This window comes from Aliivibrio sp. SR45-2 (assembly GCF_963890165.1).
Classification (GTDB): Bacteria; Pseudomonadota; Gammaproteobacteria; order Enterobacterales; family Vibrionaceae; genus Aliivibrio; species Aliivibrio salmonicida.
Window position 1 is genome coordinate 1 of sequence record NZ_CAWPRC010000144.1, and the last position, 57,671, is coordinate 57,671.

The following is a 57,671-nucleotide window of genomic DNA, read 5'->3' on the forward strand; positions in this document are numbered from 1 at the left end:
AACCAGTGTAAATATGTTTACTTTGGGTAGTAAGATGACAATTAACGAGCACGGAAGACGATACGGCCTTTAGATAAATCGTAAGGAGTCATTTCAACTGTTACTTTGTCACCAGTAAGAATACGGATGTAGTTTTTACGCATTTTACCTGAGATATGAGCAGTAACAACGTGACCGTTTTCTAATTCTACGCGAAACATAGTGTTTGGTAGTGTATCCAGAACTGTGCCTTGCAGTTCAATTGCGTCTTCTTTTGCCATTGAATCCTCTTTATATAGATAGCTTCGGCTGATTTTTAAGCGGCTAATAATGCCCTTAAAAATGATGTATGTAAAGTTTGTTGGGCATCTTACCCCTGCCAGACCATATTTACTAGCTTTTGGTTCGGTTTATATCGATCTTTATATTTCATGGCAGGGCAGTCGTCTATTTGGTAACCAGGGTAGACCCATTTCTTATTTAATTTCGTACATAATTGCAATTGAATCAATACCGATACCGTGCCTAAAGACAAAGCATTGTCAGGGTCAAAGAAAGTGTACATTGCACTGAGTGAATCCGATAAAAGATCAGTAACGGCAATAGAAACTAAGACTTCATTTTCATAAATATGAAGGAAGTGTCTAGGTAACCATTCTGCTTGAGCGAATTCAAAAAATTGTTCTTTATTTGCAGGAAACATGCTGCCTGATTGATGACGAGCATTAATGTAGCGTTCATATAAAGAAAACCAATTTTCATCCATTTGAGATTTAATTTCCCATTCAAAATGAGACGATTTATTTAAAATACGTTTTTGGCTTTTACTGGGTGAGAAATTTTCGGCATCAATACGAAGTGGTTGGCAAGCATTGCAAGAATCACACATCGGTTTATAAATTGTGGAGCCACTACGACGAAACCCTAAGCGTATTAACTCTTGATAACCTGACAATGAGTGTAGTTCAGGTTCCATAATTACGCCTAATCGATCTTTTTGATCAGGTAAATAGCTGCATGTACCTTCAGGGGTTAGTCCTACTTGCAGTGAATATTGAGTCATAATTTATCCATTGCTAAGTGATTGAGGTTGATAACAGCTTTCGAATACTGAGATAGCTGAAAACACCTGTAACCTTTCATTAAATATAGGTCGTTCCATTGGAATTGCCCCTAAACTTTCTAAGTGAGGATTCATCATTTGACAGTCAATGAGTTTGCCTCCAAAAGCAACAAAGTGCTCACAAAATTTCCATAAGGCAATTTTTGATGCATTGGTTTTTATTGAGAACATCGATTCACCACAAAATACTTGCCCAATTTGGAGACCATAAAGTCCTCCGACTAATTCATTATTAAACCAAACCTCGACAGAATGGCAATGCCCTAACTTAGCTAGGTTTTGATAAGCCTCGATCATTTCTGGCATTATCCATGTTTCTTCTGCTGGCCGAGTTGATGCGCATAATGAAATAACATCAGACGTCGCATGATTTATGGTGATGGAGTAACCTGATTTTTTAAAGAATTTCTTAAGGCTTTTTGATGGAGTGTAATTCTCTGGAATAAATACACCTCTTATACTTGGGCTCCACCATAGAATAGGATCGTCATTGCTATACCAAGGAAAAATTCCATGTGAGTAAGCGAGTAATAGGCGTTTTGGGGTTAAATCACCGCCCATAGCAAGTAAGCCATCAGGATCATGTAATGCGCTTTCTATGTCAGGAAATGAAGCGTCATGTTCTTGTTCAAGTTCGGGTAAATAGATAGTCATAGGCAAAAAGAAATACGTATTCATTATTTTTAATTTAGAGAGACGACATTGCCTCTAGCGCAACGCGTTGGTTTTCGTTACTCTGCAAGTATGAAGAATAACAAAAAATAACAATTAAAGCTGAAGCAGCTATGCAATATCTGAATCAAATAACAGGCATAGCATTATTTTTATTTGTATAGGAATTTTTACATAAACATGGAAAGCTTAACTCTTCAACCAATTTCAAAAATTGATGGCCAAATTAATTTACCTGGTTCAAAAAGTGTTTCTAACCGAGCACTATTACTTGCTGCACTAGCGTCAGGAAAAACAACATTAACTAATTTATTAGACAGCGATGATATTCGACATATGCTTAATGCATTAAAAGCATTGGGTGTTGATTATAAACTTTCAGAAGATAAGACGGTTTGCGAAGTGAATGGTCTGGGTCAAGCCTTTAAATCTACAACAGAAGCTTTAGAATTATTTCTGGGTAATGCGGGAACCGCAATGCGTCCATTAGCGGCTGCGTTATGTTTAGGCGAAGGCGAGTTTATCCTTACTGGTGAACCTCGTATGAAAGAGCGACCAATTGGGCATCTTGTTACTGCATTGAAAGCGGCTGGTGCTGATGTTGAATATTTAGAAAATGAAAATTATCCACCGTTAAAAATTAAAGGAACGGGTTTAAAAGGAGGGAATGTTGATATAGATGGTTCAATATCAAGTCAATTTTTAACGGCTTTTTTAATGGCAGCACCACTATCATCGCAAGAAACTACCATTAATATTGTTGGCGATTTAGTGTCCAAACCGTACATTGATATTACGTTGGACATTATGGCTACTTTTGGTGTTGTAATTGAAAACAAAGAGTATAAAACGTTTGTTGTTCCAGCGAATCAATCTTACATCGCTCCAGGAGAATTTCTTGTAGAAGGAGATGCATCATCTGCATCTTATTTCTTAGCGGCTGCCGCGATCAAAGGCGGAAGTGTTAAAGTTACGGGTATTGGTAAAAAAAGCATCCAAGGTGATGTTCAGTTTGCTGATGCACTAGCAGCAATGGGTGCAGAGATTGAATGGGGTGATGACTATGTTATTGCTCATAAAGGTGAATTAAACGCCATTGATATGGATTTTAACCATATTCCAGATGCTGCAATGACAATCGCAACGACAGCGTTGTTCGCAAAAGGCACAACATCAATTCGCAATGTGTATAATTGGCGTGTAAAAGAAACGGATAGATTAGCCGCAATGGCAACTGAACTCCGTAAAGTAGGTGCTGAAGTTGAAGAAGGTGAGGATTATATTACGATCACTCCACCAGCGATGTTACGACATGCCGCTATTGATACTTATGACGATCACCGTATGGCAATGTGCTTTTCTTTAGTTGCATTAAGTGATACGCCAGTAACGATTAATGATCCCGGTTGCACTTCTAAAACCTTCCCCGATTATTTTGATAAATTGAAAGAACTTAGCGTGTAATTTATTGTATTTAAGTCATTAGTTTTAAGCGGATGTAAGCCCTGTGTAAAAAATGCAGGGCTTTTTTAGTTTTTAAGAAACTAGAGTATATAAATAATCTGACTTGGGTATAATGCGGCGGTAGAAACCAATCATAATAATTAATGGAGAACTCCATGACTATTCATTCACCAGTCGTCACTGTTGATGGTCCAAGTGGAGCAGGTAAAGGCACTCTGTGCATGTTACTTGCCGAAAAGCTAGGTTATAATTTATTAGATTCTGGTGCGATTTATCGCGTATTAGCACTGGCTGCAATTCACCATGGTGTTGATTTAGGTTCAGAAGAAGGACTTGTTCCTCTTGCTGCTAATCTAGACGTTCAATTTAAAGCTGAAGGTGACTTGGTTAAAGTCATCTTAGAAGGCGAAGACGTCTCTTCGGAACTTCGTAAAGAAGAAACCGGTATGGCGGCATCAAAAGTAGCGGCTTTACCTCAAGTACGTGAAGCGTTATTACGTCGTCAAAGAGCCTTTGCTAGTGCCCCTGGACTTGTCGCTGATGGTCGAGATATGGGCACTGTTGTATTTACAGGTGCAGAAGTTAAGATATTTTTAGATGCAAGTGCTGAAGAACGTGCGAATCGCCGTATGAAGCAGTTGCAACAGAAGGGGTTAAATGTTAGATTTGACCGTCTTTTAAGCGAAATCCAAGAGCGTGATGATCGTGACCGCAATCGAGCTGTTGCACCATTACGTCCGGCGGAAGATGCTTTGGTACTAGATTCAACGTCAATGAATATTGATGAAGTCGTTGCTCAGGCACTTACTTTTATTGAATCTAAGCTATAATTGAAACTTAGTTAGTTGCAAGGATGATAACTAACCTTACTATCAACCCCATGCGGTAGGATACCCATGGACGTTTAATAATTGAAGATCAAATTAATGACTGAATCTTTTGCTCAACTCTTTGAAGAGTTTTTATCTGAAACTGAATTCCAACAAGGCAGCATCGTTAAAGGTGTTGTTGTTGCTATCGAGAACGGTTTCGTTCTTGTTGACGCAGGCCTTAAATCTGAAGCAGCAATCCCAGCTGAACAATTCAAGAACGCTGCTGGCGAACTTGAAGTTGAAGTTGGTTCTGAAGTAGACGTTGCTCTTGACGCTGTTGAAGATGGTTTCGGTGAAACTCAACTTTCTCGTGAGAAAGCGAAGCGTCACGAAGCTTGGATTCAACTTGAAAAAGCATATGAAGATGCTGAAACAGTTATGGGTGTTATTAACGGTAAAGTTAAAGGCGGCTTCACAGTTGAACTTAACGGTATCCGTGCATTCCTACCTGGTTCTCTTGTTGATGTACGTCCAGTACGTGACACTCTGCACCTTGAAGGCAAAGAGCTAGAGTTCAAAGTAATCAAACTTGACCAAAAGCGTAACAACGTTGTTGTTTCACGTCGTGCTGTTATCGAATCTGAAAACAGTGTTGAACGTGACGAGTTACTTGCTTCTCTACAAGAAGGCATGGAAGTTAAAGGTATCGTTAAGAACCTTACTGACTACGGTGCATTCGTTGATCTAGGTGGCGTTGACGGTCTACTACACATCACAGATATGGCTTGGAAGCGTGTTAAGCACCCATCTGAGATCGTAAATGTTGGTGACGAGATCAATGTTAAAGTTCTTAAGTTCGATCGTGAGCGCACTCGTGTTTCTCTAGGTCTTAAGCAACTTGGCGAAGATCCATGGGTAGCTATCGCTAAGCGTTACCCAGAAGGTCACGAACTTTCTGGTCGTGTTACTAACCTAACTGATTACGGCTGCTTCGTTGAAATCGAAGAAGGCGTTGAAGGTCTAGTACACGTTTCTGAAATGGATTGGACTAACAAGAACATCCACCCTTCTAAAGTTGTCAATGTAGGCGACGAAGTTGAGGTTATGGTTCTTGAGATTGACGAAGAACGTCGTCGTATCTCTCTAGGTCTGAAACAATGTAAAGCTAACCCTTGGCAGACATTCGCTGAAGCGCAAGCTAAAGGCGACCATGTTAGTGGTAAGATTAAATCTATCACTGATTTCGGTATCTTCATCGGTCTTGACGGCGGCATCGACGGTCTAGTTCACCTTTCTGACATTTCTTGGAATGCTACAGGTGAAGACGCGGTACGTGAGTACAAGAAAGGCGACGAAATCTCTGCTGTTGTTCTAGCTGTTGATGCTGAGCGTGAGCGTATTTCTCTAGGTGTTAAACAAATGGAAGAAGACCCATTTAACAACTACCTAGCAGACAACAAGAAAGGTACTCTAGTAAACGGTACTGTTTCAGCTGTTGACGCTAAAGGCGCTACAATTACTCTTGCAGATAGCGTAGAAGGTTACATCCGTACTTCTGAGCTTTCTCGTGACCGTATTGAAGATGCATCTCTAATCCTAAGCGTTGGCGATAGCGTTGAAGCGAAGTTCACTGGTGTAGACCGTAAGAACCGCGTAGTTAACCTATCTATCAAAGCTAAAGATGAAGCTGATGAGCAAGAAGCAATGGCGACACTGAATACTAAACCAGAAGATGGTGGTTTCGGTAGCGCAATGGCTGACGCTTTCAAAGCAGCTAAAGGCGAATAAGTAAATTAGAAGGGAGCACTATGCTCCCTTTTCTTTCGATAACGTAGGAGAGGTCATTTATGACAAAATCTGAATTGATTGAACAACTGTGTAGTAAAAAGCCTCAACTTTCTGCTAAGCAGGTTGAAGATACAGTCAAGGAAGTCCTTGAACAGATGGCAACAACGCTAGAGGGCGGTGATCGTATAGAGATTCGTGGTTTTGGTAGTTTTTCTCTACACTATCGGGAGCCTCGTTTAGGTCGTAATCCAAAAACTGGCGACAAAGTGGAATTAGACGGTAAGTTTGTTCCTCATTTTAAACCGGGTAAAGAACTGCGTGAACGTGTGAATTTCAGCTGATGCAAATTGGTATATAAAAACGGCATACTTTTAAGTATGCCGTTTTTTTATGTTCATTTTCAATGCATTTAGGTGTATCTTAGAATAGTAATAAAAGATGTCGTTAGGTGTCTATAAATAAGTAAACCTAATAATTACTCGCTTATTTATAGAGACTAGTTGTATGAAATCAACTGGAGGGAATACCAGTGAAAATTATAGTTACTATCGCATTAATTGCTCTTTTTTTAATATCTCTTGCACTCGGTGCTCAAAACCAAGTTGTTGTACATTTTAATTACTTATTAGCCCAAGATGATTTTCAGTTATCTACTTTACTTGGGATATTTTTTGCTACTGGCTTTGGTTTAGGTTGGCTTATTTGTGGCAGTATGTATTTAAAGGCAAGCGTTACTCAACGCCGATTACGTAAACGTCTCGAAAAACAAAACGCAGAATTGAATAAGCTGCGTCTTGAGTCAACAAAAGGATAGTTACTGAATGCTAGAGCTGCTATTCCTACTATTACCTATTGCTGCCGGCTATGGTTGGTATATGGGTAATCGGAATGCTGGACAACAACGTCAAAGAGAAACGAATCACCTGTCTCGTCAATACGTGACGGGTTTGAATTTATTGTTGTCTGATCAATCAGATAAAGCAGTCGATCACTTTATTGAATTACTTCAAGTTGACAGTGATACCATTGATACCCATCTTGCTCTAGGCAATCTTTTTAGAAGCCGTGGTGAGGTTGATCGTGCTATTAAAATCCACCAAAATCTCATCGCTCGTCCTAATCTTACTCTTGAACAACGAAATATTGCTCTCCAACAATTAGCCAAAGATTATATGGTTGCAGGTATTCTTGATCGTGCTGAAAAAATATTTGAGCAATTGGTCGACGAACCAGAGCATAAAGAAGCCGCATTATTGCAACTTGTATCTATTCATCAGCAAACCCGTGAATGGGAACAAGCCATTAAATTTGCGAATAGTTTGGTTAGGATGGGAAAGAAAAAAATCAAGCCAGACATTGCCCATTATTATTGTGAATTAGCAACATTAGACTTAGCTGAAGAGAATATTAATGCAGCGAAGCAACATTTAAAGAAAGCACTGTCGACGGATAATTTATGCGTTAGAGCATCAATAATGATGGCTAAGCTTTTAATGAAAGAAAACAATCATAAAGCTGCCGTTAGCCAATTAGAAGCAGTATTAGATCAAGATATTGATTTTGTCAGTGAGGCATTACCTTTACTTGCTGAATGTTATGAAACGTTAGATAGAGAAGGTGTATTACTGCACTTCTTAAAAGAGGCTATTTCAAAAGGTTCAGGCGCAAGTGCTGAATTAATGTTGTCGAATCTCATTGCAAAGCATGAAGGTACCGCTGTAGCTCAAGGCTACATGACGAAACAGTTATTAAAAAACCCAACAATGAAAGGCTTTTATCGTTTAATGGGCTATCACGTAGATGAAGCTGAAAATGGTCGAGCAAAAGCGAGCTTATCAAGTTTGCAAAACCTAGTTGGTGAACAATTAAAAATGAAGCCAAATTATCGATGCAGTAAATGTGGATTTTCTGCACATCGTTTATTTTGGCAATGTCCTTCCTGTAAAGGGTGGGGGGTTATTAAGCCAATTAGAGGCTTAGACGGTGAATAATTAAGAGGCGCATGAGTGCCTCTTTTTTTGAATAAAATAAAAATAAGGATAGAAAATGAAAGACCAAAAGGTAATTGTGGCATTGGATTATGACCGTCAAGCTGACGCATTGGCGTTCGTGGATAAAATTGATCCTAGCTCGTGCCGATTAAAAGTGGGTAAAGAGATGTTTACTCTTTTTGGCCCTGAGTTTGTAAAAGAACTTCATAAGCGTGGTTTTTCTGTTTTTCTAGATTTAAAATTTCATGATATTCCTAATACGTGTTCAAAAGCAGTTCGTGCTGCTGCTGAAATGGGGGTTTGGATGGTAAATGTTCATGCGAGTGGTGGTGAGCGTATGATGACAGCTTCGCGTGAGATTTTAGAGCCGTATGGCAAAGATCGCCCATTATTAATTGGTGTGACTGTTTTAACGAGCATGGAACAGCAAGATTTAGCGGGTATTGGGTTAGATATCGCACCACAAGAGCAAGTTAAACGTCTTGCTGCATTAACAAAAAACAGTGGTTTGGACGGGGTAGTTTGCTCTGCTCAAGAAGCATCAATGCTAAAAGCTGACCTAGGTAAAGACTTTAAGTTGGTAACACCTGGTATCCGTCCTGTGGGTTCAGACGTTGGTGATCAAAAACGTATCATGACTCCAGTTGATGCGATTATTTCAGGATCTGATTACTTGGTAATTGGGCGCCCAATTACTCAAGCTGAAAACCCATCACAAGTATTAAATGACATTAATTTGTCGTTGGCTTCTGTCTTATAAACTGTTTTTTATAAAAAATGCAGATAAAAAAATAGAGACCTTATAGTCTCTATTTTTGTTTTAACGTTCTTTAAAGAAAGAGTGTAGGAATTACATTACACGCATACCAGGTTGAGCACCTTCGTGTGGTTCAAGGATCCAAAGATCTTTACCACCAGGGCCAGCAGCCAGAATCATACCTTCCGACATACCAAACTTCATTTTACGAGGTTTTAGGTTAGCAACCATAACGGTTAGTTTTCCTTCTAGCTCTTCAGGTTTGTATGCTGATTTAATCCCAGAGAATACTTGACGAGTCTCACCGCCGATGTCTAGCTGAAATTTAAGTAGTTTATTTGCCTTTGGAACTTCTTCGCAAGAGATAATACGAGCAATACGCATATCAACCGCTTCGAATGCATCGAATTCAATCTCATCCGCGATTGGTTCTTTATCTAGTTCCGTTTGGCTTGCTTTTTCTTTTTCCGCCTCTACTTTCTCTTTTGCTGCCATTTCAACTGCGGCATCTTCTTTTGACTCTTCAACCATTGCTTCTACTTTCTTAGGATCAATACGGTTGAACAGTGCTTTAAACTTCGTGATTTCATGAGAAGTTAGAGGTTGTGCAACACATTCCCACGTTAAGGTTTCGTTTAAGAAAGCTTCAGTTCGTGCTGCAAGTTCAGGCATTACTGGTTTTAGGTAGGCCATTAGCACGCGGAACAAGTTAATACCCACAGAAGCAACTTCTTGTAGCTCTTGTTCTTTGCCTTCTTCTTTCGCAAGAACCCAAGGTGCTTTTTCGTCAATGTATTGGTTTGCTTTATCAGCAAGCGCGGTAATTTCACGAATAGCACGACTAAATTCACGAGTTTCGTATAGCTCAGCAATACGATCTGAAGCAGCAACGAATTCGTTGTAGAGTTCAGGAGCCACAAAATTATCAGACAGTTTGCCGTCAAAACGTTTAGTAATGAAACCAGCATTACGAGATGCTAAGTTAACAATCTTGTTTACGACATCTGAGTTTACACGTTGAGTGAAATCTTCAAGGTTTAAATCAAGATCATCAATACGGCTATTTAGTTTAGCGGCGTAGTAGTAACGTAGGCATTCTGGGTCTAGGTGATTTAAGTAAGTGCCAGCTTTAATGAATGTGCCTTTCGACTTAGACATTTTTGCGCCATTTACCGTTACGTAACCATGAACAAATACATTGTTTGGTTTACGGAAGCCAGCACCATCAAGCATTGCAGGCCAAAATAGGCTATGGAAATAAACAATATCTTTACCGATAAAGTGGTAAAGCTCTGTTGTACTGTCTAGTTTCCAATACTCATCAAAGTCTAAATCATCACGTTTATCACATAGATTTTTAAATGAACCCATGTAACCAATCGGTGCATCTAACCAAACATAGAAGAATTTATTGGTTTCGCCTGGGATTTCAAAGCCAAAATAAGGTGCATCACGTGAGATGTCCCATTGTTGTAGGCCAGATTCAAACCATTCTTGCATTTTGTTTGCTGTTTCAGTTTGAAGAGAGCCAGAACGAGTCCACTCTTTTAACATACTTTCAAACTGAGGTAAGTCGAAGAAGAAATGTTCAGAATCTTTCATTACTGGAGTCGCACCAGAAACGGCTGATTTAGGGTTGATAAGATCCGTTGGGCTGTAGGTTTCGCCACAGTTATCACAGTTATCCCCGTATTGTTCTTCAGATTTACATTTTGGACAAGTGCCTTTTACGAAACGGTCAGGTAAGAACATTTCTTTTTCTGGATCAAATAACTGAGAAATTGTACGGCTAGTAATAAACCCATTTTTTTTCAATTCTAGGTAGATATTAGACGCCAACTCACGGTTTTCATCACTGTGTGTGCTGTGATAGTTATCAAAGCTAATGTCGAAGCCTGCGAAATCTTTTTGATGTTCTTCGCTAACTGCTGCAATCATTTCTTCTGGAGTGATACCCATCTGTTGAGCTTTAAGCATGATTGGAGTGCCGTGAGCGTCATCTGCACAAATAAAGTTAATGTCGTTGCCACGTAAGCGTTGGTAACGAACCCAGATATCCGCTTGGATATGCTCAAGCATGTGGCCTAAGTGGATTGAACCGTTTGCATACGGTAGGGCACATGTAACCAGAATTTTTCTCGGATCGGTAGCCATATCTTCTCTTTCGCTTTATGTGATGGGTAAAAATTTTAAGAGATAAATAGTACCTGATGCGAGCCAGAATGCATAGAGGATCAAGGGTTCAATTAATGATAGGATGAGGAAAATAACTTAAGGAGTAGCAAGATGGCATTTACAACGATGGCTGAGATTAAGAATTGGTTAAATGAATTTACGCATCCACAACTTTGTGAAGGTTGGGCGGAGATCCCTAATATGGTCTCTATTGCTGCTACGGGCATGATCACCGTAACACTTCCTTTTGTTTCTTCTTCAATTTCGACGGATTTGTCTTCTTGGGTTGAGGAGCAAAAAAATCGATTAAATATACCGTCGTTAACTCTAACGGTAATTGCAAAACCGGCAACACTAAAAACAGATAAACCAGCCGTTAAAGGCATTAAGAATATCATCGCAGTCAGTTCTGGTAAGGGGGGCGTTGGTAAGTCGACAACAGCAGTAAATGTTGCTCTTGCACTACAACATCTTGGTGCACGAGTTGGTATTTTAGATGCGGATATTTATGGACCATCAGTCCCATTAATGTTGGGTGTTGAAGATAAGAAACCGAATATTGTTGATAATAATCGTATGATGCCAGTAGAAGCGCATGGTCTGTACAGTAACTCCATTGGTTATCTTGTCGATAAATCAGAAGCCGCAGTATGGCGAGGGCCAATGGCATCAAAAGCATTGTCTCAATTATTAAATGAAACATTATGGCCAGATCTTGATTATTTAATTATAGATATGCCACCAGGCACTGGTGATATTCAATTGACATTATCACAGCAGGTTCCGACTACTGGAGCCATTATAGTGACAACACCGCAAGATCTTGCTCTAACTGATGCAATAAAAGGCGTGAATATGTTTACAAAAGTAGATGTTCCCGTTATTGGTGTTGTTGAAAACATGAGTGTTCATGTTTGTTCTAATTGTGGTCATAAAGAGGCTATATTTGGTACTGGTGGTGCTGAAGCGATGGCAAGGAGTTATTCACTCCCATTATTAGGAAAGTTGCCTTTACATATTGATATTCGTAGTGAAACAGATTCAGGAACGCCAAGTGTTGCGGCTAATTCAAGTAGTGATCACAGCCAAATGTACATAGCCTTAGCTGAGCAAATTTCGAGTAGACTTTATTGGCAAGGCGAAGTCGTAGCTGACCAAATAATGTTCAAGTCATTGTAGAATATCATTTAAGTTAAATTATGAGTGGAAAGTCTTATTTTTAGTCCTTATAATTGAGCGGTTTTATTTAATAAATCTTATCGTATCTCGCTACACTTTTAGGTATCTTTTATGTCAGAGAACAGTAATCATCACTGTATTATCGTAGGTATTGCAGGGGCATCCGCTTCAGGCAAAAGTCTGATTGCTTCTACTATTTATAATGAACTACGAGCAAAAGTTGGCGACCACCAAATTGGCGTAATAACTGAAGACAGTTACTACAAGGACCAAAGCCACCTGACCATGGAAGAAAGAGTCAAAACTAATTATGATCACCCAAATGCATTAGATCATCGATTATTGAGTGAACATCTTGAACAATTGATGCGTGGTGAAGCTGTTAACATCCCAACATACAGCTATACAGAGCACACTCGAACATCAGATGTTGAAGTAATGACACCTAAAAAGGTTATTATTCTTGAAGGTATTTTATTACTAACTGATCCTAGATTACGTAATTTGATGCATGCAAGTGTGTTTATGGATACGCCATTAGATATTTGTTTATTACGTCGTGCTAAGCGTGATGTTGAAGAACGTGGTCGTTCAATGGAGTCGGTATTTGAACAATACCAGAAGACTGTCCGCCCAATGTTCATGCAATTTATTGATCCATCAAAGCAACATGCTGATATTATTGTCCCTCGTGGCGGTAAAAACCGTATCGCTATTGATGTACTAAAAGCGCATATTTCAAGATTATTGAAAGCGTAAATAATAATAGTTATTAGAACTGGTCGACATTATGTCGGCCTTTTTTTTGTCCCATGCTCTGTAAATTGTCTATATTTAGGTATATAACTATAAATAACTCTATGTTTATTATGTGCTAATAGTGCCATAATTAACATTCACATCACTTTTTTTATACACTCTGGATGGATTTGGCCGTGAAGAAAATAGTCTTATTAATTAGCATTCCGTTTATTGCAATTGTTATCGCATTATTAGTGCTGGTATTAGTTGTTAACCCTAATCAATTCAAACCATTAATTAAAGAACAAGTAGAGCAGCAAACTGGTCGTCAACTGACTATGGATGGTGATATCTCTTGGCGTTTCTTCCCTTCTATTGGTTTTTCAATCGGTAATATGGCATTAAGCAATCCAACTGGGTTTGCTACGGCCAATTTAGTGAAATTTGATAATGCTAATATAGATATCAATGTGCTTCCATTGTTTGATCACGAGATTAATATTGGATTGATTACGTTAGATGGGGCTGCTTTTACATTACATACATTAAAAAGTGGTGTAACAAATCTTGATGGCATCGGTCCTAAGAAAGAGACTTCAGTTTCTGAAAATAAAACTGAAATAAAGAATGAAGACGTTACGACTAGTGATGATTCAAACGCCGAAGCTGCAACTACAGCGCCTGAAATTAATGGTTGGACCGTCAGTTTAGAGGGGATTGCATTAACTAATGCGAGTGCACTTATTCAAGATGACAAAGCGGGCACAAAAACGCAATTGTCTAATATGAATATCAAGCTATCACAATTTAGTCCTGGAGAATGGACACACTTAACGTTTAATTTGAAGGCAGATCTTGGTCAACAGAAGATAGCTCTGAAGGGAGAAACTGACCTTAATATTGCTAAGACGTTAGATACCGCATCATTAAAAGAAACTGAATTAGTTGTTTCTTATGCGGATAAAACGAATAAATTTGATGGTATTACATTAACGATAGATAAATTTAATTTTGATGAATGGTCAACTCTCGAATTAGTGGCGGCGGGTAAAGCGAATGATATGACTGTAGATTCAAAATCAACGTTTGAATTGAACGTCCCAAAAGCTCTCGATATTATTAAAATACGTAAATTTATAAGTACAAACAATGTAATAGGTGATGCACTTCCAAATAAAGACGTCACTGCCATTATTGGTTTTAATAGTTCTTTTGATGTCACTAAATCATTATTACAAGTCACTGATTTAACGCTTTCTGCGGTAGATACTCAATTTGATGGAAAGGCGAGTGTTGAGCTTAAGGACATTCCTAAAGTGAGGTTTGAGTTACATAGCCCTAGCATAGATGTGGATGCTTTATTAGCGACGTTGCCATCATCAGAGAATACAGTAGTTGATAATAAACAAACGAATACGAGTAATGTTAAAAAATCCACACCAGTGAAAGAAATTGAACCGGACTTGAGTGCATTAAAAGGGCTGGATGTTGCGGGTAAGATTACCATTGATCGTTTTAAAGCAAATAATGCAAAAATGCAAAATGTACAATCGCAATTTTCTGTGAATCGTGGAGTATTGAATTTATCTAAGTTTCATTCAAATCTTTATGATGGCAGCATTGATATGACGGCTAAATTAGATGCTCGTAAGTCAATACCCGTATATAGCATGAAAAACACCATTAAAGGAGTTAAAGTTGCGCCTTTATTGATAGATGTTATGGGCGAGAGTTTAGTTGAAGGTACTGGTAATATTACGATAAATGTATCTGGAAAAAGTTTAAAACCGACGGCATTAAAGCAAAATGTTAAAGGTAAAGTAGCTATTAATTTTGCCGATGGTGCCGTGAATGGAATTAACGTTCCCCTTATGATTCGAACCACTTATGCAAAAATTAAAGGTGAGAAAATTAAAGGCAGTGATGAAGCTGAAAAAACAGATTTTAGTGCGTTAACCGCAAGTTTCTTATTAGAAAACGGAAATGCCACTACAAATAATATTCGTATGGTATCTCCATTATTACGTATTCATGGGGAAGGTTCTGCACAGTACGTGAATGAAACGGCGAATATGCTTATTGAAACGTCGATTGTAGGTTCATTAAAAGGACAGGGTGGCAAGAGTATCGATGATTTGAAAGACGTTACTATTCCTATTCGTATTACAGGTTCTTGGGCTAACCCTAAATATAAGCTTGAATTTGGTGATGTAATGCAACAGAAAGCCAAAAAAGAACTTGATCGTGGTATTGAGAAATTAGAAGCAAAATACGGCGATAAAATTAAAGATGAAAAAGTAAAAGATGCAGCAAATAAATTGCTAAAAGGATTATTTAACTAGTTCTCTCTTTTATATAAAAGCCCATATTGATGAAGATTAATATGGGCTTTTTAATTGTAATATAGTGATTACCAATCAATTCCTTTTAATGCTTTTACGCCTGAATCAAAAGCATGTTTTACACTACGAACTTCAGACACGGTATCAGCCATTTCAATAAGCTCACGGTGGGCGGCTCGACCTGTTATCACGACCGATTGCATTTTAGGTCTATTTTCTAATGCTGTTTTCAATTCATCTAATTCAATATAGCCATAAGTGACCATGTAAGTCATCTCATCCAATAGAATAAGATCTATCGACTCATCAGCTAGGTTCTTCTTACATTCCTGCCATACTCGCTGTGCTGCTTCTGTATCGGATTTTTTATCTTGAGTATTCCAAGTAAATCCGGTGTTCATTACATGAAAAGGAACACCGTGGGACTCTAAAAGGGTTCGTTCCCCACAATCCCATGTCCCTTTAATAAATTGAGCTACAACACAATTTAGGCCATGACCAACGGCTCTCGCTATGGTACCAAAGCCTGATGTGGACTTTCCTTTACCATTACCAGTAACAACAATTAATAACCCTTTTTCTGTTTGTGCCTCTTCTACTCGTTTATCAACGTTGTCTTTTATTTTTGATTGGCGTTGCTTATAGCGGTCATCTTTTGAAGTGTTTGTCATGATGTTCTCCATGTTAAATTCTGAATCATAGCAATGAATAAATAAAAGTGGAATCTTACCATTAGGATACAGTATTGAGTTTTATTGTTGTTAGTGTGATGATTGTGTTAATTATAATTAGAGTGATTGAAATGTATTATCAATTAAATAAAAGAAATATTTCTTATTTGTATAGTTTTGCTGCTGTTGTTTTTTCTTGCTACGGTATTTTTGTTTGTCCTTTTATTGAATCGTTACCCAGAGGAACCATCTTTATTGAAGTGAGTTCTGCCTTTATTTTTATGCTAATTAGTCGATTAGTTATTGTTCCACGCTTTTACTGCTTAAGTAAGCAAACGCCGTTATTAATCGATCTTTCAATTTTTTTATTATTTGGATTTGGTATTTCTTTATTTATGGGGCAAGCTCATGATTTTCCAATTGAAAGTAATCTCAAGGTTGTTTTTGGTATGGGAATATTAGGTATATTTACTGGCATAATAACGACTCAAGTAGAGTTAATTGAACGTTATAAAAATATGCCTCAACACTATGTGTTAAATACCGAGTTACATGGAAATAGAAGGTCTATAACACAACAGTTTACCGTCTTAGTAACGTTACTTGTTGTTGCGCTAACGACAACACTTATTATGGTTGCAGTTAAAGATCTATTTTGGTTGGAAGGTGCAAAAAATCATTATTTAAATGGAGAAGGAAAGATAAAAATAATTAAGGAATTTATTTTTGTCAGTTTCATTCTCTTATTGTATACATTTTTAGTGGTTTTTTTATGGGGAAAAAAATTATCTTTGATTTTAAATACGAAAGAGAATGCATTAAATAATGTAGCAAAAGGTGTAATTAGTGAGCGTTTACCCGTTTATAGTAATGATGAGTTTGGTGTTTTAGCTGTGTTGACGAATAAAATGTTATTCAGTTTAGAAGAAAGCCAAACTGAAATTCAACAGACGAGAGATTCTGCTATTGTTGGTTTATCTGCATTAGCAGAATCAAGAGATAATGAAACGGGGGCTCATATTTTACGAACGCAAGAGTATATTAGAGTACTTGCGTTTGATTTAAGAAATAAGGTTGAGTATTCAGACGTATTAACGGACAACTACATTAATTTACTTTTTAAATCGGCACCATTGCATGACGTAGGTAAAGTCGGTATCCCGGATGATATTTTACTTAAACCGGGGAAATTGACAGAAGAAGAATTTGAGATAATGAAAGGCCATGCGGCCATCGGAGCAAAAGCACTTTCTGTTGCTGAGGCACAAATGCAAGGCGAAAGTTCTTTCTTACAATTAGCGAAAGAAATTGCATTAACTCATCATGAAAAATGGAATGGCAGTGGTTATCCTCAGCAACTTAAAGGTAACGATATCCCATTATCTGGCCGATTAATGGCTTTAGCGGATGTTTATGACGCATTGATATCAAAACGGGTATACAAGCCTGGCTTTAGCCATGAAAAAGCCAAAGAAATTATTTTAGAAGGAAAGGGGAGTCATTTTGATCCCATGATTGTAGATTCGTTTTTAAATGTAGAAACACAATTTCAAAAGATAGCGAAAAGATATCAAGATAATTAGATAAAAAAAATCCCGATAAGCGCAATGCTATCGGGATTTTTCATAAAGGGTTTGTGTATTACTGGCTAACTACTTTATAAATAGGATCTTCTTTCACATTGATTTCAACAAGACTACCGGCTTTATTTAGTAAAGCATGGCAATCTTGGCTTAAGTGATGTAAATGCACTTTCTTACCTGCTTTTGAGTATCGCTCGGCAATGGTTTCTATCGCTTCAATTGCTGAATGATCAACAACTCGTGAAGAAGCAAAATCAATAATAATATCTTGTGGGTCATTTTCTAAATCAAATAGCTCTAGAAAGTTCGCTGCTGAACCAAAGAATATTGGGCCATTAATTTCATATACTTTAGATCCGTCTTCACTCAATGAATTCGTTGAGTAAATGTGTTTTGCGTGTTGCCATGCAAACATAAGAGCAGAAGCAACAACACCCACACCTACTGCAACAGCAAGGTCAGTAAGTACGGTTACAACCGTCACTAATACAATAACAAAGAAATCTTGTTTTGGTACTCGTCGAGCTAACTTAAAGGTGGCCCATTCAAATGTACCAATCACGACCATGAACATGACACCAACTAATGCTGCTAATGGGATCATCTCAATTAAGCCTGAAGCAAATAAGATAAAACCAAGTAGGGCAAGTGCGGCTGTAATGCCAGATAAACGACCACGACCACCTGAGTTAACGTTGATCATTGATTGGCCAATCATCGCACAGCCACCCATCGCGCCAAAGACTGAACAAGTAACGTTTGCAACGCCTTGACCAACACACTCACGGTTAGATTGACCACGAGTCCCTGTCATTTCATCAATTACTGTTAGTGTTAGTAATGATTCGATTAGACCGATAGCCGCTAAAATAAGTGCGTAAGGGAAAATGATATAAAGTGTTTCTAAAGATAATGGAACGTTAGGCACCGAAAAAGTAGGTAGAGAACCTGCCAATGTTGCCGCTTCATCACCACTCATTGTACGCAGGAAATCAACAACAGTACGAGTGTCTAAATCTAAACCTTGGACTAAACCGGTAACAACAATAATAGCAACCAGTGAAGAAGGTACTGCTGTTGTTAATTTAGGTAAGAAATGAATGATAGCCATGGTTAATGCAACAAGTCCTAGCATAAGTATCATTTCAGGGCCTTGAAGCCAATCTAAATTACCTAGAGCATCAGGGGCTTTAAACTGACCTAATTGAGCAAGGAAAATAACGATAGCAAGACCGTTTACAAATCCGATCATTACCGGATGTGGAACGATACGAATAAATTTACCTAACTTAAATAAGCCTGCGGTAATTTGCAGAAGACCGGCGAGTAAAATTGCAGCAAAAAGATATTGAACGCCGTGCATTGCGACTAAGCTAACCATTACAACAGCCATTGCACCAGTTGCACCTGAAATCATTCCTGGGCGACCACCAATAATTGAGGTAATTAAGCCAACGATGAATGCAGCGTAAAGGCCAACCATTGGGTCAACACCAGCAACAAAAGCAAAAGCAACCGCTTCAGGGACTAGAGCTAACGCAACGGTTAGCCCTGATAGAACATCATTCTTCACTGAATGATTAGAAAATTTTGGGAATTCAAACATTATTTTTAGATATCTTCTTGGTTGTTTTTCAAGCATGTATGGCGAGAATCGTACAGAAAAGCGTGATGAACTTCAATGTTTATTCAGTTTATCAATATAAAAAAAAGCAAGTCACATCGAAATGTAACTTGCTTAATTTATTGGTTATTCTTTTAAAGACTAAGGTCTAAAAAATTATAAACCTGCCGTTTTTGCCATTGCTGCACTTGCATGACCAGTAGCGGTTTGGCTACCTGCTTGCTTAGGAGCAAAGCGTTCAGTTTTAAAGGCTGCTGCAGAAACAGTGATTTCTTTAATCTCTGTCGGTCCGCTCGCTTTCGTCATACCTGAACCGGCATGTCCTTTATATTGAGGTTTTGCAACAACATTTGTTGTTTGAAGAGGTGCTTCAACTGGTGCTTCCACTTGAGCTACTGTTTCTACTACTGCGTGTTCTACAGGAATAGTCACTTCTTCTTTTATTTCCACGACTTCTTCGATAATTACTGGTGATTCTACTGGTGTAGTTTCCTCAATAACAACGACAGGCGTTTCAATAACTACATTTTCAATAATGGTTACTGGAGTCGCTTCAATTACAACGGCTTCCACAGCAACATAAGGAAGTAATACTTTACCCATTGCCATTTCAGGGAATGCAACACCACCAACTTGGGCTTTTACAGCATTAGTTTGAGCTGCTTTATCTTGTGCATTTTGGGTGTCGTTATCAACAAATTTATCTTGTTGTTGATTCGCTTTTGCTAGTTCTAATGTTTTAGCAAAGTCTGGCCATACTTTACCCATTGCCATCTCAGGAGAATAAACACCTGAGTAAAGGCGAGCAGGGTTCACTGGACGACGATCACGACGACGACGGCGCTGGCCACTTGCACGTAAATGACGAGGTGAACGACGATTACGACGCTGACCTTCTTTACGTTCTGTGTTTTCTGCATTTGTCTCAGTCGTTGCGGTATCTTGTACTTCTAGCGTTTCTACTGCATCAACAGGTTGAGCAATAGGAGCGACAAGTACTTCTTCAGCTTCAACTGCTTTACCTGTACGAACTTTTTTCTGTAACTGACGACGTTGACGACGTTGTTTAACTTGAACGCTTTTCTCACGTTTTTCGTTTGTCTTCTCAGTTGCCTGCACTTGTTGTTCAGGAGATAGTTGTGCTTCAGCGGCTAATTGTTGACCTTGCTCAGCAATTTCTTTACGAACTTTAGGTTGCTTAGCTGGTTTGTTTTCAACAGGTTTAACTTGAGCTGGAGCTGGAGCTTGGGCTGCTAAAGGTGCTGCCGCAGCGGCTTCATCTTGTTTTTTACCACGACGATTATCGTTACGCGTGTCATTACGACGGTTGCTGTTACGATTATTACGACCATTTTCATTACGACGGTTGTTATTACGTTGTTGATTACGGCGTTGTGGTTGAGCTGGTTTCTCTTCTTCTTCTTTTGGCTCTGATTTAGTAGGCACAGCCTCAGGCGTTGAGAAAAAGTTAGTAATAGCTGAGAAACAACGGCTGATTAGGCCTGGTTTTTCATCTTTAGCAATTACCGTTTTCGGTTCAGCTATTTTTTCTTCTGGAGCTTTAGACATTGGCGCTGCTTGTGTCGGAGCACTGAAACCTTGAAGAACTGGTTCTTCACGTTTCTTCGGTGCAGAATACATTGCAGGCGTTTCTTTGGCTTCAGCTTCACGTAATGCTTCTAAATTCTTAGGAAGAAGATAAGACAGCATTTCTTGTTCTTCACCTTCACGGATACGGACCACTTCGAAGTGTGGTGTTTCCATGTCAGAGTTAGGAACAATAATAACGCGTACATTATGGAATTTTTCAATGTGTTGAACTGAACGGCGTTTCTCATTCAATAAGTAAGAAGCGATAGCGACAGGAACAACAGCAAGAACTTGAGTTGTATTGTCTTTTAAAGATTCTTCTTCGATTAAACGAAGTACTGAAAGCGCTAGAGATTCATTATCACGAACCACACCAGTACCCGTACAGCGAGGACAGATATGGTGACTTGCTTCTGCTAAAGATGGACTTAAGCGTTGGCGAGACATTTCTAATAAACCAAAGCGAGAAATACGACCGATTTGAACACGAGCACGATCCATACGAACCGCTTCACGCATACGGTTTTCTACTTCACGTTGATGACGAACTGGCGTCATGTCAATGAAATCGATAACCACTAAACCACCTAAATCACGTAGACGTAATTGACGAGCAATTTCATCGGCTGCTTCTAGGTTAGTATTTAATGCAGTTTCTTCGATATCGCCGCCTTTAGTAGCACGAGCAGAGTTGATATCAATAGAAGTTAGAGCTTCAGTAGGGTCAATAACAATTGAGCCGCCAGAAGGTAGGCGCACTTCACGATCAAAAGCTGATTCAATTTGGCTTTCAATTTGGTAGTGGCTAAACAGTGGTACTTCACCTTCATATAACTTAACTCGTGACAAAAAGTCAGGACGAATAAGTTGGATATGTTGGCGAGCACGATCGAAGATTTTAGGGCTGTCAATCAGGATTTCACCAATATCACGTCGTAAGTAATCACGAATTGCGCGAACAATTACGTTACTTTCTTGGTGTATTAGGAAAGGGGCTTGATTTGATTCAGAAGCGTGTTTAACAGCTTCCCAATGGTTTAATAGAACATTTAAGTCCCACTCAAGCTCTTCTGCTGATTTTCCAACGCCTGCTGTACGTACGATTAAGCCCATACCTTGAGGTAGTTCTAATGTACTTAGTGCCGCTTTAAGTTGTGTGCGTTCATCACCTTCGATACGACGAGAAATACCGCCAGCACGAGGGTTATTAGGCATAAGAACAAGGTAGCTACCAGCAAGAGATATAAAAGTTGTTAAAGCCGCGCCTTTGTTGCCACGCTCTTCTTTTTCAACTTGAACAATAACTTCTTGGCCTTCTTTCAAAACGTCCTTGATGTTTGGACGACCTTGATAAGTGTAACCTTGAGGGAAATATTCTTTTGCGATTTCTTTAAGGGGAAGGAAACCGTGGCGATCAGCACCGTAATCAACGAAAGCTGCTTCCAAGCTTGGTTCGATACGTGTGATACGGCCTTTATAAATATTAGCTTTCTTAGATTCGTGACCTGGGCTTTCGATATCTAAATCAAAAAGGCGCTGGCCATCAACTAATGCGACGCGCAACTCTTCCTTTTGGGTTGCGTTAATCAACATTCTTTTCATTAGGGAATACTCATTACAAATTGTCGAGCTTGTTTGTCCACATCCATTTCAAATGGTGCCAGATCCCAAGGCTGATTACATGTGCAGCCTCACGGCTGGAACTCAGGGATGCTCTAGGGCACAATCCACATCAACACAATCTATAAAATCGTGCTGATCCGCAATTATTCGCGGTCGTTAAAACATAAAAAATGGTTTAGGCATAACAAGCAAAAAAACTCAAAGCAGTGTAGATGTCTTACGCCAATTGCTGCATCACCGCATTCGAGCAGTATATTTTAGTTCTTGTTGGTGCTTTTATGCTCACCAAGGTGAAGAAATAGCCATCTGGGCTGATTTCAGAGTGCAACTATAACAGTCAGATCAAGCCTCAGCAATCTTCATTATTTGAAACTGCGGTAAAAAAGTTTTATCAAAAGGAAATATGGCAGTAGAATGGCGTTATGACTGAAGATAAACCTAAAGTGCAATTCGTCGAAATAGATGACGATTTTGCAGGGCAACGAATCGATAACTATCTTCTTGCCCGCTTAAAAAATGTACCAAAAAGTATGATTTACCGAATTGTCCGTAAAGGTGAAGTTCGTGTAAATAAAAAACGCATCAAACCAGAGTATAAAATTCAAGAGGGGGATATAGTTCGAATTCCTCCAGTGAAGTTACCTGAATCAACGGCTGTAGAGCTACCTAGTGTTAAATTAGCCAAAGTATCTGAACTCGAGAATTGCATCATATATGAAGATGATCACCTTCTTATTTTGAATAAACCTTCTGGTACCGCTGTTCATGGTGGCAGTGGCTTGAAGTTTGGAGCAATCGAAGCGTTACGAGCGTTACGCCCTGATGCACGCTATTTAGAATTAGTGCATCGAATTGATAGAGATACGTCTGGTATTCTTTTAATTGCAAAAAAACGTTCGGCTTTACGTCGATTACAAGAACAATTCAGAAATAAAACCGTTCAAAAATATTATTTTGCTTTGGTTATGGGGCATTGGAAGAGCACATGTAAAGTGGTTAATGTTCCTTTGCTTAAAAACGAAGTGAACAGCATTGTACGTGTTAATCCAAATGGTAAGCCTTCTGAAACTCGTTTTAAAATTTTAGAAAAGTTTGAGCAAGCGACATTAATTCAGGCAAGCCCAATTACAGGCCGTACTCATCAAATTCGTGTACATGCTCAACATGCTGGTCACCCAATTGGTTGGGATGATCGTTATGGCGATAGACGATTTGATGCCTATACGGCTCAATTTGGTCTTGATCGACTTTTCTTACATGCAGCGAATATTAAATTTACTCACCCAAGTACTGAAGAGTTGATGGATATTAGCGCGCCGATGGAAAAACGATTAGAAAGAGTATTAACCAGTTTACGCACGACAAAGTAATCTTTTAATATATCACTCGATTTTGCGATAAGTGTTGTTACAAACACTTATCGCTTTTTTATGCGTGCTATCTTTCACTATAATACGGTAAAATTTTGACGTTCTAGCATATCAATGAGTGATATAAGAGGAAGGCCAATTAGCGCGTTAGGGTCTTTACCTTCTAATTTATCAAACAAAGCAATTCCTAATCCCTCGCATTTAAAACTACCCGCACAATACAGTGGCATTTCTTTATTAACATAGTTTTGAATTTGCTTTGTGGTTAGTTGACGAAAATGAACGTGGAACTCTTCACAGACGGTTTCTGCTATCATTGTTGTTGTATTTAATAATGATAAACCAGTATAAAACGTTATTATTTGACCACTGGCTGCCTGTAATTGCTGAATTGCATTTTCTTGTGTTAATGGTTTCCCTATAATTTGATTGTTGATCACGCACACTTGGTCGGATCCTATGATCAAGTAATTAGGATCTTTTATATTGCAAGAAAGGGCTTTTTGTTCGGCCAATCGAGTGACTAAGGCTATAGGTGATTCATTTTCCAATGGTGTTTCATCACAGTTGGGTGAAATAGCATCAAAAGGGACTTGGATCTTCTCTAAGATCGAGCGACGAAAAGGCGATGTTGAGGCTAGAATGAGTTTTGGTTGCATAATGGGTTCTTCTTCTTTAAATTTTCGTTTATTATTAGTAACTCTGCTGAAATAGCAACTGGGAAGAAAAAAAGCATAATTTTTGCCATTTTTCTTTGACTCGAAGGCTTTAGAAAGATAAGATGCGCGCCCTATGCAAAAGGTAAAATTACCACGAACAGTTGATGCAATCCAAAACGCTCAACGAAGATTAGACTACGATGGAATCATCCAATCTGATATTTTAAAGCGTTTGGTTGAATCTACTGTAGATGTGAAAAGTGATGCTGAAGTCACAATGTCGTTTAAAGTTGACGAACAACGATTAGCCGTTATCTCTGGTAAAGCTAACGTCGATGTATTGTTGGAATGTCAACGCTGTAATAAAAATTTTGAACATCACCTAAATGTATCATTTACGTGTACGCCTTTTTTAAGCGAAGAAAAGGCAGCTCTTATTCCTGAGGAATATGAGCTTGTAGATTTAAATGAAGTAGGTGAAGTTGATCTCGTTGAGTTGGTAACTGACGAGTTTATTCTAGCGTTGCCGCAAGTCGCTATGCATGACATTAAAGATTGTCAGGTCAAATCTAACAATTTGGTATTTGGCGAACTTCCTGAAGAGGAAGAGAAACCGAATCCGTTTGATGTTTTAAAATCTTTAAAACAACAGTAATTGAGGAGTAGGGTCCATGGCCGTACAAAAGAGCAAGAAATCACGTTCAATGCGTGGCATGCGTCGTTCACATGATGCACTAACTACAATGGCATTGTCTGTAGACCCAACTAGTGGCGAAACTCACCTTCGTCATAATGTTACAGCTGACGGTTTTTACCGTGGCCGCAAGGTAATCAACAAGTAAGGTTGACGCTTTGCAGCAGCTAACCATTGCAATTGATGCGATGGGAGGGGACTTCGGTCCCCAAGTTACAGTGCCTGCCGTCGTGCAGGCATTGTCGCAATTCCCTGAGCTAAAAGTTACTGTCGTTGGAGATCGTGATGCGATTTCTACACAATTAACTCATCTGAATTATACTCTAAATCCCCGGTTTTCTATTGTTCATAGCGATAGCGTTATAGGCAATAACACACAACCTTCAAAAGCACTCCGTCATAGTCGTGGCAGCTCAATGCGTATGGCTCTGGATCTTGTTGCTAGTAAAGACGTTGATGCTTGTATTAGTGCTGGTAATACCGGTGCATTGATGGGGTTATCTCGCTTTACATTAAAACTTCTTCCTGGCGTTGAACGCCCTGCATTAATAAGTCCGTTACCAACAAAAAACAATCAGCGTACTTGGATGCTTGATCTTGGCGCGAATGTCTCTTGCGATGCAGAAACATTGTTCCAATTTGCCGTTATGGGCTCTGAGTTAGCTGAACAAAGCATTGGACGAAAAGCCAAAGTTGCGTTATTAAATATTGGCGAAGAAGAAATTAAAGGCAACGATCAAATTAAGCGTTGTGCGGAAATGTTGAATCAATGTCAAGATATCGAGTTTATCGGCTATATTGAAGGTGATAAACTTTATCAAGGCATTGCTGATGTAGTAGTGTGTGATGGCTTTGTCGGAAATGTGTGTTTAAAAACCAGTGAAGGTGTCGCACATTTATTTTTAGATCAACTTAAATCACAGCTTTTAACGTCGAAATTCAAACAAATTCTAGCGAAATGGCTCTTTGGTGATGTCATTTCTAGCTTAAAAGGGTTGAACCCCGACCAGTATAACGGCGCAAGTCTGATAGGATTGCGCGGCATTGTTGTAAAAAGTCATGGAAGTGCAGATATATCTGCCTTTAACAATGCCATCAAGGAAGCGGTTCATGAGATCAAGCGTCAAATACCTAATCGTATTAGTGACCGCTTGGAGGCAGTTTTACTCGAGAGGCATTATTAGTCTTCATGTATAGCAAAATTTTAGGTACTGGTAGCTATTTACCAGCACAAGTTCGCACTAACGCGGACTTAGAAAAAATGGTCGATACTAGTGATGAGTGGATTCTAGCTCGTACAGGTATTAGTGAGCGTCGTATTGCTGGTGAAGGCGAATCAGTTGCTACTATGGGGCATCTTGCTTCTGTTAAAGCAATTGAAATGGCTGGAATTGATAAGAATGATATTGATCTGATTATCCTAGCTACAAGTACGCCAACGTATTCATTTCCGTCTTCCGCATGTGAAGTTCAAGGGTTATTAGAGATCCAAGGCTGCCCAGCTTTTGATCTATCTGCCGCTTGTTCTGGTTTTGTTTATGCTTTAAGTGTTGCAGATCAACATATTAAAACAGGCATGGCAAAGAATGTTTTAGTGATCGGCTCTGATGCTGTATCACACACATGTGATCCTACCGATCGTTCTACCGTTATCTTATTTGGTGATGGTGCGGGTGCGGTTGTTGTTGGTCAAAGTGAAGAGCCTGGAATTATTTCTACTCATCTTCATGCTGATGGTAAATTTGGTGAGTTGCTTTCATTGCCAGTTCCTTCACGTCGTAATGAAGAAGCTGATAAGTGGTTGTACATGGCCGGTAACGAAGTGTTCAAAGTTGCCGTTACGCAGCTTTCTAATTTGGTGAAGGAAACCCTTCATAAAAACCAAATGGACAAATCGGAACTTGATTGGTTAGTACCACACCAAGCTAATTTACGAATTATTAAAGCAACTGCAAAAAAACTGTCGATGTCGATGGATCAAGTTGTTGTTACTTTAGATCGTCATGGTAATACTTCAGCAGCGACAGTTCCGACTGCGTTAGATGAAGCAGTACGTGACGGCCGAATCAAACGAGGCCAAACCTTATTGCTTGAAGCATTCGGTGGTGGCTTTACGTGGGGCTCTGCGCTCGTTAAATTTTAGTTTGATTGTTGGGATGTCATCCCACTTTCTTTCTTTGTTTATTTAAAGGAAATAATACCCATGAGCAATTTTGCTATCGTTTTTCCAGGCCAAGGCTCACAAGCTGTAGGCATGCTTGCTGAATTAGGTGAGCAACATGAAGTGGTAACACAAACTTTTGCAGAAGCATCTGAAGCATTAGGTTATGACTTATGGTCTTTGGTTCAAAATGGTCCAGCTGAAGATTTAAATCAAACATTTCGCACTCAGCCAGCATTATTAGCAACCTCTGTTGCATTATGGCGTGTGTGGCAAGAACAAGGCTTAGCACAACCAAGTGTTTTAGCTGGTCATAGTCTTGGTGAGTATTCTGCTCTTGTCTGTGCTGGTGTTATTGACTTTAAAGAAGCGATAAAATTAGTTGAACTACGTGGTCAATTAATGCAAGAAGCGGTTCCTGCGGGGGTTGGTGCTATGTTTGCTATCATCGGCTTAGACAATGATTCTATTGCTAAAGCATGTGAAGATGCAGCACAAGATGAAGTCGTTTCTCCTGTTAACTTTAATTCTCCAGGTCAAGTTGTTATTGCGGGCAATAAAGATGCTGTTGAGCGTGCCGGTGTATTGTGTAAAGAAGCGGGCGCTAAGCGAGCACTTCCTCTACCAGTATCAGTGCCTTCTCATTGTGCATTAATGAAACCTGCAGCTGATAAATTAGCCGTTGCGTTAGAAAGCATTGAGTTCTCAACACCTGTTTTACCTGTTATTAATAACGTTGATGTTATTGCAGAGACGGATCCTGCAAAAATTAAAGACGCACTTGTTCGTCAATTATATTGTCCAGTACGTTGGACTGAAGTCGTTGAACAAATGGCTGAACAAGGTGTCGAAATGTTGTATGAAGTTGGTCCAGGTAAAGTACTTACTGGTTTAACTAAACGAATCGTAAAATCACTTAGCGCTGCAGCGGTTAATGATACCGCTTCTCTTGAAGCTGCTAAGTAATTAAAGGGAAAATTAAATGATGAATTTAGAAGGCAAAATTGCCTTAGTTACTGGCGCTAGCCGTGGTATTGGTCGTGCTATTGCTGAGCAATTAGTGTCTCGCGGTGCGACAGTTATTGGTACTGCAACTTCTGAAAATGGTGCAGCGGCAATCGGTGACTATTTAGGCGAAAATGGTAAGGGCCTTGCATTAAATGTAACTGATGCTGAGTCTATTGCTGCTGTACTTAAAACAATCAATGATGAGTTTGGTGCGATTGATATCTTAGTTAATAACGCTGGTATTACTCGTGATAACCTACTTATGCGCATGAAAGACGATGAATGGATGGATATTTTAGATACCAACCTAACGTCTATTTTCCGTTTATCTAAAGCGGTTCTTCGTGGCATGATGAAAAAACGTAATGGCCGTATTATCAACGTAGGTTCTGTTGTTGGTACTATGGGTAATGCGGGTCAAACAAACTATGCAGCTGCAAAAGCTGGTGTCATTGGTTTTACTAAATCAATGGCACGTGAAGTCGCTTCTCGTGGTATAACCGTGAATACTGTTGCTCCTGGTTTTATCGAAACTGATATGACAAAAGCCTTGAATGATGAGCAACGAGCTGCAACACTATCATCTGTACCTGCGGGTCGTTTAGGTGACCCTAAAGAAATCGCTGCTGCGGTTGTCTTTTTAGCGTCCCCAGAAGCCGCTTATATCACGGGCGAAACTTTGCACGTGAATGGCGGCATGTACATGGTTTAATTTATAAAGTTGGCTTGAGAGTGACTTAAGTCAATTTTGGGTTAAAATTGCACTAAAAATCACGAATTTCGTGGTTTGACCAGCAATCTTAGCCTTGCAACTTTCTTATTAATGAATAAAATACAGCAAGTATCGCAAATCAGCGAAATCTGTAATTAGGAAAATAAAATGAGCAATCTTGAAGAACGCGTAAAGAAAATCATCATTGAGCAACTAGGTGTTGATGAAGCTGAAGTTAAAAACGAATCATCATTTGTTGACGACCTAGGCGCAGATTCACTAGATACAGTTGAACTAGTTATGGCTCTAGAAGAAGAGTTTGACACTGAGATTCCAGATGAAGAAGCTGAGAAAATCACTACTGTTCAAGCTGCTATCGACTACGTAACTAGCGCACAGTAAGAAATACCCTCCAGGCGGTCACTCTTGACCGCCTGAGTTTTTTTATACGCTACAATCCCTATCTAATTCAATTAATTCCGGAGAAATATATCGTGTCCAAACGTCGTGTAGTAGTTACAGGCATGGGTATGCTAACACCGGTGGGTAACACTGTTGAAGCAGCCTGGAAAGCGCTGTTAGCAGGCCAAAGTGGTATCGTTAATATCGAGCACTTTGATACCACTGAGTTTACGACTCGTTTTGCAGGTCTCGTTAAAGACTTTAATGCTGAAGAGTACATGTCTAAGAAAGACGCTCGTAAAATGGATTTATTCATCCAATACGGTGTGGCTGCTGGCATTCAGGCATTAGATGACTCGGGTTTTAAAGTTACTGAAGAAAATGCACACCGCATTGGTGCTGCTATTGGTTCAGGTATTGGTGGTCTTGGCTTAATTGAAGCCGGTCACAAAGCCTTTACTGCAAAAGGTCCTCGTAAGATCAGCCCGTTTTTCGTGCCTTCAACTATCGTAAATATGATTTCTGGTCATATGTCGATCATGCGCGGTCTACGTGGTCCTAATATCGCAATTTCAACGGCTTGTACGACAGGTCTTCATAATATTGGTCATGCTGCACGTATGATAGCTTATGGTGATGCTGACGCAATGCTAGCGGGTGGTGCAGAAAAAGCATCAACAGAGCTAGGTATGGGCGGTTTCGGTGCAGCTAAAGCACTGTCTACAAATAATGAGAATCCACAAGCGGCTTCACGCCCATGGGATAAGAACCGTGATGGTTTTGTTCTAGGTGATGGCGCAGGTATGATGGTTCTTGAAGAGTATGAACACGCAAAAGCGCGTGGTGCTAAAATCTACGCTGAATTAGTCGGTTTTGGTATGAGCGGCGATGCTTACCATATGACTTCTCCTACTCCAGATGGTTCTGGTGGTGCGTTAGCTATGGAAGCGGCAATGCGTGATGCAAATGTAACGGGTGAACAAATCGGTTATGTTAACGCGCATGGTACATCAACACCTGCGGGTGATGTTGCTGAAATCAAAGGCATCAAACGTGCTTTAGGTGAAGAAGGTTCTAAGAAAGTATTAGTGTCATCAACAAAATCAATGACAGGTCACCTATTAGGTGCTGCGGGTTCTGTTGAAGCGATTATTACTGTTATGTCTTTGATTGATCAAATAGCGCCACCAACGATTAATCTTGATGATCCTGAAGAAGGTTTAGACATTGATCTTGTTCCGCATACTGCTCGTAAAGTTGAGATGGAATACGCTATTTGTAATTCATTCGGCTTTGGTGGTACAAACGGCACATTAATATTTAAGAAAATGTAATAACTTGTTTGTGAGGCTTAATTAGTTTCACTCAGTTAGTTATACTAGAAAGCGGCTTGATATTATATCAAGCCGCTTTTTTCTGTTTGGAGTACTGTATGTATTGGGTTAACGGGGTAGTTACGGATTCATTACCACTCACTGATCGTAGTATTCAATATGGTGATGGTTCTTTTACGACCATGAAAGTTGAGCGGGGGAGAGTCCGTTTATGGGACTTGCACTTAGCTCGTTTAAAAGAAGCGTCAAAACGATTAGATATCAAGATTGAAGATTGGCTCCTTCTTGAAACGCAAATTGAATCTTGCGCCCATGAACTTCAAGATGGTGGCATTAAGATACTGATCAGCCGAGGGAGTGGTGGACGAGGTTATTCTCCTGAGGGCTGCCATGATACACAAATTATTGTGTCGACTTTTTCTTATCCAACGTATTATCAGAATTGGAAAGAAGGCGGTATTAGTTTGATGCTTTGCGAAACCCAGTTAGGGTTGTCACCATTACTTGCAGGTATGAAGCATACAAACCGATTAGAACAAGTTTTGATTAAGAAAGAAATCGCAAAAACAATGTATCTTGATGGCGTGGTTCTTGATCTTAATAACAAAGTTATAGAGACTTCAATAGGCAATATTTTTTGGGTGAAGGGTGATAATATTTACACCCCTAATTTATCAAACTCTGGTGTTGAAGGTGTGATGAAAGCACACATTTATGCATTGGCTAATTTACATGGGCTAACGTTGTTCGAAACATCAATTTATGTAGACGAACTATGCATGGCCGATGAAGTTTTTATTAGTAATTCATTATTTGAAATAGTGCCAATTAATGCAATTGGCAATACGACTTTTGACAGTCATAAGTTGTCTCATTGGTTTCAGGAGAAATTGTACTCGTGCTAAAGAAATTTTTATTCCTTATTTTAATTATCATCATTGGATCTGTAGGTTTTGGATTTTGGAGCTATCAACAAGCAATTAAATTTACAGAGCAACCAGTTTTATTAGAAAAAGCCCAACTAATTGAAGTAAAACCAGGTACAAGCTACCGTAAGTTGATTCGTGAATTTGAAGAGAATAAATGGGTATCGAATACTAAATGGGCTCGTTTTACTCATAAAATATCACCAGAATTGACTGAAATTAAAGCGGGTACTTATTGGATTGAACCTAATCAATCACTTGCTTCGGTTTTGACACAGCTAAAAACAGGTAAAGAGCATCAATTTTCGATTACTTTTGTTGAAGGTAGCCGTTTTTCTGAGTGGCAAGCGCAATTAGAACAAGCCCCTTATTTAAAGCATGAGTTAAGCGGGTTATCTGAAAAAGAAGTGGCCAATAAATTGGGCATTGATCGCGCGAAGGTTGAAGGATTATTTCTGGCTGAGACATACCATTATACTGCGGGTATGAGTGATTTTGATATTTTAGCTCGCTCTCATAAAGCATTGGTCACGGTATTAAACGAAGAATGGCAGACTAAATCGGTAAATCTACCTTTAAAATCCTCTTATGAAGCATTGATTTTGGCCTCTATTATAGAAAAAGAAACGGCCATTGATTCAGAAAGAGAACGTGTTTCATCTGTATTTGTTAACCGTTTGAAACGTGGAATGCGCTTACAAACAGATCCTACTGTAATTTATGGTATGGGTGACAAGTATGATGGCAATATTCGTAAAAAAGATTTACGTACCCCAACTGCTTACAATACGTATACCATTAATGGATTACCGCCAACGCCGATTGCAATGGCTGGCCCTGCATCAATTAAAGCAGCATTACATCCGGAAACGAGCCGGTATCTTTATTTTGTTGCGGATGGAACGGGTGGTCATAAATTCACTAAATCATTAGTTGAGCATAACAAAGCAGTTAGAGCTTACTTAAGAACCTTAAGAAATTAATTATGTCTAAATTTATTGTTATTGAAGGCCTTGAAGGCGCGGGTAAAAGCACCGCAATTAAGAACGTATTAGCAACACTGGCTAAGCATGGAATTACAGCACCAGTGACGACAAGAGAGCCTGGTGGAACGCCGTTAGCAGAAAAAATGCGCGAACTAGTAAAGCAAGGCCATCCTGATGAGCCATTAACGGATATGGCCGAGTTATTACTATTGTATGCAGCACGAGCTCAGTTAGTTGGTAATGTTATTAAACCCGCTTTAGCCGCAGGTAATTGGGTGGTTGGCGATCGTCATGATCTGTCATCTCAGGCTTATCAAGGCGGTGGTCGTGGTTTTGACCGTGAGTTAATGGCGACCATGAAAAGAACAGTACTTGGTGATTTTACACCAGACTTAACTATCTATATGGATATTGATCCGAAGTTAGGGTTACAGCGTGCTTCTGCTCGTGGTGAGCTAGATAGAATCGAACAAATGAAACTGGATTTTTTTGAACGCAGTCGTGAACGTTATTTAGAATTGGCTAATAATGACGAAAGTATTATAACCATTGATGCAGGACAAGACTTAGATACGGTAACAGCATCGATTATTGCAGCTTTAGAAATATGGTTAGCGACGAATGGCAACTAAACTCTATCCTTGGCAGAAAGAGGTTTGGTCGCAATGGCAACAATTGATTGAAAATGATCGATTGCCACACGCCATTTTATGCGCCATGCCTGATGGCGTTGGTCGAGACCGCCTTGCTCAATATTTTGCTGATACGCTAGTTTGCTTGACACAAGGAATAGAACCTTGTGGTTTTTGCCATAGCTGTGGATTACTTGAATCAGGTAATCATCCTGATTTGCATTGGATCAGACCTGAAGTTGAAGGGAAATCTATCTCTGTCGATCAAATTAGGCAGTGTAATCAATGGGCTTTAGAATCATCTCAATTTAATGCAAAACGCGTTATTATTATTGATCCTGCCGAAAAAATGACAGAATCTGCCGCGAATGCTTTATTAAAGACATTAGAAGCGCCACCAAAGAACTGCCATTTTGTTTTACTTGCTAGTTCACCGCACAAGCTATTACCGACGGTTCGGAGTCGATGTCAGGTCTGGCATCAACCAAGTATTCCTGCCCCTATTATCCGCGATTGGTTAATGGAGACTGAACAATTAGATGTGACGCAACAATCAATTATAATAAATGCCTATTCTCCGTTACTTGTTCGTGGTTATTATCAGGAAAAAAAAGTCTCCCTGCATAAACAACTACTTGCCGAATTCACAGTTTATGCGGATTCTTACTTTTCCAATATTTCAGGAATATTACCTTTGTTGGTTAAATTAGGGGATGAAGGCCTATGTTGGTTAAGTTATTTATTGTCTGACATACAAAAAGTACAGCTAGGAGTTGGCACTAACTTAGTGCATTGTGATGAACTTACTTACGTTCAAAAACATGCAATTAAGCTCAACGCTGATTTAGTATACAAACAATATTTATCATTAAATGAGTTGCGACAACAGTTAAATAGTCATCCTGGATTGAATAAAGAATTATTAATTACTCAATGGTTATTTGAGTTTATTGGAGCGTAATGTGTTAATTGATTCACACTGTCACCTTGATAAATTAAATTATGATGATCTGCATGTTAGTGTCGGTGATGTTATAGAAAAAGCAAAACAACGTGGGGTTAGTCAGTTTTTAACGGTAGGCGTTACGCTTGATGCTTTTCCAAATATGATGGAAATGATTGAAGACCATCCAGAAGTTCATGCTTCTTGTGGCATCCACCCACTTGATGTTGAATCTAATTTCGACTTAGCGCTTTTCCGTGAGTACGCATCAAATAAAAGAGTGATTGCGATTGGTGAAACAGGGCTTGATTACTTTTATCAGCCAGAAACAGCAGAAAGACAGCGTGACTTGTTTACCCAACAAGTAGATGTTGCTGTTGAATATAATAAACCTCTTATTATCCATACTCGCCAAGCAAGAGAAGACACATTAGCAATTTTAAAAAATGGTCATGCAGAAAAGTGTGGTGGGGTGATACATTGTTTTACTGAAGATTGGGCATTTGCTCAAGCGGCAATTGAACTTGGATTTTATATCTCTATTTCTGGGATTGTTACTTTTAATAAAGCTTCTGAATTAAAAGATATAGTGCGTCGCTTACCTCTGGATAGGTTATTAGTTGAAACGGATTCTCCGTATTTAGCACCGGTACCTTACCGTGGTAAAGAGAACCAACCTGCCTATGTGAAAGAAGTCGCAGAGTATATTGCGTTGTTAAAATCGACTTCAGTTGAAGAAGTTGCGGAAAACACGACAAATAATTTTAAAAATCTTTTTTTGAATCGATAAATAGCATTTGTTGATAAAGCAATCAAAAGGGAGGAGATTACCTCTCTTTTTTTTGGTTAATTGATTTAATACAGGTTTATGTAACTATTTTACTAAGTAAACGTTTTCGTTAGATGCTTATTTACCCGATCTATTTTTGTTGCTAAAAATAACATTCCACTTTATGAGAATATTATCAATAATTGTTATTTTTCAATATGATAGAGTAAAGTCGACTTTTATGTGCAACTTTTATAAAGGCTTGCTTTTGTGATCACTGCAGGGTTTTAAAACAATAAATGAAAACATGCTAGAAAGTGTTTTTACATAGGTCTATATTTAGCGACAGTTTGATTATAGATACGAATACTTACAATTTGTTGATTACATAAGGCAAGGGGGATATTGCCGTAATGAGTAAGTAAGTAGGGTTCTTTATAATTGTATTTATAAATATTAGGAGCAAAACATGTTTAAAAACCTTTTTGCCAGTTTACAGAAAGTTGGTAAGGCACTTATGTTGCCAGTATCAGTTCTTCCTGTTGCTGGTATTCTTTTAGGAGTTGGTGCAGCCAACTTTAGTTTCCTTCCAGAAGTTGTTTCTCATTTAATGGAACAAGCTGGTGGTTCAGTATTCGGCCAAATGGCACTACTCTTTGCAGTTGGTGTTGCTCTTGGTTTCACAAACAATGACGGTGTAGCGGGTCTTTCTGCTATCGTTGGTTATGGCATCATGACAGCAACACTAGGCGTAATGGCTGAAGTGATGGGTGTTGATGGCATCGAAACGGGTGTTCTTGGTGGTATCCTTGCGGGTGGTGTTGCTGGTTGGGCATTTAATCGTTTTTACCGTATTCAACTTCCTGAATATTTAGGCTTCTTTGCTGGTAAACGTGCAGTACCTATCATTACTGGTTTTGTATCAATTGCGTTAGGTGTGATTTTATCTGTTATCTGGCCACCAATTGGTTCAGTAATTGCGTCTTTCTCTGATTGGGCTGCTCATCAGAACCCAGTAGCTGCTTTTGGTATCTACGGTGTTGTTGAACGTTCTCTAATTCCTTTTGGTTTACACCATATCTGGAACGTACCATTCTTCTATGAAGCGGGTTCTTGTGTAAATAATGCGGGTGAACAAGTTCACGGTATTATGACTTGTTTCCTAACCGCTGATGATGCGTCTCGTGCTGCGGGTAATGGCTTCGGTCAACTTGCTGGTGGTTACTTGTTTAAAATGTTCGGTCTTCCTGCTGCTGCAATCGCGATTGCACATTCAGCGAAACCTGAAAACCGTGCAAAAGTAATGGGTATCATGGCATCTGCTGCGTTAACTTCATTCCTTACTGGTATTACAGAACCGATTGAATTTGCATTCTTATTTGTTGCTCCTGTTCTTTATGCTATTCACGCAGCTCTTGCTGGCGTGGCATACATGCTGACTAACGCATTAGGTATTGTTCACGGTCACACATTCTCAAATGGTTTCATTGACTTCATTGTTCAATCTCCACATGCTGAGAAAATGCCTCTTCTAATTGGCTTAGGTCTTGTTTACGCTGCTGTTTACTACATCGTATTCCGCTTTGTAATTAAAGCAATGAACCTTAAAACGCCAGGTCGTGAAGATGAAGATGACAATGCAGCGCCAGCAGTAACTGGTACTGAATTGGCTGGTGAACTTGTTGCTGCCTTTGGTGGTAAAGAGAACATCACAAACTTAGATGCTTGTATTACTCGCTTACGTGTTTCTGTAGCAAGTGTAGAAGCGGTAAACCAAGACAGACTGAAACAACTAGGTGCAGCAGGCGTTGTTGTTGCTGGTTCTGGTGTTCAGGCAATCTTTGGTACTAAATCAGATAACTTGAAAACAGACATGAATGAATGGATTAGCCATAACTAATTCCTGATTTTATGAATGAAAAAAGGAGACTTTCGAGTCTCCTTTTTTATTGCCAGTCTAAAGAGTACGGTCTTTATTTTGAGGGAAACTGACTTCATGCTGTGAGTCTAACCAAGTCGGGTATTTTGTCATAATGGAAAGGAATAAGTGTGACTCTATAAAGTGATTAAGCCACTGTCGAGTAAGCGCATAGTTACTTTGTTTGAACCATTGAATATCCACAAAAGCAAACTGTCTAATAAATGGTAAAATGGCAATATCTGCAAAGCTGTATTGTTCATTAAACAGCATTGTTGATTTTGATAATCGACTCTCTATCTTTTCCAAGAATATCTCTCCTTGTTCGCGATAATAGACGTCGGAATGCTCAGGGTAGCGATCTGAATATTTGTATTTATCTAACCATCCTTTGAATTCATGGTCATTCTCTTGAATTAAAAGATGCATCTCTTCTGTGGAATTAATAAGAAGCTCTGAGTCGATTAAAGCCCACTTCATAATATCCAAACTTTCATCTATAACACAGCCATTATCTTTAACTAAAACAGGCACCGTTCCTTTAGAGGACGCTATAAGTAGGGCTTCTGGTTTATGCTTTAATTCTATCTCCCGTAGCATCACGGTACGATGAGAGAGCGAAAGACTTAATCGAGCGCGCATTGCATAAGGACAGCGTCGAAATGAATAAAGTATTGTCATGAATTTACACCTTAGGGGAAATAAAAAAGCAGATCCGAAGATCTGCTTTATATTACTATTGTTTAGGACTGAGGTTATTCACTTTTCATCGCTTTACGAATACAGATGGCAGCGCCACCCCAAGTAATTCCTAAACCAATAACCATCATAATAATTGCACCAGTTGTCATATTAAGCTTCCTTACTTGTTTTATTAATAACAATCCCAACAACTAACATTGCAGCGATAAGACCCCAACCAAGGATCAGTAGATCTGATTGTGCATAACCACCGTAACCATCTGTAATCGTATTTACAATATTAGTTCCAAGGATAACGATTAAGAATGCAGGGCTAATAAAGCGGAGGCAGATTTCAAACCATTTACCTATTGTAAATTCAGATATTGCATTTACATGCTTACGAATATCAGTAAGTTTAACTAACCACCCCATAATAATGAGTTCAAGTAAGCAACTTGCAAGTAGAGCGATGTTATTAATAAAGTAATCGACTAGGTCAAGTAATAACAGACCACCATTGGTTGCAAATGCCATTGATACAACTAAACCTGTACCACAAACAACAGACGCTGCTTTTTTACGTGACCAGTTTAACTTATCAATAAAGGCAGAAGTCACGGCCTCAATAATAGAAATATGAGAGCTGAGTCCTGCCACAACAAGAGCAAGGAAAAACAGAGGACCTAAAATATAAGGAGCAGGTAATAAGTTAATGGCAGCAGGGATAGTTACAAAGGCAAGACCCACACCAGCACTCACAACTTCTGTTAATGGTTTCCCTTGTTCTTGGGCCATATTGCCTAAGATAGAGAAGATTAAGATACCAGCAATAATAGAAAAACCACAGTTGATCAATACGGTCATGAAAGCATTGTTATTTATGTCTGATTTCTCAGGTAAGTAACTTGAATAAGCTAACATGATTGCAAAACCAACACTTAATGTGAAAAATATTTGTCCATAAGCCGCTGACCATACTTTAGGGTCGGTTATTTTGCTGAAATCAGGTTGGAATAGATAGTTAAGACCATCTAATGCGCCCGGTAAGAAGACCATACGTCCAATAAGTGCGATAACCATGATAAAGAGTAAAGGCATCATGATTTTACTTGCTCGTTCAATACCGCTCTTAACACCGCCAAAAATAGCGGCGAAGGTAATCGCCCAAGCAATCAGCATTGGAATTGCTATATGCCATTGAATGCTACCTAGTTTGCTTGGGGAGTTATCACCTAGTTGTAGGTATTCACCAAAGAAAAAGGCATTCGTGTCTTGTCCCCAACTTTGTGAAAAAGACATACTGAAGTAAGAGATAGCCCAACCAATAACGGCCACGTAATAAACGGCGATTACCGCTGCGATTAATACTTGGAACCAACCAAGCCATTCATATTTTTGATTTAATTTTGCAAAGGCACGAGGTGCAGAACCTCTGTATTTATGACCCATACCAAATTCCATTATCATAAATGGAATACCTGCAGTTAGCATAGCAAATAGATAAGGAATAAAGAAAGCACCACCACCATTTTCATAAGCCATATATGGAAAACGCCAAATATTACCTAATCCGATAGCAGAACCTACTGCGGCAAGAATAAATCCTGCTCGAGAACCCCATTGTTCACGCTTCATAAAACACTCCTTTAAAAAACTTTTCCCTGAGAATTGAAGCTTGTTTAGTATCATTCTCTATTAAATTTGAAATAAATTTGCTCAAACTAGATGGATTAGCTAAGCATTACAGGCAGATTACCTATTAATACTTGTTAAGGCAATATGAATAAAAGGTAGTGCAATTTGTATTAAATAGTCGATTATGCTGATTTTTTGATTATAACTAGAGTATGGTTTTATCGGGGGGAATGTATATAAAGTTTACTATTGTTAATTAATGGTTAAATAATTGATTGTGTTTTTTTATAAAAAAGTCCAAATGATGGGAAAATAAGCATTTCATTTTAAATTAATGAAAATGAAATGCTTAATAGTCGAAGTATTGTGTTTTTCTAATTGTTAGAAATTGAAACGAAAGCCTACGTTAGCTTGAAATTGGTTCACCCAATCACTTTCGTATTTTATTACACAAGAGCTGCTTGTTGAGTTTGAAGCGCAGGTGCTATCAACACTACTATTCATCGAAGTCCCTAACCAGCGGCCCTCGAACTGCAATGCAAAATGATCCGTAAAATGGTATTGCAAACCAGCAAATGCGCCTGCGGAAAAGTGAAGACTGTCATCAACCCAATCAACGTCAGAGTAAGTTGTACCAATACTTAACCCTAAGAAAGAGCTTAGATTATGTGTTAATTGATAATCTAAAGCGCTTTGAAAATGTAAATATTGAAGTTTTGATTTGAGGTTTACACCATCAACATCATTAGTTTGATTGCTATAAAACAAGCCAATTCGACCTAAATCATAATCGGTCTCAATACTTAATGAATAAGCGGTATCTGCTTTTAAATCGAGAATGTCATCATTAACGGTTTCAACTTCACCGCCAGAAGCGTAGCCAATGGAAGGCGTGATATAGATCTGAGAAAAGGCAGAAAGTGGCGTAAAAGCTAATAGTGTAAATAATGTTAATCGATTCATGTGTTCCCCTAGAATTCCATTTCATAGAAGTGATTATTATGCTGATATTGTGACTCTAATACCAACTTGATTGATTAACTGTGTCTATTCCTTGAACACACTTCAAATTGGTGTTAATTTTTTGTTACAAATAAATGGCAAGGAGCTATTATGGATCGTGATTTTAAATTCGCACTTATTACTACTGTCGCTGTATTTTCAGGCCTAGCATTTTTTGGAACGTTAGTTCTAACAGCCTAGAATGATGAATAGAATAAAAAAAGAGTAATAAAGTTTAATCTTTATTGCTCTTTTTAATGGGGCGAATGTGGCGTTTTGAGAGTGAAAAAGCACATTTTGTATCGATTACAATAGGAATGAATACAGAATCACGGCTTTTATTGATAAGTGTAGAGAGTTTTTTTATTATGTAAGTCTTTCATTGATCAATATATCAAGGCGAGTAGATGTCTTTCATTAAAATACTTTTTACAAGTGTTTGCCTTCTTTTCTCTGCTTCAAGCTTTTCCCTTTCAGAAAATTTTATTTTTTACCCTATGCCTATCCATGCAGATGGACAATACATTACGGCGCAACAACTTTTTCTTCGAGAAGATGGAGCGTTGTGGATGTATGATGTTTATGGTCAACTGCATTTGTTTGACGGTAAAAATATTTTTACGTTAGGTAAAAAATCTCAAACTGAATTACCAAGAAAAATCACCTTATTTGATGGGCGTTTTTGGTATATCAAAGACAATGTAATTAAATCATGGTCTCATAAAGAGGGGTTTAAGGACGAGCAGCCTTTACCTGCCTCAAAAAAAGTGAGCATGCTTAATAGTGCCAATGGGATGCTGTGGGGAAACGATGACGAGTACTTCTTTGTTTATAATCCGTTAACCGAATCGTTCTCGTCTTCAATGATAAATGAATCAAATACAAGCGTTATTCTGGATCAAATCACGATCACTGGTGCTATCAATGTTAATGGGCGTTGGTTAGTTTCTACCTCTGAAGGGATTTTTGAATTTGATACGACAACAGAAAGTTTTGCCCCTTTATATTTAGGGCAATATATAGATACGATTTTTTATTCGAAGGTGACAAATCAAATCATTCTAGGGACACATGACAGCATTTGGATGATGGAGTTAACAAAAAATAACCTATTGATTAAACAAAAGTTACCGATAAACGCGTCATTTATTTCTTTTGCAGAGACGGATGGGCTTTTTTGGTTTGGGACTGATGATGGGCTATATCAATGGAATATAAAAAACAAAAAATACCACAAATTTAATTCAGTCCTTAGAGATGATTACTCTCTTGAAGGAAATAAAATTTATGCATTACTTGCTGATAAAAATAATGGATTATGGATCGCGACAGATAATGGCGTCAGTTATTACTCGGATAGTAGTCGATTATTTACACGCATTCGTTATAAAGAAGCCAATGGCAGTTTAGACGTTAATGAAATTAATTCGGTCTTACAAACACCAGATGAGTTGGCATGGTTAGGCTCATCTACTGGTTTGTTTTTGGTTGATTCAAATAATATAAAGAAAAGCTTACGAAAAATAATAGCAAAGCCAATTAATGATCTTTCTTATGATTCTGACTCAATATGGGCAGCAACGTCTTTTGGCGTGGAGAGAATTGATCGGTATAACCAGAAAAGAACGACTCCGGATGCATTAAAATCGTTATCGACACAAAACATCGAACATATCTTTATTGATTCAACCCAAACGTTATGGTTTTCAAGCAAAAAGGGGCTGTATAAATACAATGTAGCAGAAAATAAATTGGTGCCTTTAGGTTTTTATTGGGCAATTCAACAGAAATACTCCACTCAAATTACACACATTTATGAGAACAAAGATGGACGAGTTTCCATTGGCACAAATGTTGGTTTGTATCAATATTCTAATGGAGCATTAACGTTTGATTATGCTTATAGCCATACAGGCAGCATTTTAGATATGGCTGATACTGAATATGGTAATTCATGGATAGTAAGTAACTACGGCCTACAATTGACCCTGCTTAATGGGGTTCGTAAAGACATCAAACTTCCTGCTGAATATATAACCCCTCATTGTGTACTGCCAAGTAGCAAAGGTGTATGGCTATCTTCTAGTAAAGGGCTTTCTTTATACACCCATCAAGGCCGATTAATGAAACATTTCGGTAGCCAAAGAGGGTTAATTAATAATGAATTATTACCTAACCTTTGTTCTATTTCTCCTGCGGGTAAAATGCTTTTCGCAAGCAAAGATGGTGTGATCTTTGTTAATGAGCAAGATCTTATTGAGTATCAAATAACGAAGCCGAAGGTGGTCTTTGGCAAAGTAAAAGTGGGGGATCGTATTGTTAGTTATGGCGAGGATAATAAATTAACAAAACAAGTCCCTTATGGTTCTAGTATCTCTTTCTTATTTGGTATTTTACCGGAATTTCAGAATAAATATTTATCGTTTCAATTGATTGGTTCTAATGATGAATCGTGGTTAGATTTTGAAGGTAATTTGTTGATTTTTGATTCATTAAATCCAGGTAAGTACACACTACGGATCAGACCTAAGAATGATGGGCAAAGAAGCAGTAATGTCACAGAGTTTATTTTCTATATTGAAGTACCATGGTTTTTTGCTCCTTGGTTTGTTTTTTTACTTTTTGTCAGCTTGGTTAGTATTGTCATTACTATATATTACTGGCGCTCTAAAGAAATTAAGAGAAGTAATGAAAATTTAAGAAAAAGCGTGGGAGTAAAAACGAAGCAATTGAGTAATCAAGGGAAGGTATTAACATCAAGTAATCGCCAGTTGCAAAAGTTACTTACTGTGCGACAACATGTTATTGCTGAGATGGCAGAGCAAGCGCAACAACCGATTAAAGACATTCAAGTAAACCTATACAAAAAGGGATCGTTAACTAACTTGTCATTGGCTAATCAATGTGAGTATAGCTTACAGCTTCTACAGCAATTAACTCAATTAGAGTCGTTTGCCGATTTGCAAAAAAATAGAAGAATGAATCAAGTACTACAGCCGTTACTTACTGCCGCTATTAAGAGTTGGAAAGATGAGTTTCACTCTAAAGGAGTGGAGTTAATATTATGTGATGATTCTAAGGGGTGTTCTATTTTTGTTGAGCCTCTTTTTATCGATACGATTTTTAATAATATGCTATTTAATTTATTAAAAAGAAGTGATTTTGGACAACAAGTAGAAATTGTTTTATTTCATGATAATGGAGAGATCCACGTGCAATTCTTAAGCTCAGGAGAGGTCATCAATGACAACGAACTCGATGAGCTAAAACGAATTGATCTTTCTCAACACCTTCAAATCATGAGTCAAGTAGCGTTAGGATTATCATCTGTAAAATTGCTTACCATACAAAATGGTGGGCATTTTGTATTAGTTAAAAATGAAGCCGGTAATGGTGAAATAAAATTATCTTGGCCTGTGGCTGTTGATGCGCTAGTAGAAAGACCAGAGAAATTTAATTATAAGATTGATAATGATAAAGATGATAATCAACAACAATGGTTAATTGATGTGTATCGTTTAGTTGAACAGTCTTACGGTGATCCTACTTTTGGTACAAGTGCGGCAGCTAAATTGCTATACACCTCTGAACGCAATCTACAGAGAAAGTTTAAACAAATAACGCAGCGTTCATTCATGGAGTATGTAACAGAAATCAGATTAGAAAAAGCGTGTGAAATGTTAATTTCAGGAAATAAAGTGGCTAATGCAGCGTTTGAATCCGGATTTAATGATCCTTCTTATTTTAGTAAGCGCTTTAAGCGTCATTATGGTTTATCACCGACACAGTTTGTTTCTGAGAATGAAATTTTATAGCGATGGGATTTTATATTGTAGATATAAGGTAAGGGACTTAATAAGGAAAGAAAAAAAAGATCGTGGCGTCGCCGGGGGGACGACGCCACGGGTACCAAAGGCACCTTCGCTTGCTGCCGAGGAAGCAAGATTTCTCCTGTTTCCTCTTATAGAATAAAATTAAGAGGTCTCCCTCTCGATGGAATAACTATAATCCCACCGTCTTTTTTTACATATCAAAATAACGCCAATCGATAGGGATAAATACGACAAATCGATATTTTTAATTTAAGTTGTTGTTTTTAAATAACTATATTCACATGTCGCATTTGTCCTATATTTGTGTCATTTTTGACGTCAATTCTATGCATATTTAAATTAACGTTATTGACGTTTTTTTGAAGCAGTATCACAATCTTATTTTCGATTAAAAATCGTTATTTATAGGATTTTTGTCAATTTACTGAAAAAAATTGATTTAGCGCAAGATAAAAGTAACAGTTAGTTATAAAATGAAACGAAATAATAATGATTCTCACTATCGTGGAGCTTTGAATGAATTTAGCGCAATTAGAAAGCGGTAAAAAAGCCGTTGTAACAGACATGTCTTTATTACCAACGGATACAAGAAAGAAATTAATGGTAATGGGAATGCTGCCACATACTGAAATTTCTATATTGCGTAAGGCTCCAATGGGTGACCCGTTACAGATCAGTGTAAGAGGTACTTCTCTTGCCATTCGTAAAAATCTAGCAGAACAGATTACAGTTAAGGAATTATAAAATGCAGTATCAGGTATTAACTGTAGGAAATCCAAACAGCGGTAAAACAACCTTATTTAATGGATTAACAGGCGCAAAGCAACAAGTTGGTAATTGGGCTGGTGTTACGGTCGAGAAGAAAACAGGTAAATATATCTGTTCTGGCGATGAATTTTTATTAACGGATTTACCGGGTATCTACGCACTGGATAGTGGTAATGATGTAAACAGTCTTGATGAAACAATTGCCTCACGCGCCGTGCTTACTCATGATGCCGACGTTATTATTAATGTGGTTGATGCGTCGTGCTTAGAGCGCAGTTTATACATGACATTGCAGTTACGTGAATTGGGTCGACCAATGATTGTTGTGCTAAACAAGATGGATGTACTAAAGCGTCAACGACAAGTATTAGATATCAAGGGATTAGAAAAAACGCTAGGTTGCCCAGTTTTAGCTCTTTCTGCGAATAATAATGGTCAAGTACATAAGTTTAAAGAAAAACTGCATAAGTCCATTGCCCAAGGCATTAAAATGGCACCGCTTGAATTGTCGTATGGTGATAGAGTTGAAGCGGCAATAAAAGAAGCGTCTCATTTATTCTCAAGTAAATACGCATCAAGTCGTTCTTTAGCGATCAGAGCATTAGAGAATGATGCGTTAGTGTTAAATACATTAGAAGCTGATAAACGAAATGCGATTGCTAACATTGCGAATGTCTTAACGACCGAAGTTGAAGCGGATTTCCATATTGCAGATTGTCGATATACTTTTCTACATCAGCTATGCCAAAAGTTACGTCGTCAAGAAGGTGGACTGAGCCACAGTGTTAGTGAAAAAATAGACACCGTGATATTAAATAAATGGGTAGGTATCCCATTTTTCTTTTTCGTTATGTATCTCATGTTTATGTTTTCTATCAATATAGGCAGCGCATTTATCGATTTCTTTGATATTGGCGTTGGCGCATTGCTAGTTGATGGCGGACACTATTTATTAGATGGACACTTACCGGTTTGGTTAGTCACATTAATTGCAAATGGTGTTGGTGGTGGTATTCAAACTGTTGCAACATTTATTCCTGTTATCGGTTGTTTATACCTATTTTTATCTTTGCTTGAAAGCTCAGGCTACATGGCTCGTGCTGCTTTTGTTCTTGATAAAGTAATGCAAAAAATTGGTTTACCTGGTAAAGCGTTTGTTCCTTTAGTGCTTGGTTTTGGTTGTAACGTTCCTGCCATTATGGCAACTCGAACGTTAGAGCAGGAGCGTGAACGTAAACTAGCGGCTTCAATGGCGCCATTTATGTCATGTGGTGCACGCTTGCCTGTTTATGCGTTGTTTGCTGCGGCATTCTTTCCAGAAAATGGACAAAATGTTGTGTTTGGTTTGTACTTTTTAGGTATTTTAGCCGCTGTATTTACCGGTTTACTGCTAAAACATACTATCTATCCAGGTCGTAGTGATACGTTCATTATGGAAATTCCTGATTATGAATTTCCAACGGTACGTAACATCATGATTAAAACATGGCAGAAGTTGAAGCGCTTTGTTCTTGGTGCTGGTAAAACTATTGTTGTAGTAGTGACTATTTTAAGCTTCTTTAACTCATTGGGTATGGATGGTTCATTTGGTAACGAAGACAGTGAAAACTCTGTGTTATCAAAAGCAGCTCAAATTGTGACTCCAGTATTAGCGCCAATTGGTATTCAAGAAGACAACTGGCCTGCAACCGTCGGTATTATCACGGGTATTTTTGCTAAAGAAGCGGTTGTGGGTACATTAAACAGCTTATATGCTGATCCTGCAGGAGATGACGCTGAATTTAATCTTATGGCGAGCCTTGAAGAAGCCGTAATGTCGATCCCTGAGAACTTAACGGGTCTTAGTTATTCAGATCCATTAGGGGTTGAAGTAGGAGATTTAACGGACAGTGCGGCAGTCGCGGCAGACCAAGGTGTAGAACGCTCTATCTTTGGTAACTTACAAACGTATTTTGTAACGAGTGCAAGTGCAATGGCGTATTTAATCTTTATCTTGTTATATACACCATGCGTTGCTGCAATGGGGGCTTACATGCGTGAATTTGGTCGTCAATATTCTTATTTTATCGCTGGTTGGACGATGTTGTTGGCTTATGTGTCTTCGACATTATTTTACCAAATTGCAAATTTCTCTAATGCTCCAATGACAAGCAGTATGTGGATTGCGATTTCACTAGCTGCAATGGCTGTGACTTATTTAGCGTTGAAGAGAAAGAGTCGAGTGGTTGAAAACCAAGAGGCGGCATTAGTATGATACTCACTGAGCTTAAGCAATATATTGATGAAGAGGGTCGGGTAGAAAGACTGACCTTAGCGAAAAAGTTCAGTATGAGTGAAGATGGTGTTGATGCAATGCTTGAGCTATGGGTAAAAAAAGGAAAGTTAACCCGTGAATTAATCGGTTGCGATAAAACACAATGCTGTCAAGACGCTGAACGTGTTTGGTATCGGCCAGTTTATAAAGATGAGTTAATGACCACTTACATACGATAGTCGCTTAATTAACATTAGCGTGATAAATAAAAACGAGAGCCAATTGGCTCTCGTTTTTTATGGGCGAAAGGGAAAGAGGGACGAGAATTTAGGGACTCGTCCCTGTTTTAAGAACAAAAAAAGACACGCAATTTTCATCGCGTGTCTTTCTATTTTCGTTAACTAAGCCTTAATTACTAAGGTGTAAAATTAGTTAATTACTTTTTCAGCTTTCTCTGCTTCTTCAGCTTGAGACGCTTGGATAGCCGTTAGTGCTACTGTGTAAACGATATCGTCTACTAGAGCGCCACGAGACAAGTCATTTACAGGCTTGCGCATACCTTGAAGCATTGGACCGATAGATACTAGGTCAGCAGAACGTTGAACCGCTTTGTACGTTGTATTACCAGTGTTTAGGTCAGGGAATACAAATACAGTTGCTTTACCAGCAACAGGAGAATTAGGCGCTTTAGAAGCGGCTACATTTTCCATGATAGCTGCATCGTACTGAAGAGGACCATCGATGATCAGATCAGGACGTTTTGCTTGAGCAAGTTTGGTTGCTTCACGTACTTTATCAACGTCTGCACCCTTACCAGATTCACCAGTAGAGTAAGAGATCATTGCAACGCGAGGGTCGATACCAAATGCCGCTGCAGAGTCAGCAGATTGGATAGCGATTTCAGCAAGTTGCTCAGCGGTTGGATCAGGATTGATCGCACAGTCACCGTATACAAGTACTTGATCAGGCAGAAGCATGAAGAAGATAGAAGATACGATAGAAGCATCAGGGGCTGTTTTGATGATTTGGAATGGAGGAACAATCGTGTTTGCTGTGGTATGAACCGCACCAGAAACAAGACCGTCAACTTCACCCGCTTCAAGCATCATAGTACCAAGGAATACCGAATCTTTTAGTTTCTCACGAGCCACAACTTCAGTCATGCCTTTCGCGCCACGTAACTCAACTAAACGAGCAACGTACTTTTCACGTACAGATTCAGAATCGATGATCTCAACGCCTGCGCCAAGTTCAACACCTTGTTGTGCTGCAACACGACGGATCTCTTCAGGATTACCAAGAAGAACACAAGTCGCGATACCACGCTCAGAACAGATAGCCGCGGCTTTAACTGTACGAGGTTCATCACCTTCAGGAAGGACGATACGCTTAGCCGCTTTACGAGCAAATTCAGTTAACTGGTAACGGAACGCTGGTGGGCTCAGACGACGGATGCCTTCAGTACCTTCAGATAGTGAATCAATCCAAGGGCCATCAATGTGGCTAGCAACGTGTTCGTTAACAAACTCAATACGCTCTTTATCATCTGCAGGAACTTCAAGGCTGAAGCTTTGTAGATTTAGAGAAGTCTGCCAAGTGTTACCTTGAGCCGTGAAGATTGGAAGACCAGCATCTAGTGCAGGCTTACAAAGATCAGCGATTGATTGTGGAATTTCGTAACCACCAGTTAGTAAGATAGCACCGATTTCAACGCCGTTCATTGCAGCAAGACATGCAGCAACGATAACGTCAGGACGGTCGGCAGAAGTTACTAATAGAGAACCTGGTTTGAAGTGCTCAATCATGTGCGGTAGAGAACGTGCACAGAAAGTGATGCTCTTAATGCGACGAGTCGCGATTTCACCTTCGTTGATGATTTCAGCATTAAGGTGCTTAGCCATATCGATAGCACGCGTAGCGATTAGATCGATTTTCCAAGGCACACAACCAAGAACACGAATAGGACTAGAGTTGAAGATTTGCATTACTTCAAGATTAGTCTTAGTCGTTGCATCTGCATCATCAAAGATTTCAGATAGGTCTGGGCGAGTACGACCGGCTTCATCAACAGGCGCATTAAGCTTGTTGATGATAACACCAGCGATTTGTTTGTTTTTAGTGCCGCCGAAGTTAGAACATGCTACTTCGATACGCTCTTTAAGTTGAGAAGGGTTGTCTGTACCAGGAGTCGCTACAAATACAATCTCAGCGCCCAGAGTTTTTGCAATTTCACCATTTAATTGGTTAGCAAATGGGTGCTTACGAGTAGGAACAAGACCTTCGATAAGAGTCACATCAGTATCTTCACTGATAGACTTATAACGAGCAACGATTTCTTCTAAAAGAACATCAGTTTGATCGTTACGTAGAAGTTCTTCTGCACGAGAAACTGTTGTAGGTTCTGCTGCTTTAATATCGCTGCTGCTAGTCACAATTGACGTAGTTAGATCAGGTTGATCACCACCGTGACGAGGTTGAGAGATAGGTTTGTAAAAAGAAACGCTTACGCCTTTACGTTCCATAGAACGTAAAACACCCAAACTTGCGCTAGTTAGACCAACACCAGCACTGATTGGAACAAGCATAATAGTACGAGACATGGAAGATTCCTCTAAACTATTGGGGCAAGAGACTTTATTTAAAGAATAAAGCCATAGAAAGAAAAAAGGCTAACCTAGTGGCTAGCCTTTTAGGAGAGATTATAGACCAGTTAGTTTAGCTGTGTCTTCTGCGATTACTAGCTCTTCGTTAGTAGAGATAACCATAGCAGGAACGCGGCTGTTTGCTGTAGTGATAGTACCTTCACCACCAAAACGTGCTTTAAGGTTTGCTTCGTTATCAACTTCGATACCGAAAATACCTAAACGGTTAAGAACCATTTCACGGATTGGAGCAGAGTTTTCACCGATGCCGCCAGTGAAAGTGATTGCGTCTAGACGACCTTCTAGAGTTGCTGTGTAGCCTGCAACGTATTTAGCTAGACGGTGACAGAATACATCCATCGCACGAGTTGCTTCTTCTTTTTCACCGTAGTTGTCTTCAACAAAACGACAGTCAGAAGTCACTTGAGTTAGACCTTGTAGGCCAGACTCTTTAGTTAGCATCGTGTTGATTTGTTCAACAGAGTAACCTAGTGCGTCATGTAGGTGGAAAATGATCGCAGGATCGATATCACCACAACGAGTACCCATTACTAGACCTTCAAGAGGAGTAAGACCCATCGAAGTATCTACAGATTGACCGTTCTTGATTGCACATACAGATGCGCCGTTACCTAGGTGACAGTTGATGATGTTTACTTCTTCAACTGGCTTGTTTAATAGGCCAGCAACTTCACGAGTGATGAACAGGTGAGAAGTACCGTGCATACCGTAACGACGAATACCGTGATCTGTGTATAGGTTGTATGGTAGAGCGTATAGGTAAGACTCTTCAGGCATTGTTTGGTGGAATGCAGTATCAAACACAGCAACGTTTTGAAGTTCAGGGAAGTTGTGTTTAGCCGCTTCGATACCAATGATGTGAGCAGGGTTATGAAGAGGTGCAAAAGTTGCAGCGTCTTGAATACCTTTAAGCACTTCGTCAGTGATAAGAGCAGATGAAGTGAATTGCTCACCACCGTGTACGATACGGTGACCGATTGCGCCTAGGTTAGCTTTAAGCTCTGGCTTAGAAGCAAGAATAGATTCAACCATAAACGATAGAGCTTCTTCGTGAGCAGCACCTTCACCTAGTTGAGCTTCGTGCTTGCCATCAAGTTTCCACTTAATACGCGCTTCAGGAAGACCAAGACACTCAGCAAGACCAGTTAAGTGCTCTGCACCAGATTCTGCGTCAATAACCGCAAATTTAAGAGAAGAACTACCGCAGTTTAAAACTAAAACCAGCTTAGACATGTATAAATACCTATTTATTCATCAGTAATTAAGCTATATCGCAACGATATAGCATGACAAATGTAGTGAGTTAACGAAAAATCCCACATTTGTACAAAAAAATTAGCTATCCTTAGAAAGAGCATTACAGCAGTCCTTGCCGATTTATCCTTTTTTAGCTTATAGTAGAACTATAGCAAAAGATAAATCAGTGCATAGGATAACGATTGTGCGCTAAGATAACAAAAATATTTTAAGATAATATTAATTCTAATCAAGTTTATTCTGTATTTTTTTGAATGATTAAACTTTTGTTTAGTTATCGGAGGGGGCAAAATGAGTGATAACGGCTTTTTATTCCGATTTAAAGATGGTCAGACGTATATGGATACGTGGCCTGAACGTAAAGAGTTAGCACCGATGTTCCCTGAACAGCGAGTGATTAAGGCAACTAAATTTGCTGTTAAAGTGATGCCAGCAGTCGCTGTGATCAGCGTATTGACTCAAATGGTGTTTAATAATTCAGCGGCGTTACCACAATCCATCATTATTGCACTCTTTGCTATTAGTATGCCTTTGCAAGGATTTTGGTGGTTAGGTAATCGAGCGAATACTAAATTGCCACCAACATTAGTAAATTGGTACAGAGAGCTTTATCAAAAAATTATCGAATCCGGGGCGGCATTAGAGCCACTTAAACAGAGACCTCGATATAAAGATCTTGCGAATATTTTGAATAAAGCGTTTAAACAACTAGATAAAACAGCATTAGAACGTTGGTTTTAATACTTTATTACAATAAATCTAGAAATAAAAAAAAGGAGCTAATTAGCTCCTTTTTTTGATCTTATGGTTTAGATAAAGATTACATACGCTCTAGCGTTTCAATACCTAATAGATCTAGACCTTGTTTGATTGTCTTAGCCGTTAATGCCGCTAACTTCAGGCGGCTTTGCTTAACTGTTTCATCTTCGTTGTTAAGGATAGGGCACGCTTCGTAGAAGCTAGAGAACTGGCCAGCAAGTTCAAATAAGTATGCGCACATTAAGTGAGGTTGACCTTCACTTGCTACTGCTTGTACTGCTTCTTCAAACTGCATTAATTTAGTAATTAATGCTTTCTCTTTCTCATCAGTGATCTTAACTTCGCCAGCTAGATTATCCATCGATAGGTCTGCTTTGCTGAAGATAGATGCTACACGAGTGTAAGCATATTGCATATAAGGGGCAGTATTACCTTCAAAGGCAAGCATGTTGTCCCAATCAAAGATGTAATCGGTTGTACGGTGCTTAGAAAGATCTGAGTACTTCACGGCAGCCATTGCGACGGTCGTTGCAATTTTTGCTTTTTCTTCAGTTGATAGATCTTTGTTTTTCTCTTCGATCAGTGCAATTGCGCGTTGCTCTGCTTCATCAAGAAGATCAGCAAGACGAACGGTACCACCTGCACGAGTTTTAAATGGGCGACCATCTTTACCTAGCATCATGCCAAACGCATGGTGCTCTAAAGAAACACTCTCAGGAACATAACCCGCTTTACGAACGATAGTCCACGCTTGCATCAGATGTTGATGCTGACGTGAATCGATGAAGTAAAGTACGCGATCTGCGTTCAGTTCTTCGAAACGGTATTTAGCACAAGCAATATCTGTTGTTGTGTAAAGGAAACCACCATCACGTTTTTGAACGATAACACCCATTGGGTCGCCATCTTTGTTCTTGTATTCGTCAAGGTAAACAACTTGAGCGCCATCACTTTCTACTGCTAGGCCTTTTTCTTGAAGATCCGCAACAATAGGTGCAAGCATGCTGTTATACATACTTTCGCCCATCACGTTATCACGAGTTAATGATACATTTAGACGGTCATAATTACGTTGGTTTTGAACCATTGTAACGTCGACTAATTTTTTCCACATGTCTGCACAGAAAGCGTCGCCACCTTGAAGTTTAACAACGTAACCACGGGCTGTTACGGCAAACTCTTCATCTTCGTCGTACAGTTTTTTAGATTCACGGTAGAAACCTTCAAGATCAGACAGTTCCATAGAAACTTCGCCTTTCTCTTTTTGGATGCGCTCAAGGTTTGCGATAAGCATACCAAATTGAGTACCCCAGTCACCGATGTGGTTAGCACGAGTCACGTTGTGGCCTAAAAACTCAAGAGTACGAACAACAGCATCACCAATGATGGTTGAACGAAGGTGACCTACGTGCATTTCTTTAGCAACGTTTGGTGCTGAGTAATCGGCTACGATATTTTGTTTGGTTTCTAGTGCTACGCCTAGACGTTCGTCAGCTAAAGCAGCTTCTGCTTGCTTAGCTAGAAATTCTTCAGACAAGAAAATGTTAATGAAGCCAGGGCCTGCAATTTCAGTTTTGCTAGCGATGCCATCAAGATCTAAAACATCCAGTACTTTCTGAGCAAATTCTCGCGGGTTTGTACCTAGTCGCTTAGCTACGCCCATTACGCCGTTAGCTTGGTAGTCACCAAATTGAGCTTTTGCAGATTGACGAACGGCGGCAGGGCTGCCCGCTGGCGCGCCGGCTGCTTCTAACGCTTGAGAAACTTTGTCGTTAATAAGTGATTGAATATTCAAAGAGTTATCCTTCATATCGCTGTTAAACAGGAATGCTGTTGCATGGAAAGCAAAATAGTCGCTAATAATAGCAATAAAATAGGGGATATTTAATAGTTTCTGCTATTTTTTCTTAAGAGTCTAAACATCAAGTAAAGAGGTTGCTACAATTCGGTTTCTCTTCTTCAATCGTTAGGTTGCCCTCATGTCATCACTATTATTAAAAGAACAACAATTAGAGCCTCAGCAGTTAATTTGTGTGTTACCTGCTTTTATGGATAAAATTCAAGTCTTGTTGAATGTACTGGGTTTGGATTTAACCGAATATCAAGCGGATCATATTGCTTTGCGAATTAATGATCGCGGCGTTGCTCAAGCAGCGCATCAAATGTGGCTGCAACAGGCAACAGAATGGTCAAATAACGAGATTAATGGTCGTCCAATTATCGCTTTAGGTTTTAATCAACCTTTAGAGAGTCGTGGATGGTCTATTGAATGTTTAGAATTACCTTATCCTGGAGAGAAAACTTACCCTCAACAAGGGTGGGAGCATATTGAATGGGTAATACCGTGTGAGGTTAATTCTCAAGAAGAATTTCTGACTTACTTATTTTCTATATTTCCTATACTTAAAGAAAAGTGGTCAGAATTGGCGTCTTTAGGTGTAAAAGTAAAGCAGAGTTGTCCATCTGGTGAAGCAGAACGAATTGCAAATTATACCGTGGCTTTTAAGTATCAAGGAGTGTGTATTAAATTGCATCCACACAGTTTAAAAGCGGTTATCGAGAGTGAACAAGTCTAATCATTACTTATTAAATCAAAATAAAAAAGGCAGTCTATTTTTAGACTGCCTTTTTGTTTCCAGGACTTTTAAGCTTGTGTTGAGGTTATTTAGTTACAGGTTTACATAGTTCAGCAATAACTTTCAAACGACGTTCTGGTTCTGCGACAAACGGGTTTTCTTCATCCCATGCATAGCCTGCTAAAATGGCACAGATCATTTGTTTAATCTTAGGGTTTGGATCGTCATGAAAAATAACGTCCTGAAATGATCCTTCATACCATCCTTCCACATAGCAACGGAATGTATTTACGCCCTTCATTAGTTTGTCTGAATAATCAACTTGCCAATCAACCTCTTCTTGGTTGAATTGCTTAATTAATAAATCAGCGGCTAACTCTGCCGATTTCATCGCGATGGTTACGCCAGAAGAGAACACTGGGTCAAGAAACTCGCCAGCGTTACCTAATAAAGCAAAATTACGATCAAATAGCTTAGAGACATTCGCCGAGTAACCCATAATTTGACCGGATGGATTTGGGTATTCAGCCGCAGCCAGTAGCTGTTTAAGATTACTGTCTTCAGTTGCTAATTTTTTTAATGCTTCAATATTATCTTCAGGATATAGGTCGAAGAACTCAGGTTCACCAACGACACCAAAAGAGCAGGTTCCATTACTGAATGGAATTAACCAATACCACACCTGCGTATTGGTTGGATGTACAGAGATAAGGATTTTATTTCTGTCATAGTTAACATCAGTAATATTGTCATTAATGTGAGTGAAAATAGCTTTTCGTGGTGGAAGACAAGAAGGTTCTTCAAGATCTAGTAGTTTTGGTAATACACGTCCAAATCCACTTGCATCTAAGACAAAATCGGCTTCAACTTGATAAGGGTTACCATCAGCATCTAAAACAGAAAGTAGCGCTTTAGGTTGAGAAATATCAACATCGGTAATTTCGTGTTGGTAACGAATTTCAACCCCTTGCTCTTGGGCGCTATCAGCTAAAACTTTATCAAAATTACCACGTTGAACTTGAAAGGTTGTTCCAGCACCGTCTGAAAATTTGTCCGTAAAATCAAAGGAAGTAAACGTGCCGTTAAAATGAAATGCTGCGCCATTTTTGTATTGAAAAGAGGCATTTTTTACTGCATCAAGCATGCCTGCTTTTTTGATTGATTCCATGCAAGCAGGAAGTAAACTCTCGCCAATAGAAAAACGAGGAAAAGTGGATTTTTCTAGTACGATACAATCGATATTGTGCTTTTTAAGCAACGCAGCAGCAATAGACCCTGATGGGCCTGCACCAATAATGGCAACGTGGGTTGATTGTGGTGTAGACACAGAAATTCCTCATTCATGCAGGTGTATTACCACCTGCCATTGTTTTATTTTTTAATAGGGATGTTGCTATGGTTTAAGCGTTATTTGGCTTTAAGTTCAAGTAGAGTATGACCTAATCCAATATTATTCGTTTGTTCCGCAACAATGAATCCAGCTTCGCTAATGATCTCTAAGAAATCACCGCAACGATAAAAACGACTGTTTCCGTTTGCTAAACAAGTAAAGTATAGCGATGTTGCATTTAAACTGTATGACGCAGCATCGTACTTTTGAGCATCCCAAAACAGCTCAAGAATATAGACTTTAGCATCGATGGACATAGCGGCACGAACACGCTTAAGAATGCTTAATATTTCCATTGGAGAGAAGCAATCTAGAAATTGGCTCATCCACCAGACATCAGCACCTTGAGGTAATGGCAGTGTTTTATCTAACATATTAGTAGGATGGCCGTTAATACGATCGGCAAAGCCTTGCTGTTCTGCGTTTTTTAACGCCATTTCAATTTGCTGTGGTAAATCGATAATCGTAACGTTAACGTCAGAATCGTATTTACAACACTCTAAAGCCCATTTCCCTGTATTGCCGCCAATATCAAACAAACGTTGAGGTTTTTGGCTCAATACTTTTTCTAATAATATTGGGAATGAACGGTCAGAATAGAAGTGATCAAACTTAAACCAGCTTTCTTTTGCTTTCTCTGGTAAACGAGACAATCCTTCATAGATTGTAGGCCAATCACCAAGCTCTTTTAAGCCTGCTGGCGTTCCTTCTTTTATTGATTCCGTTAAATGCATCATCGCGGCATAGCATACATCTGCCGTGAAATCTAAATTGGCGTTTGTCATGCCATCATGCAATAAAAAGTGACCTAAATTGGCTTGAATATAATTAGGTTCATTCCACGTGACAATATGAGCACTTAACGCCATATCCAATAGTACTTTGACACCATATTCAGAGATACCAGTGTTTTCTGACAATTGTTGTGCGTTTAATCCTAGGTTTCCTGCCTTGTCTAATGCGGCAAGAATACCTAAATCTCTCAATGTACGAGCAGTATGAAAAACGATAGGAGCAAAAGAGAGTTTTTGAGCTTCAGTTTTTGCTTCTAAGGCATTAAAAGGGTCATTAGTATATTGGGTCACAAAATTGGCCATATTATTAGAAAGTAAATGGATCATATCAGCTGTATCGGTGTAAACCTTGTTCAAAAGCAAGAAATGACAGATATGAATTAGGTATCAATAGATTAGTCGATAATTTTTGAAACGACATTATCTTTAAATTGAACTTTAAACGTATTAAATCGGCTTTTCCAATATAACCATTCGTTGCCGTCTAAACTCGGTGTTCTGTGCTTTGGTGGGAAGCCGATCGCATATTCTACCGCTTCTTTTGTCATGCCTTCTTTAACAATACCGTCTTTGATACCTTGTTGGTCTAAAGTGCTTAATGCATTTACTTTTGAGGTATTACATTCAGTACCAAAATAATGGCTTAAGTATGCTGTGAAGTCAGGGGAGGATTTGTGTTTATCTAAGGTATATTGTTGGTCGGATGATTTGACTTTGAAGGTCAATCGCTTGCTATTTAGGCTAATGATATCGACTTGAGAGCAAAGTGGAATTAAGCCATCTTGTTGGTAATTAACAGAATAAAGTTTAAGGCGATTTGAATCAGGGTGTAGATTGACTAATGTATAAACTGGTTTTGTCGTGTGAGATAAATCTTCACCTGTTGTTTTGTCAGTTAGTGGGATAACGCTAGCACAACTACTTAATAATAATGCACTTATTGTCAGTAATATTGATTTCTTAAATGACATATATAACCCTTATTTATGCATCTATTTATATGTTTACCGTATGCTTTGCCGCTTTTGTATTTGCGCCAAGTCACTGAATTCATATATCCTATACGACTATAGTTACAAATTGTAATGTTTTTACTATTAGATGGGCATCATGGCATACGCAAATTTTAATATAATCGACTGGCACGCAATTTCGACTGGATTAGAAAATCGAAGTGATTGGCTTCTATGGTCAGAAAGTGATTTTACTTGGCCAGAAGACGGTAAAATACCGGTTGATAAAATTCCTGCGATGGCTCGACGTCGAATGAGTTCATTGAGTAAATTAGCGGTTCAAACTGCCTTAACGCTCTCTGAACATAATTCGATAGATTATTTGGTTTTTGCAAGCCGTCATGGTGAATTAACCAGAACCACGACATTACTTGAAGATATTTTAAAAGGAGAAGATGCTTCTCCAATGGCGTTC

52 protein-coding genes (1 of these 52 running past the window's edge) are annotated in these 57,671 nt (G+C 38.9%); 34 read left to right on the forward strand and 18 right to left on the reverse strand.

Going from position 1 to position 57,671, the window contains the following annotated elements; genetic code table 11:
* Positions 1-41: 41 nt before the first annotated feature.
* The 3 genes from infA to aat all read right to left on the reverse strand — a co-directional run bounded on the left by infA (position 42) and on the right by aat (position 1,756).
* Positions 42-260, reverse strand: coding sequence for a translation initiation factor IF-1 (gene infA / locus AACV33_RS07355; protein WP_005420180.1), 219 nt, complete (start codon positions 258-260; stop codon positions 42-44).
* A gap of 89 nt (positions 261-349) precedes the next feature.
* The gene (locus AACV33_RS07360) at positions 350-1,042 is read right to left on the reverse strand and encodes an arginyltransferase (RefSeq protein WP_012550731.1); all 693 of its coding nucleotides are present in this window, start codon (positions 1,040-1,042) and stop codon (positions 350-352) included.
* Positions 1,043-1,045: 3 nt separating this feature from the next.
* Positions 1,046-1,756, reverse strand: a complete 711-nt coding sequence (aat, locus tag AACV33_RS07365) for a leucyl/phenylalanyl-tRNA--protein transferase (RefSeq protein ID WP_182700070.1) — start codon at positions 1,754-1,756, stop codon at positions 1,046-1,048.
* A 198-nt stretch (positions 1,757-1,954) separates the two neighbouring features.
* On the opposite strand from aat, the gene aroA reads away from it, so the two are divergent.
* The 7 genes from aroA to pyrF all read left to right on the forward strand — a co-directional run bounded on the left by aroA (position 1,955) and on the right by pyrF (position 8,589).
* Positions 1,955-3,238, forward strand: a complete 1,284-nt coding sequence (aroA, locus tag AACV33_RS07370; protein ID WP_017022114.1) for a 3-phosphoshikimate 1-carboxyvinyltransferase — start codon at positions 1,955-1,957, stop codon at positions 3,236-3,238.
* Between the two features lie 155 nt (positions 3,239-3,393).
* Positions 3,394-4,068 carry a (d)CMP kinase gene (cmk, locus tag AACV33_RS07375; RefSeq protein ID WP_012550734.1) on the forward strand — a complete coding sequence of 225 codons (675 nt, stop codon included), beginning with the start codon at positions 3,394-3,396 and terminating at the stop codon, positions 4,066-4,068.
* A gap of 96 nt (positions 4,069-4,164) precedes the next feature.
* The gene (rpsA, locus tag AACV33_RS07380) at positions 4,165-5,838 is read left to right on the forward strand and encodes a 30S ribosomal protein S1 (protein ID WP_182700053.1); all 1,674 of its coding nucleotides are present in this window, start codon (positions 4,165-4,167) and stop codon (positions 5,836-5,838) included.
* 59 nt (positions 5,839-5,897) lie between these two features.
* Complete coding sequence (ihfB, locus tag AACV33_RS07385; protein ID WP_012550736.1) at positions 5,898-6,179, forward strand: integration host factor subunit beta; 282 nt, start codon at positions 5,898-5,900, stop codon at positions 6,177-6,179.
* A gap of 188 nt (positions 6,180-6,367) precedes the next feature.
* The gene (locus tag AACV33_RS07390; protein WP_012550737.1) at positions 6,368-6,652 is read left to right on the forward strand and encodes a LapA family protein; all 285 of its coding nucleotides are present in this window, start codon (positions 6,368-6,370) and stop codon (positions 6,650-6,652) included.
* Positions 6,653-6,659: 7 nt separating this feature from the next.
* On the forward strand, positions 6,660-7,829 hold the full coding sequence (lapB, locus tag AACV33_RS07395; protein ID WP_017022113.1) for a lipopolysaccharide assembly protein LapB: 1,170 nt from the start codon (positions 6,660-6,662) through the stop codon (positions 7,827-7,829).
* A gap of 55 nt (positions 7,830-7,884) precedes the next feature.
* Entirely contained in the window at positions 7,885-8,589 is a 705-nt protein-coding gene (gene pyrF, locus AACV33_RS07400) for an orotidine-5'-phosphate decarboxylase (protein WP_017022112.1), read from the forward strand.
* A gap of 90 nt (positions 8,590-8,679) precedes the next feature.
* Here pyrF and metG read toward each other — a convergent pair whose 3' ends face one another.
* Positions 8,680-10,740, reverse strand: a complete 2,061-nt coding sequence (metG, locus tag AACV33_RS07405; RefSeq protein WP_065610868.1) for a methionine--tRNA ligase — start codon at positions 10,738-10,740, stop codon at positions 8,680-8,682.
* Between the two features lie 132 nt (positions 10,741-10,872).
* On the opposite strand from metG, the gene apbC reads away from it, so the two are divergent.
* The 3 genes from apbC (at position 10,873) to AACV33_RS07420 (ending at position 15,023) form a co-directional block, all read left to right on the forward strand.
* On the forward strand, positions 10,873-11,940 hold the full coding sequence (gene apbC / locus AACV33_RS07410) for an iron-sulfur cluster carrier protein ApbC (protein ID WP_065610866.1): 1,068 nt from the start codon (positions 10,873-10,875) through the stop codon (positions 11,938-11,940).
* Positions 11,941-12,051: 111 nt separating this feature from the next.
* A complete protein-coding gene (gene udk / locus AACV33_RS07415; protein ID WP_012550742.1) occupies positions 12,052-12,699 on the forward strand; it encodes a uridine kinase in 648 nt (215 codons plus the stop codon).
* A gap of 164 nt (positions 12,700-12,863) precedes the next feature.
* Positions 12,864-15,023 (forward strand): AsmA family protein, encoded by a 2,160-nt coding sequence (locus tag AACV33_RS07420; RefSeq protein WP_182700054.1) that lies wholly within the window; start codon positions 12,864-12,866, stop codon positions 15,021-15,023.
* Between the two features lie 68 nt (positions 15,024-15,091).
* Here the strand turns inward: AACV33_RS07420 and cobO are convergent, their stop codons facing one another.
* Positions 15,092-15,694: a cob(I)yrinic acid a,c-diamide adenosyltransferase gene (gene cobO, locus AACV33_RS07425; protein ID WP_017022108.1), complete on the reverse strand. Its 603-nt coding sequence runs from the start codon at positions 15,692-15,694 to the stop codon at positions 15,092-15,094.
* 131 nt (positions 15,695-15,825) lie between these two features.
* Here cobO and AACV33_RS07430 point away from each other — a divergent pair, with 131 nt between their 5' ends.
* Positions 15,826-17,277: an HD domain-containing phosphohydrolase gene (locus AACV33_RS07430; protein ID WP_182700071.1), complete on the forward strand. Its 1,452-nt coding sequence runs from the start codon at positions 15,826-15,828 to the stop codon at positions 17,275-17,277.
* A gap of 58 nt (positions 17,278-17,335) precedes the next feature.
* Here AACV33_RS07430 and AACV33_RS07435 read toward each other — a convergent pair whose 3' ends face one another.
* Positions 17,336-18,883: a SulP family inorganic anion transporter gene (locus AACV33_RS07435; protein WP_182700055.1), complete on the reverse strand. Its 1,548-nt coding sequence runs from the start codon at positions 18,881-18,883 to the stop codon at positions 17,336-17,338.
* Positions 18,884-19,057: 174 nt separating this feature from the next.
* Positions 19,058-22,093, reverse strand: coding sequence for a ribonuclease E (rne, locus tag AACV33_RS07440; RefSeq protein ID WP_182700056.1), 3,036 nt, complete (start codon positions 22,091-22,093; stop codon positions 19,058-19,060).
* Between the two features lie 443 nt (positions 22,094-22,536).
* Here rne and rluC point away from each other — a divergent pair, with 443 nt between their 5' ends.
* Positions 22,537-23,484: a 23S rRNA pseudouridine(955/2504/2580) synthase RluC gene (gene rluC / locus AACV33_RS07445; protein WP_182700057.1), complete on the forward strand. Its 948-nt coding sequence runs from the start codon at positions 22,537-22,539 to the stop codon at positions 23,482-23,484.
* A 77-nt stretch (positions 23,485-23,561) separates the two neighbouring features.
* On the opposite strand, the gene AACV33_RS07450 is transcribed toward rluC, so the two are convergent.
* A complete protein-coding gene (locus tag AACV33_RS07450) occupies positions 23,562-24,143 on the reverse strand; it encodes a Maf family protein (RefSeq protein WP_017022103.1) in 582 nt (193 codons plus the stop codon).
* Between the two features lie 133 nt (positions 24,144-24,276).
* Here AACV33_RS07450 and yceD point away from each other — a divergent pair, with 133 nt between their 5' ends.
* The 14 genes from yceD to ptsG all read left to right on the forward strand — a co-directional run bounded on the left by yceD (position 24,277) and on the right by ptsG (position 36,610).
* Complete coding sequence (yceD, locus tag AACV33_RS07455; RefSeq protein WP_182700058.1) at positions 24,277-24,798, forward strand: 23S rRNA accumulation protein YceD; 522 nt, start codon at positions 24,277-24,279, stop codon at positions 24,796-24,798.
* A 16-nt stretch (positions 24,799-24,814) separates the two neighbouring features.
* Positions 24,815-24,985: a 50S ribosomal protein L32 gene (gene rpmF, locus AACV33_RS07460; protein WP_012550751.1), complete on the forward strand. Its 171-nt coding sequence runs from the start codon at positions 24,815-24,817 to the stop codon at positions 24,983-24,985.
* Between the two features lie 10 nt (positions 24,986-24,995).
* Positions 24,996-26,021, forward strand: a complete 1,026-nt coding sequence (gene plsX, locus AACV33_RS07465; protein WP_023603840.1) for a phosphate acyltransferase PlsX — start codon at positions 24,996-24,998, stop codon at positions 26,019-26,021.
* A gap of 5 nt (positions 26,022-26,026) precedes the next feature.
* Complete coding sequence (locus tag AACV33_RS07470; protein ID WP_012550753.1) at positions 26,027-26,980, forward strand: beta-ketoacyl-ACP synthase III; 954 nt, start codon at positions 26,027-26,029, stop codon at positions 26,978-26,980.
* Between the two features lie 60 nt (positions 26,981-27,040).
* The gene (fabD, locus tag AACV33_RS07475; protein WP_182700059.1) at positions 27,041-27,964 is read left to right on the forward strand and encodes an ACP S-malonyltransferase; all 924 of its coding nucleotides are present in this window, start codon (positions 27,041-27,043) and stop codon (positions 27,962-27,964) included.
* A gap of 19 nt (positions 27,965-27,983) precedes the next feature.
* Entirely contained in the window at positions 27,984-28,718 is a 735-nt protein-coding gene (gene fabG, locus AACV33_RS07480) for a 3-oxoacyl-ACP reductase FabG (RefSeq protein ID WP_026469757.1), read from the forward strand.
* A gap of 168 nt (positions 28,719-28,886) precedes the next feature.
* Entirely contained in the window at positions 28,887-29,120 is a 234-nt protein-coding gene (gene acpP / locus AACV33_RS07485) for an acyl carrier protein (RefSeq protein WP_017022099.1), read from the forward strand.
* Between the two features lie 92 nt (positions 29,121-29,212).
* Positions 29,213-30,454 (forward strand): beta-ketoacyl-ACP synthase II, encoded by a 1,242-nt coding sequence (fabF, locus tag AACV33_RS07490; protein WP_012550756.1) that lies wholly within the window; start codon positions 29,213-29,215, stop codon positions 30,452-30,454.
* Between the two features lie 98 nt (positions 30,455-30,552).
* Positions 30,553-31,359, forward strand: coding sequence for an aminodeoxychorismate lyase (gene pabC / locus AACV33_RS07495; RefSeq protein ID WP_065610857.1), 807 nt, complete (start codon positions 30,553-30,555; stop codon positions 31,357-31,359).
* A complete protein-coding gene (gene mltG / locus AACV33_RS07500; protein ID WP_017022098.1) occupies positions 31,353-32,363 on the forward strand; it encodes an endolytic transglycosylase MltG in 1,011 nt (336 codons plus the stop codon). The genes pabC and mltG overlap by 7 nt, the downstream gene beginning before the upstream one ends.
* A 2-nt stretch (positions 32,364-32,365) precedes the next feature.
* On the forward strand, positions 32,366-32,998 hold the full coding sequence (gene tmk / locus AACV33_RS07505; RefSeq protein WP_017022097.1) for a dTMP kinase: 633 nt from the start codon (positions 32,366-32,368) through the stop codon (positions 32,996-32,998).
* Complete coding sequence (gene holB, locus AACV33_RS07510) at positions 32,988-33,959, forward strand: DNA polymerase III subunit delta' (protein WP_182700060.1); 972 nt, start codon at positions 32,988-32,990, stop codon at positions 33,957-33,959. Before tmk ends, holB begins: the two co-directional genes overlap by 11 nt.
* Position 33,960: 1 nt before the next feature.
* On the forward strand, positions 33,961-34,731 hold the full coding sequence (locus tag AACV33_RS07515) for a TatD family hydrolase (RefSeq protein ID WP_017022095.1): 771 nt from the start codon (positions 33,961-33,963) through the stop codon (positions 34,729-34,731).
* 448 nt (positions 34,732-35,179) lie between these two features.
* Positions 35,180-36,610, forward strand: a complete 1,431-nt coding sequence (gene ptsG / locus AACV33_RS07520) for a PTS glucose transporter subunit IIBC (protein ID WP_017022094.1) — start codon at positions 35,180-35,182, stop codon at positions 36,608-36,610.
* Between the two features lie 57 nt (positions 36,611-36,667).
* Here ptsG and AACV33_RS07525 read toward each other — a convergent pair whose 3' ends face one another.
* The 4 genes from AACV33_RS07525 to AACV33_RS07540 all read right to left on the reverse strand — a co-directional run bounded on the left by AACV33_RS07525 (position 36,668) and on the right by AACV33_RS07540 (position 39,910).
* Positions 36,668-37,309: a glutathione S-transferase gene (locus AACV33_RS07525; RefSeq protein WP_023603834.1), complete on the reverse strand. Its 642-nt coding sequence runs from the start codon at positions 37,307-37,309 to the stop codon at positions 36,668-36,670.
* A 74-nt stretch (positions 37,310-37,383) separates the two neighbouring features.
* Entirely contained in the window at positions 37,384-37,479 is a 96-nt protein-coding gene (locus AACV33_RS07530; protein ID WP_017022092.1) for a MetS family NSS transporter small subunit, read from the reverse strand.
* A 1-nt stretch (position 37,480) separates the two neighbouring features.
* The gene (locus tag AACV33_RS07535; protein WP_017022091.1) at positions 37,481-38,947 is read right to left on the reverse strand and encodes a sodium-dependent transporter; all 1,467 of its coding nucleotides are present in this window, start codon (positions 38,945-38,947) and stop codon (positions 37,481-37,483) included.
* A 381-nt stretch (positions 38,948-39,328) separates the two neighbouring features.
* Positions 39,329-39,910 carry an outer membrane beta-barrel protein gene (locus tag AACV33_RS07540; protein ID WP_182700061.1) on the reverse strand — a complete coding sequence of 194 codons (582 nt, stop codon included), beginning with the start codon at positions 39,908-39,910 and terminating at the stop codon, positions 39,329-39,331.
* 150 nt (positions 39,911-40,060) lie between these two features.
* Between AACV33_RS07540 and cydH the strand changes: the two genes are divergently transcribed.
* The 5 genes from cydH (at position 40,061) to AACV33_RS07565 (ending at position 47,043) form a co-directional block, all read left to right on the forward strand.
* Entirely contained in the window at positions 40,061-40,150 is a 90-nt protein-coding gene (gene cydH, locus AACV33_RS07545; RefSeq protein ID WP_017022089.1) for a cytochrome bd-I oxidase subunit CydH, read from the forward strand.
* 206 nt (positions 40,151-40,356) lie between these two features.
* Positions 40,357-43,764 carry an AraC family transcriptional regulator gene (locus tag AACV33_RS07550; protein ID WP_182700062.1) on the forward strand — a complete coding sequence of 1,136 codons (3,408 nt, stop codon included), beginning with the start codon at positions 40,357-40,359 and terminating at the stop codon, positions 43,762-43,764.
* 534 nt (positions 43,765-44,298) lie between these two features.
* Positions 44,299-44,526 carry a FeoA family protein gene (locus tag AACV33_RS07555; RefSeq protein WP_012550767.1) on the forward strand — a complete coding sequence of 76 codons (228 nt, stop codon included), beginning with the start codon at positions 44,299-44,301 and terminating at the stop codon, positions 44,524-44,526.
* 1 nt (position 44,527) lies between these two features.
* Positions 44,528-46,804 carry a Fe(2+) transporter permease subunit FeoB gene (gene feoB / locus AACV33_RS07560; protein ID WP_182700063.1) on the forward strand — a complete coding sequence of 759 codons (2,277 nt, stop codon included), beginning with the start codon at positions 44,528-44,530 and terminating at the stop codon, positions 46,802-46,804.
* The gene (locus AACV33_RS07565; RefSeq protein ID WP_017022085.1) at positions 46,801-47,043 is read left to right on the forward strand and encodes a FeoC-like transcriptional regulator; all 243 of its coding nucleotides are present in this window, start codon (positions 46,801-46,803) and stop codon (positions 47,041-47,043) included. Before feoB ends, AACV33_RS07565 begins: the two co-directional genes overlap by 4 nt.
* Before the next feature lie 189 nt (positions 47,044-47,232).
* On the opposite strand, the gene pta is transcribed toward AACV33_RS07565, so the two are convergent.
* Positions 47,233-49,404: a phosphate acetyltransferase gene (gene pta / locus AACV33_RS07570; RefSeq protein ID WP_012550644.1), complete on the reverse strand. Its 2,172-nt coding sequence runs from the start codon at positions 49,402-49,404 to the stop codon at positions 47,233-47,235.
* Between the two features lie 99 nt (positions 49,405-49,503).
* Positions 49,504-50,700 carry an acetate kinase gene (locus AACV33_RS07575; RefSeq protein ID WP_012550643.1) on the reverse strand — a complete coding sequence of 399 codons (1,197 nt, stop codon included), beginning with the start codon at positions 50,698-50,700 and terminating at the stop codon, positions 49,504-49,506.
* 315 nt (positions 50,701-51,015) lie between these two features.
* Between AACV33_RS07575 and yfbV the strand changes: the two genes are divergently transcribed.
* On the forward strand, positions 51,016-51,465 hold the full coding sequence (yfbV, locus tag AACV33_RS07580; RefSeq protein WP_182700064.1) for a terminus macrodomain insulation protein YfbV: 450 nt from the start codon (positions 51,016-51,018) through the stop codon (positions 51,463-51,465).
* A gap of 79 nt (positions 51,466-51,544) precedes the next feature.
* Here yfbV and argS read toward each other — a convergent pair whose 3' ends face one another.
* Entirely contained in the window at positions 51,545-53,278 is a 1,734-nt protein-coding gene (gene argS / locus AACV33_RS07585; protein ID WP_017022084.1) for an arginine--tRNA ligase, read from the reverse strand.
* A 184-nt stretch (positions 53,279-53,462) separates the two neighbouring features.
* Here argS and AACV33_RS07590 point away from each other — a divergent pair, with 184 nt between their 5' ends.
* Positions 53,463-54,059 (forward strand): VOC family protein, encoded by a 597-nt coding sequence (locus AACV33_RS07590; protein ID WP_182700065.1) that lies wholly within the window; start codon positions 53,463-53,465, stop codon positions 54,057-54,059.
* Positions 54,060-54,144: 85 nt separating this feature from the next.
* Here AACV33_RS07590 and AACV33_RS07595 read toward each other — a convergent pair whose 3' ends face one another.
* From AACV33_RS07595 to AACV33_RS07605, 3 genes are all read right to left on the reverse strand, one after another.
* Positions 54,145-55,386, reverse strand: coding sequence for a tryptophan 7-halogenase (locus tag AACV33_RS07595; RefSeq protein WP_182700066.1), 1,242 nt, complete (start codon positions 55,384-55,386; stop codon positions 54,145-54,147).
* A gap of 80 nt (positions 55,387-55,466) precedes the next feature.
* Positions 55,467-56,546 carry a methyltransferase gene (locus AACV33_RS07600; protein WP_220488638.1) on the reverse strand — a complete coding sequence of 360 codons (1,080 nt, stop codon included), beginning with the start codon at positions 56,544-56,546 and terminating at the stop codon, positions 55,467-55,469.
* A 92-nt stretch (positions 56,547-56,638) separates the two neighbouring features.
* Entirely contained in the window at positions 56,639-57,214 is a 576-nt protein-coding gene (locus AACV33_RS07605) for a hypothetical protein (protein WP_017022080.1), read from the reverse strand.
* Between the two features lie 130 nt (positions 57,215-57,344).
* Here AACV33_RS07605 and AACV33_RS07610 point away from each other — a divergent pair, with 130 nt between their 5' ends.
* Positions 57,345-57,671 carry the 5' end (the start) of a beta-ketoacyl synthase chain length factor gene (locus AACV33_RS07610; protein ID WP_017022079.1) on the forward strand. The gene runs 405 nt beyond the window's last position, so the window shows 327 of its 732 coding nt (coding positions 1-327); it begins with the start codon at positions 57,345-57,347; its stop codon lies off the right edge, out of view.

Excerpts from the sequence above, each read along its gene's own strand:
- infA (WP_005420180.1), bottom strand. The coding sequence starts at position 260 with ATGGCAAAAGAAGACGCAATTGAACTGCAAGGCACAGTTCTGGATACA.
- AACV33_RS07360 (WP_012550731.1), bottom strand. The coding sequence starts at position 1,042 with ATGACTCAATATTCACTGCAAGTAGGACTAACCCCTGAAGGTACATGC.
- aat (WP_182700070.1), bottom strand. The coding sequence starts at position 1,756 with ATGACTATCTATTTACCCGAACTTGAACAAGAACATGACGCTTCATTT.
- aroA (WP_017022114.1), top strand. The coding sequence starts at position 1,955 with ATGGAAAGCTTAACTCTTCAACCAATTTCAAAAATTGATGGCCAAATT.
- cmk (WP_012550734.1), top strand. The coding sequence starts at position 3,394 with ATGACTATTCATTCACCAGTCGTCACTGTTGATGGTCCAAGTGGAGCA.
- rpsA (WP_182700053.1), top strand. The coding sequence starts at position 4,165 with ATGACTGAATCTTTTGCTCAACTCTTTGAAGAGTTTTTATCTGAAACT.
- ihfB (WP_012550736.1), top strand. The coding sequence starts at position 5,898 with ATGACAAAATCTGAATTGATTGAACAACTGTGTAGTAAAAAGCCTCAA.
- lapB (WP_017022113.1), top strand. The coding sequence starts at position 6,660 with ATGCTAGAGCTGCTATTCCTACTATTACCTATTGCTGCCGGCTATGGT.
- pyrF (WP_017022112.1), top strand. The coding sequence starts at position 7,885 with ATGAAAGACCAAAAGGTAATTGTGGCATTGGATTATGACCGTCAAGCT.
- metG (WP_065610868.1), bottom strand. The coding sequence starts at position 10,740 with ATGGCTACCGATCCGAGAAAAATTCTGGTTACATGTGCCCTACCGTAT.
- apbC (WP_065610866.1), top strand. The coding sequence starts at position 10,873 with ATGGCATTTACAACGATGGCTGAGATTAAGAATTGGTTAAATGAATTT.
- udk (WP_012550742.1), top strand. The coding sequence starts at position 12,052 with ATGTCAGAGAACAGTAATCATCACTGTATTATCGTAGGTATTGCAGGG.
- AACV33_RS07420 (WP_182700054.1), top strand. The coding sequence starts at position 12,864 with ATGGATTTGGCCGTGAAGAAAATAGTCTTATTAATTAGCATTCCGTTT.
- cobO (WP_017022108.1), bottom strand. The coding sequence starts at position 15,694 with ATGACAAACACTTCAAAAGATGACCGCTATAAGCAACGCCAATCAAAA.
- AACV33_RS07430 (WP_182700071.1), top strand. The coding sequence starts at position 15,826 with ATGTATTATCAATTAAATAAAAGAAATATTTCTTATTTGTATAGTTTT.
- AACV33_RS07435 (WP_182700055.1), bottom strand. The coding sequence starts at position 18,883 with ATGTTTGAATTCCCAAAATTTTCTAATCATTCAGTGAAGAATGATGTT.
- rne (WP_182700056.1), bottom strand. The coding sequence starts at position 22,093 with ATGAAAAGAATGTTGATTAACGCAACCCAAAAGGAAGAGTTGCGCGTC.
- rluC (WP_182700057.1), top strand. The coding sequence starts at position 22,537 with ATGACTGAAGATAAACCTAAAGTGCAATTCGTCGAAATAGATGACGAT.
- AACV33_RS07450 (WP_017022103.1), bottom strand. The coding sequence starts at position 24,143 with ATGCAACCAAAACTCATTCTAGCCTCAACATCGCCTTTTCGTCGCTCG.
- yceD (WP_182700058.1), top strand. The coding sequence starts at position 24,277 with ATGCAAAAGGTAAAATTACCACGAACAGTTGATGCAATCCAAAACGCT.
- rpmF (WP_012550751.1), top strand. The coding sequence starts at position 24,815 with ATGGCCGTACAAAAGAGCAAGAAATCACGTTCAATGCGTGGCATGCGT.
- AACV33_RS07470 (WP_012550753.1), top strand. The coding sequence starts at position 26,027 with ATGTATAGCAAAATTTTAGGTACTGGTAGCTATTTACCAGCACAAGTT.
- fabD (WP_182700059.1), top strand. The coding sequence starts at position 27,041 with ATGAGCAATTTTGCTATCGTTTTTCCAGGCCAAGGCTCACAAGCTGTA.
- fabG (WP_026469757.1), top strand. The coding sequence starts at position 27,984 with ATGAATTTAGAAGGCAAAATTGCCTTAGTTACTGGCGCTAGCCGTGGT.
- acpP (WP_017022099.1), top strand. The coding sequence starts at position 28,887 with ATGAGCAATCTTGAAGAACGCGTAAAGAAAATCATCATTGAGCAACTA.
- pabC (WP_065610857.1), top strand. The coding sequence starts at position 30,553 with ATGTATTGGGTTAACGGGGTAGTTACGGATTCATTACCACTCACTGAT.
- tmk (WP_017022097.1), top strand. The coding sequence starts at position 32,366 with ATGTCTAAATTTATTGTTATTGAAGGCCTTGAAGGCGCGGGTAAAAGC.
- holB (WP_182700060.1), top strand. The coding sequence starts at position 32,988 with ATGGCAACTAAACTCTATCCTTGGCAGAAAGAGGTTTGGTCGCAATGG.
- ptsG (WP_017022094.1), top strand. The coding sequence starts at position 35,180 with ATGTTTAAAAACCTTTTTGCCAGTTTACAGAAAGTTGGTAAGGCACTT.
- AACV33_RS07525 (WP_023603834.1), bottom strand. The coding sequence starts at position 37,309 with ATGACAATACTTTATTCATTTCGACGCTGTCCTTATGCAATGCGCGCT.
- AACV33_RS07530 (WP_017022092.1), bottom strand. The coding sequence starts at position 37,479 with ATGACAACTGGTGCAATTATTATGATGGTTATTGGTTTAGGAATTACT.
- AACV33_RS07535 (WP_017022091.1), bottom strand. The coding sequence starts at position 38,947 with ATGAAGCGTGAACAATGGGGTTCTCGAGCAGGATTTATTCTTGCCGCA.
- AACV33_RS07540 (WP_182700061.1), bottom strand. The coding sequence starts at position 39,910 with ATGAATCGATTAACATTATTTACACTATTAGCTTTTACGCCACTTTCT.
- cydH (WP_017022089.1), top strand. The coding sequence starts at position 40,061 with ATGGATCGTGATTTTAAATTCGCACTTATTACTACTGTCGCTGTATTT.
- AACV33_RS07550 (WP_182700062.1), top strand. The coding sequence starts at position 40,357 with ATGTCTTTCATTAAAATACTTTTTACAAGTGTTTGCCTTCTTTTCTCT.
- AACV33_RS07555 (WP_012550767.1), top strand. The coding sequence starts at position 44,299 with ATGAATTTAGCGCAATTAGAAAGCGGTAAAAAAGCCGTTGTAACAGAC.
- feoB (WP_182700063.1), top strand. The coding sequence starts at position 44,528 with ATGCAGTATCAGGTATTAACTGTAGGAAATCCAAACAGCGGTAAAACA.
- AACV33_RS07565 (WP_017022085.1), top strand. The coding sequence starts at position 46,801 with ATGATACTCACTGAGCTTAAGCAATATATTGATGAAGAGGGTCGGGTA.
- pta (WP_012550644.1), bottom strand. The coding sequence starts at position 49,404 with ATGTCTCGTACTATTATGCTTGTTCCAATCAGTGCTGGTGTTGGTCTA.
- AACV33_RS07575 (WP_012550643.1), bottom strand. The coding sequence starts at position 50,700 with ATGTCTAAGCTGGTTTTAGTTTTAAACTGCGGTAGTTCTTCTCTTAAA.
- yfbV (WP_182700064.1), top strand. The coding sequence starts at position 51,016 with ATGAGTGATAACGGCTTTTTATTCCGATTTAAAGATGGTCAGACGTAT.
- AACV33_RS07590 (WP_182700065.1), top strand. The coding sequence starts at position 53,463 with ATGTCATCACTATTATTAAAAGAACAACAATTAGAGCCTCAGCAGTTA.
- AACV33_RS07600 (WP_220488638.1), bottom strand. The coding sequence starts at position 56,546 with ATGGCCAATTTTGTGACCCAATATACTAATGACCCTTTTAATGCCTTA.
- AACV33_RS07605 (WP_017022080.1), bottom strand. The coding sequence starts at position 57,214 with ATGTCATTTAAGAAATCAATATTACTGACAATAAGTGCATTATTATTA.